The sequence below is a fragment of the Nitrospiria bacterium genome (assembly GCA_036397255.1).
Taxonomy (GTDB): Bacteria; Nitrospirota; Nitrospiria; order DASWJH01; family DASWJH01; genus DASWJH01.
Genome location: DASWJH010000084.1, coordinates 1 through 54,897, shown reverse-complemented (window position 1 = coordinate 54,897; position 54,897 = coordinate 1). Strand labels below are relative to the sequence as shown.

At 44.4% G+C, this 54,897-nt stretch carries 56 protein-coding genes, 2 tRNA genes and 3 pseudogenes; 31 read left to right on the top strand and 30 right to left on the bottom strand.

Going from position 1 to position 54,897, the window contains the following annotated elements; genetic code table 11:
* Positions 1–285: 285 nt before the first annotated feature.
* Positions 286–669, bottom strand: coding sequence for an ABC transporter permease (locus tag VGB26_11395; protein ID HEX9758381.1), 384 nt, complete (start codon positions 667–669; stop codon positions 286–288).
* An 889-nt stretch (positions 670–1,558) separates the two neighbouring features.
* Between VGB26_11395 and VGB26_11390 the strand changes: the two genes are divergently transcribed.
* The 5 genes from VGB26_11390 (at position 1,559) to VGB26_11370 (ending at position 5,691) form a co-directional block, all read left to right on the top strand.
* On the top strand, positions 1,559–2,164 hold the full coding sequence (locus VGB26_11390) for a TetR/AcrR family transcriptional regulator (protein ID HEX9758380.1): 606 nt from the start codon (positions 1,559–1,561) through the stop codon (positions 2,162–2,164).
* A gap of 72 nt (positions 2,165–2,236) precedes the next feature.
* Positions 2,237–3,055, top strand: a complete 819-nt coding sequence (lgt, locus tag VGB26_11385; GenBank protein HEX9758379.1) for a prolipoprotein diacylglyceryl transferase — start codon at positions 2,237–2,239, stop codon at positions 3,053–3,055.
* Between the two features lie 98 nt (positions 3,056–3,153).
* On the top strand, positions 3,154–3,603 hold the full coding sequence (locus tag VGB26_11380; protein ID HEX9758378.1) for a CopD family protein: 450 nt from the start codon (positions 3,154–3,156) through the stop codon (positions 3,601–3,603).
* Positions 3,604–3,797: 194 nt separating this feature from the next.
* Positions 3,798–5,360, top strand: coding sequence for an HD domain-containing protein (locus VGB26_11375; GenBank protein HEX9758377.1), 1,563 nt, complete (start codon positions 3,798–3,800; stop codon positions 5,358–5,360).
* 43 nt (positions 5,361–5,403) lie between these two features.
* Entirely contained in the window at positions 5,404–5,691 is a 288-nt protein-coding gene (locus VGB26_11370) for a hypothetical protein (GenBank protein ID HEX9758376.1), read from the top strand.
* Here VGB26_11370 and VGB26_11365 read toward each other — a convergent pair.
* The 15 genes from VGB26_11365 to VGB26_11295 form a co-directional block, all read right to left on the bottom strand.
* Entirely contained in the window at positions 5,688–6,818 is a 1,131-nt protein-coding gene (locus VGB26_11365; protein ID HEX9758375.1) for a hypothetical protein, read from the bottom strand. The genes VGB26_11370 and VGB26_11365 overlap by 4 nt on opposite strands.
* A 60-nt stretch (positions 6,819–6,878) precedes the next feature.
* Positions 6,879–7,484: an RNA polymerase sigma factor SigZ gene (gene sigZ / locus VGB26_11360; protein HEX9758374.1), complete on the bottom strand. Its 606-nt coding sequence runs from the start codon at positions 7,482–7,484 to the stop codon at positions 6,879–6,881.
* Between the two features lie 51 nt (positions 7,485–7,535).
* Entirely contained in the window at positions 7,536–8,963 is a 1,428-nt protein-coding gene (locus tag VGB26_11355) for a proteasome accessory factor PafA2 family protein (GenBank protein HEX9758373.1), read from the bottom strand.
* Between the two features lies 1 nt (position 8,964).
* Complete coding sequence (locus tag VGB26_11350) at positions 8,965–9,774, bottom strand: 20S proteasome subunit A/B (GenBank protein HEX9758372.1); 810 nt, start codon at positions 9,772–9,774, stop codon at positions 8,965–8,967.
* Complete coding sequence (locus VGB26_11345) at positions 9,767–10,546, bottom strand: proteasome subunit alpha (protein ID HEX9758371.1); 780 nt, start codon at positions 10,544–10,546, stop codon at positions 9,767–9,769. Before VGB26_11345 ends, VGB26_11350 begins: the two co-directional genes overlap by 8 nt.
* A gap of 25 nt (positions 10,547–10,571) precedes the next feature.
* Positions 10,572–10,790 (bottom strand): ubiquitin-like protein UBact, encoded by a 219-nt coding sequence (locus VGB26_11340; protein HEX9758370.1) that lies wholly within the window; start codon positions 10,788–10,790, stop codon positions 10,572–10,574.
* Between the two features lie 21 nt (positions 10,791–10,811).
* Positions 10,812–12,383 (bottom strand): proteasome accessory factor PafA2 family protein, encoded by a 1,572-nt coding sequence (locus VGB26_11335; protein ID HEX9758369.1) that lies wholly within the window; start codon positions 12,381–12,383, stop codon positions 10,812–10,814.
* Positions 12,384–12,401: 18 nt separating this feature from the next.
* A complete protein-coding gene (locus VGB26_11330; GenBank protein ID HEX9758368.1) occupies positions 12,402–14,129 on the bottom strand; it encodes an AAA family ATPase in 1,728 nt (575 codons plus the stop codon).
* 395 nt (positions 14,130–14,524) lie between these two features.
* Positions 14,525–15,601, bottom strand: a complete 1,077-nt coding sequence (gene apbC, locus VGB26_11325; protein ID HEX9758367.1) for an iron-sulfur cluster carrier protein ApbC — start codon at positions 15,599–15,601, stop codon at positions 14,525–14,527.
* A 144-nt stretch (positions 15,602–15,745) separates the two neighbouring features.
* Positions 15,746–16,603 carry an alpha/beta hydrolase gene (locus VGB26_11320; protein HEX9758366.1) on the bottom strand — a complete coding sequence of 286 codons (858 nt, stop codon included), beginning with the start codon at positions 16,601–16,603 and terminating at the stop codon, positions 15,746–15,748.
* A 29-nt stretch (positions 16,604–16,632) separates the two neighbouring features.
* Complete coding sequence (gene dcd, locus VGB26_11315; GenBank protein HEX9758365.1) at positions 16,633–17,136, bottom strand: dCTP deaminase; 504 nt, start codon at positions 17,134–17,136, stop codon at positions 16,633–16,635.
* A gap of 40 nt (positions 17,137–17,176) precedes the next feature.
* Positions 17,177–18,262 carry a KamA family radical SAM protein gene (locus VGB26_11310; GenBank protein ID HEX9758364.1) on the bottom strand — a complete coding sequence of 362 codons (1,086 nt, stop codon included), beginning with the start codon at positions 18,260–18,262 and terminating at the stop codon, positions 17,177–17,179.
* 5 nt (positions 18,263–18,267) lie between these two features.
* Entirely contained in the window at positions 18,268–18,522 is a 255-nt protein-coding gene (locus tag VGB26_11305; protein ID HEX9758363.1) for a glutathione S-transferase N-terminal domain-containing protein, read from the bottom strand.
* A 3-nt stretch (positions 18,523–18,525) separates the two neighbouring features.
* Complete coding sequence (locus tag VGB26_11300) at positions 18,526–19,947, bottom strand: hypothetical protein (protein ID HEX9758362.1); 1,422 nt, start codon at positions 19,945–19,947, stop codon at positions 18,526–18,528.
* Positions 19,948–20,079: 132 nt separating this feature from the next.
* A complete protein-coding gene (locus tag VGB26_11295) occupies positions 20,080–20,886 on the bottom strand; it encodes a glycerophosphodiester phosphodiesterase family protein (GenBank protein HEX9758361.1) in 807 nt (268 codons plus the stop codon).
* A 315-nt stretch (positions 20,887–21,201) separates the two neighbouring features.
* On the opposite strand from VGB26_11295, the gene fsa reads away from it, so the two are divergent.
* The 3 genes from fsa (at position 21,202) to VGB26_11280 (ending at position 23,973) form a co-directional block, all read left to right on the top strand.
* Positions 21,202–21,858 (top strand): fructose-6-phosphate aldolase, encoded by a 657-nt coding sequence (fsa, locus tag VGB26_11290; protein HEX9758360.1) that lies wholly within the window; start codon positions 21,202–21,204, stop codon positions 21,856–21,858.
* Positions 21,859–22,020: 162 nt separating this feature from the next.
* Positions 22,021–22,908 carry a formylglycine-generating enzyme family protein gene (locus VGB26_11285; GenBank protein HEX9758359.1) on the top strand — a complete coding sequence of 296 codons (888 nt, stop codon included), beginning with the start codon at positions 22,021–22,023 and terminating at the stop codon, positions 22,906–22,908.
* A 102-nt stretch (positions 22,909–23,010) separates the two neighbouring features.
* Positions 23,011–23,973, top strand: a complete 963-nt coding sequence (locus VGB26_11280; GenBank protein ID HEX9758358.1) for a formylglycine-generating enzyme family protein — start codon at positions 23,011–23,013, stop codon at positions 23,971–23,973.
* Between the two features lie 475 nt (positions 23,974–24,448).
* Here VGB26_11280 and VGB26_11275 read toward each other — a convergent pair whose 3' ends face one another.
* Positions 24,449–24,940: a YajQ family cyclic di-GMP-binding protein gene (locus VGB26_11275; GenBank protein HEX9758357.1), complete on the bottom strand. Its 492-nt coding sequence runs from the start codon at positions 24,938–24,940 to the stop codon at positions 24,449–24,451.
* Between the two features lie 232 nt (positions 24,941–25,172).
* On the opposite strand from VGB26_11275, the gene VGB26_11270 reads away from it, so the two are divergent.
* From VGB26_11270 to VGB26_11260, 3 genes are all read left to right on the top strand, one after another.
* Positions 25,173–25,772, top strand: a complete 600-nt coding sequence (locus tag VGB26_11270; GenBank protein ID HEX9758356.1) for a hypothetical protein — start codon at positions 25,173–25,175, stop codon at positions 25,770–25,772.
* Positions 25,773–25,947: 175 nt separating this feature from the next.
* A complete protein-coding gene (locus tag VGB26_11265; GenBank protein HEX9758355.1) occupies positions 25,948–26,298 on the top strand; it encodes a hypothetical protein in 351 nt (116 codons plus the stop codon).
* 13 nt (positions 26,299–26,311) lie between these two features.
* Positions 26,312–26,692 carry a hypothetical protein gene (locus tag VGB26_11260; GenBank protein ID HEX9758354.1) on the top strand — a complete coding sequence of 127 codons (381 nt, stop codon included), beginning with the start codon at positions 26,312–26,314 and terminating at the stop codon, positions 26,690–26,692.
* A gap of 10 nt (positions 26,693–26,702) precedes the next feature.
* Here the strand turns inward: VGB26_11260 and VGB26_11255 are convergent, their stop codons facing one another.
* From VGB26_11255 to VGB26_11245, 3 genes are all read right to left on the bottom strand, one after another.
* On the bottom strand, positions 26,703–28,643 hold the full coding sequence (locus tag VGB26_11255; GenBank protein HEX9758353.1) for a DUF4105 domain-containing protein: 1,941 nt from the start codon (positions 28,641–28,643) through the stop codon (positions 26,703–26,705).
* A gap of 117 nt (positions 28,644–28,760) precedes the next feature.
* The gene (locus VGB26_11250; protein HEX9758352.1) at positions 28,761–29,249 is read right to left on the bottom strand and encodes a DUF3015 family protein; all 489 of its coding nucleotides are present in this window, start codon (positions 29,247–29,249) and stop codon (positions 28,761–28,763) included.
* Between the two features lie 168 nt (positions 29,250–29,417).
* Entirely contained in the window at positions 29,418–29,762 is a 345-nt protein-coding gene (locus tag VGB26_11245) for a TRL domain-containing protein (GenBank protein HEX9758351.1), read from the bottom strand.
* A gap of 441 nt (positions 29,763–30,203) precedes the next feature.
* Between VGB26_11245 and VGB26_11240 the strand changes: the two genes are divergently transcribed.
* From VGB26_11240 to VGB26_11230, 3 genes are read left to right on the top strand one after another with little or no spacing between them, the layout of a single operon-like run.
* Positions 30,204–30,371, top strand: a complete 168-nt coding sequence (locus VGB26_11240; protein HEX9758350.1) for a hypothetical protein — start codon at positions 30,204–30,206, stop codon at positions 30,369–30,371.
* A 15-nt stretch (positions 30,372–30,386) separates the two neighbouring features.
* Positions 30,387–31,412 (top strand): sulfite exporter TauE/SafE family protein, encoded by a 1,026-nt coding sequence (locus VGB26_11235; protein HEX9758349.1) that lies wholly within the window; start codon positions 30,387–30,389, stop codon positions 31,410–31,412.
* Positions 31,405–32,232: a universal stress protein gene (locus VGB26_11230; protein HEX9758348.1), complete on the top strand. Its 828-nt coding sequence runs from the start codon at positions 31,405–31,407 to the stop codon at positions 32,230–32,232. The genes VGB26_11235 and VGB26_11230 overlap by 8 nt, the downstream gene beginning before the upstream one ends.
* A gap of 56 nt (positions 32,233–32,288) precedes the next feature.
* On the opposite strand, the gene VGB26_11225 is transcribed toward VGB26_11230, so the two are convergent.
* From VGB26_11225 to VGB26_11215, 3 genes are all read right to left on the bottom strand, one after another.
* Positions 32,289–32,384, bottom strand: a complete 96-nt coding sequence (locus VGB26_11225; GenBank protein HEX9758347.1) for an AURKAIP1/COX24 domain-containing protein — start codon at positions 32,382–32,384, stop codon at positions 32,289–32,291.
* A gap of 99 nt (positions 32,385–32,483) precedes the next feature.
* On the bottom strand, positions 32,484–33,416 hold the full coding sequence (locus VGB26_11220) for a universal stress protein (protein ID HEX9758346.1): 933 nt from the start codon (positions 33,414–33,416) through the stop codon (positions 32,484–32,486).
* Between the two features lie 81 nt (positions 33,417–33,497).
* Positions 33,498–34,910: a DASS family sodium-coupled anion symporter gene (locus VGB26_11215; GenBank protein HEX9758345.1), complete on the bottom strand. Its 1,413-nt coding sequence runs from the start codon at positions 34,908–34,910 to the stop codon at positions 33,498–33,500.
* Between the two features lie 253 nt (positions 34,911–35,163).
* Between VGB26_11215 and VGB26_11210 the strand changes: the two genes are divergently transcribed.
* Positions 35,164–35,523 (top strand): hypothetical protein, encoded by a 360-nt coding sequence (locus VGB26_11210; protein ID HEX9758344.1) that lies wholly within the window; start codon positions 35,164–35,166, stop codon positions 35,521–35,523.
* The gene (nadB, locus tag VGB26_11205; protein ID HEX9758343.1) at positions 35,523–37,127 is read left to right on the top strand and encodes an L-aspartate oxidase; all 1,605 of its coding nucleotides are present in this window, start codon (positions 35,523–35,525) and stop codon (positions 37,125–37,127) included. The genes VGB26_11210 and nadB overlap by 1 nt, the downstream gene beginning before the upstream one ends.
* Here nadB and VGB26_11200 read toward each other — a convergent pair.
* Complete coding sequence (locus tag VGB26_11200) at positions 37,091–37,795, bottom strand: lytic transglycosylase domain-containing protein (protein ID HEX9758342.1); 705 nt, start codon at positions 37,793–37,795, stop codon at positions 37,091–37,093. The two genes, nadB and VGB26_11200, sit on opposite strands and share 37 nt — an antisense overlap.
* Before the next feature lie 239 nt (positions 37,796–38,034).
* On the opposite strand from VGB26_11200, the gene VGB26_11195 reads away from it, so the two are divergent.
* The 7 genes from VGB26_11195 to VGB26_11165 all read left to right on the top strand — a co-directional run bounded on the left by VGB26_11195 (position 38,035) and on the right by VGB26_11165 (position 44,639).
* Positions 38,035–38,403 carry a helix-turn-helix transcriptional regulator gene (locus tag VGB26_11195; GenBank protein ID HEX9758341.1) on the top strand — a complete coding sequence of 123 codons (369 nt, stop codon included), beginning with the start codon at positions 38,035–38,037 and terminating at the stop codon, positions 38,401–38,403.
* Between the two features lie 47 nt (positions 38,404–38,450).
* Positions 38,451–41,042: an ATP-dependent chaperone ClpB gene (clpB, locus tag VGB26_11190; protein HEX9758340.1), complete on the top strand. Its 2,592-nt coding sequence runs from the start codon at positions 38,451–38,453 to the stop codon at positions 41,040–41,042.
* Positions 41,043–41,191: 149 nt separating this feature from the next.
* Positions 41,192–41,267 (top strand) — tRNA-His (locus VGB26_11185).
* A 177-nt stretch (positions 41,268–41,444) separates the two neighbouring features.
* A tRNA-Arg gene (locus VGB26_11180) sits at positions 41,445–41,521 on the top strand.
* 251 nt (positions 41,522–41,772) lie between these two features.
* Positions 41,773–42,216: a zinc-ribbon domain-containing protein gene (locus VGB26_11175; protein ID HEX9758339.1), complete on the top strand. Its 444-nt coding sequence runs from the start codon at positions 41,773–41,775 to the stop codon at positions 42,214–42,216.
* Between the two features lie 377 nt (positions 42,217–42,593).
* Positions 42,594–44,024, top strand: a complete 1,431-nt coding sequence (locus VGB26_11170; protein ID HEX9758338.1) for a diguanylate cyclase — start codon at positions 42,594–42,596, stop codon at positions 44,022–44,024.
* 21 nt (positions 44,025–44,045) lie between these two features.
* Complete coding sequence (locus tag VGB26_11165) at positions 44,046–44,639, top strand: GTPase domain-containing protein (GenBank protein HEX9758337.1); 594 nt, start codon at positions 44,046–44,048, stop codon at positions 44,637–44,639.
* 452 nt (positions 44,640–45,091) lie between these two features.
* On the opposite strand, the gene VGB26_11160 is transcribed toward VGB26_11165, so the two are convergent.
* Complete coding sequence (locus VGB26_11160; protein ID HEX9758336.1) at positions 45,092–45,370, bottom strand: hypothetical protein; 279 nt, start codon at positions 45,368–45,370, stop codon at positions 45,092–45,094.
* 47 nt (positions 45,371–45,417) lie between these two features.
* Between VGB26_11160 and VGB26_11155 the strand changes: the two genes are divergently transcribed.
* From VGB26_11155 to VGB26_11125, 7 genes and pseudogenes are all read left to right on the top strand, one after another.
* Entirely contained in the window at positions 45,418–45,624 is a 207-nt protein-coding gene (locus tag VGB26_11155; GenBank protein ID HEX9758335.1) for a hypothetical protein, read from the top strand.
* A gap of 39 nt (positions 45,625–45,663) precedes the next feature.
* A pseudogene (locus VGB26_11150) lies at positions 45,664–46,104 on the top strand (sodium:solute symporter family protein).
* 90 nt (positions 46,105–46,194) lie between these two features.
* The gene (locus tag VGB26_11145) at positions 46,195–46,905 is read left to right on the top strand and encodes a zinc finger domain-containing protein (protein ID HEX9758334.1); all 711 of its coding nucleotides are present in this window, start codon (positions 46,195–46,197) and stop codon (positions 46,903–46,905) included.
* Between the two features lie 260 nt (positions 46,906–47,165).
* Positions 47,166–47,570 (top strand): Dabb family protein, encoded by a 405-nt coding sequence (locus tag VGB26_11140; GenBank protein ID HEX9758333.1) that lies wholly within the window; start codon positions 47,166–47,168, stop codon positions 47,568–47,570.
* Between the two features lie 6 nt (positions 47,571–47,576).
* Positions 47,577–48,464 (top strand): class I SAM-dependent methyltransferase, encoded by an 888-nt coding sequence (locus VGB26_11135; GenBank protein HEX9758332.1) that lies wholly within the window; start codon positions 47,577–47,579, stop codon positions 48,462–48,464.
* A gap of 369 nt (positions 48,465–48,833) precedes the next feature.
* Complete coding sequence (locus VGB26_11130; protein HEX9758331.1) at positions 48,834–49,544, top strand: Crp/Fnr family transcriptional regulator; 711 nt, start codon at positions 48,834–48,836, stop codon at positions 49,542–49,544.
* Between the two features lie 151 nt (positions 49,545–49,695).
* Complete coding sequence (locus VGB26_11125; protein HEX9758330.1) at positions 49,696–50,130, top strand: Rrf2 family transcriptional regulator; 435 nt, start codon at positions 49,696–49,698, stop codon at positions 50,128–50,130.
* 67 nt (positions 50,131–50,197) lie between these two features.
* Here the strand turns inward: VGB26_11125 and VGB26_11120 are convergent, their stop codons facing one another.
* From VGB26_11120 to VGB26_11100, 5 genes and pseudogenes are all read right to left on the bottom strand, one after another.
* The gene (locus VGB26_11120) at positions 50,198–50,620 is read right to left on the bottom strand and encodes a VOC family protein (protein HEX9758329.1); all 423 of its coding nucleotides are present in this window, start codon (positions 50,618–50,620) and stop codon (positions 50,198–50,200) included.
* Between the two features lie 30 nt (positions 50,621–50,650).
* Positions 50,651–51,439, bottom strand: a pseudogene (gene thiD / locus VGB26_11115) (bifunctional hydroxymethylpyrimidine kinase/phosphomethylpyrimidine kinase).
* Positions 51,440–51,574: 135 nt separating this feature from the next.
* Positions 51,575–52,033: a hypothetical protein gene (locus tag VGB26_11110; GenBank protein ID HEX9758328.1), complete on the bottom strand. Its 459-nt coding sequence runs from the start codon at positions 52,031–52,033 to the stop codon at positions 51,575–51,577.
* Positions 52,034–52,615: pseudogene (locus VGB26_11105) on the bottom strand (DUF507 family protein).
* A gap of 32 nt (positions 52,616–52,647) precedes the next feature.
* Positions 52,648–52,992, bottom strand: a complete 345-nt coding sequence (locus tag VGB26_11100) for a rhodanese-like domain-containing protein (protein HEX9758327.1) — start codon at positions 52,990–52,992, stop codon at positions 52,648–52,650.
* A gap of 183 nt (positions 52,993–53,175) precedes the next feature.
* Between VGB26_11100 and VGB26_11095 the strand changes: the two genes are divergently transcribed.
* Positions 53,176–54,600: an HD domain-containing phosphohydrolase gene (locus VGB26_11095; GenBank protein HEX9758326.1), complete on the top strand. Its 1,425-nt coding sequence runs from the start codon at positions 53,176–53,178 to the stop codon at positions 54,598–54,600.
* Positions 54,601–54,897: the final 297 nt, after the last annotated feature.

The window sequence follows — 54,897 nt, the reverse complement described above, 5'->3', positions numbered from 1 at the left end:
ACGGACATGGATGCCTCTCTTGCATATACCATGACTTCCATATCGATGGACCCTCTAACTCTTCGATGGATGAATAATTCCGCACGGATCACATTCGCCAATGTGCTATCCCTAACTTAATGGTTTGCCGGACAGGCTCATTACCTATTGAAATAAGTTTTAACTGAGTTGATGGAATATATTAAAGGATACTAAGTGCTCCTTTTCGTAAATTCGCTAACGTATTTTAGCGGTGTTGAAATCTTAGTCTGTCATTCCCGAATGTTTAATCGGGAATCCAGTTTTTTAAAACCAATGGCTCCTGGATTCCCGCTTTCGCGGGAATGACGGCCTAATGCACACAATATGGGCACTTAGGGTGTCAACATCGACAAAAAGTTGTCGATAAAGACATTGGCCCGAAGGGGCCACGTCTTCCGGGCAGTGTCCCGGAAGACGCGTAGATACTTTTTCAACAGATGTAGTGCTTACAGCGCGGAGGCAAGCTCCGCTCTGTGTCTTTTCGGAGGATACGTCATCGTAATTATGAAATGGAGTACTAAGGGATTGGACGATGTTTTTCCGGGCCGCTTTGAAGGAGGGGAGGAGACTCCCCTCAATTCCCATGACAAGAGAAAAAGACATGGCCAGTATTACGATAATGGGAGTTAGAGTAAACCGAAAGGCCACCTCTGCAAAAGTGGCCAAGTAAGTGGTAAAGACGGGGTCATCATTTGAAGGGACAAGGCTAAAAAAAGTTTCATTAAGGCTTCCATTAGAGATAGGAAAATCGATTCAATCAAAAATGCAAACAGGATGCTTCCACGATAGAATCCGAGGGCCCGAAGGGTGTCGATTTAAACTGTACGGTTGGCCACAGTGCCTTGGTTCTGGGGCACCACGTACCCCTAAGCATTGAGCAGGAACCTTGGCTGATCGGCTCTTTGACCTTATTGGACCGTTGCGATTTCAACCTTTGTTTGGCCTGGAAAAACCATATTGAATAAGAAGCCAAAGGCCAAAAAAAAATCCCCCCCCTTTTCGGAAAGAAGTTTTTTCGTTTGTTAAAACAGGGGCTTCACTTGGGTGATTCCTGAAACGGGAAAGATGGGAGGGTGGAGGGAACGGTGGTTCCATAAAAACCCTTTGTTTAATTTGAAAAAGAATCTAATTATTCCCATTCTATCGTTTTCTCCCCAGAGTCTTAAAGAAAAACCCTGTTTTCCCTGAAAAACATTCTCTTGACAAAAGCGCGGGTTCAAGGTTATAAATAAACTAACTAGTCAGTTTATTTATACAATGCTTACAATGGAGGTTTAAAGTGAATTGTCCAAGATGCAAAGGGGTCATGCTCCCAGAGCGGTTTCAGGATGTAAGGGATGATACGGGTAAAATAACATTTTACGGTTGGCGCTGTTTGACTTGCGGTGAGATTCTGGATCCTGTTATCATGAGAAATAGGGGTAATCGTCCTTTAACCCGGAGTCGCGGAAACAAGGTGTTAAAATCATCTTTTTTCACGGGAAAAAGCAAATAACCTTTCCCTGAAACCGCGAAACTTTTCTGTGAGTTCTAGCATTTGAAGAAAACGTTTCCAACAAAAGGTGAAATTACTCGGAATAAGGTTTTAAAATCTGCCCAGCGCCTGTTTTTTCTCAACGGATATCATCGAACCAGTGTCGATGATATCCTGAGGGATTCCAAAGTCAAAAAAGGCAATTTTTATTTCCACTTTAAGAGTAAAGAGGCGTTGGGATATGCGGTGATCGATCTCTATTCTGCCTTTTTTCGGGAAAATCTCAATGAGATGATACAGGGAAATGGAACGTCCATTGGGAAAATCCTTTCCTTTTTCTCCAAGGGGGAGAAGCATCTCGCCAAAAACGGTTGTCTGATCGGCTGTCCCTTCGGAAATTTTGCCTTGGAAATGTCCGATGTTCACGATGGGTTTCGGGAGCGGGTGGACCAGATTTTTGATGAATGGGCCCACCAAATGAATCTGGTTCTTCGGGAAGGAAAACAAAAAGGAGAAATCCGAAAAGAAGTAGACACAAAGGCCTTATCTCATTTATTGGTCGCCGTTGCAGAAGGGGCCACCCTTCTGGTTAAAGCCAAGAAAAATACCTCCGTTTACAGGGCCTGTGCGAGAAGTCTCCGTGCCATGTTAGAGCATTCCCAGGTTTGATCCCTTTCTGGTTGACTCACCCTCCCCTTTCCTTCATAATTTTACGGTTTTTTCAAATTGGGCGCCTCTATGATTCCCTATCCGCAAATTGATCCAACCCTTGTAAAGCTTGGCCCCCTCCAGCTGCGTTGGTACGGCCTCATGTATGCCATCTCTTTTATTTTGGCCCTATTCTTTTTGAAAAAGCTTGTGGTTCGGCTGAAGGTCAAAATGAAAGTAGAGGAAGTCCCCGATTTGGTCCTTTATGCGGCCATGGGGGTCATTTTTGGGGGAAGGTTGGGGTATGTCCTTTTTTATAATTTCGATTTTTATTGGAATCATCCAGGACGAATTATTGCCATCTGGGAAGGTGGGATGTCTTTTCATGGGGGTTTGTTGGGAGTGTTGGTGGCGGGCTCTCTTTTTTGTTGGAAGAGGGGATACTCCTTTCATGAGGTAGCCGATTTGGCAGGAGTGGTGGCCCCCATGGGCTTGTTTTTTGGGCGGATTGGAAATTTCATTAACGGTGAACTTTATGGCAGGGCGACGGATGTTCCCTGGTGTATGGTTTTTCCAACGGGAGGGGATATATGCCGTCATCCGTCTCAGCTTTACCAAGCGTTTTTAGAAGGGGCAACTCTATTTACAATCCTTTGGGTGTTAAGCCGGAAGCCCTTGCCCAGGGGAGTTCTTTTTTGGACCATGATCATGGGTTATGGGGGGTTTCGGTTTTTTGTTGAATTTTTTAGGGAACCCGATGCTCACCTAGGTTTTATTATGGGGCCTTTTTCTATGGGGCAGGTTTTAAGTTTTCCAATGTTTGGGCTAGGTTTTGTGATGCTCATCGTCCTTTTAAATAAACACACCCCTCCGGAAGAGGCCAAAATGAAAAGAAAAAGGAAAAAGGATTAATGGAAAAGTTGATCCCTTCTATACACGTTTTAAAAACCAGAATACATTTCCTGAATACTGAATATTAAAAGGTTTAGAATTTTTTTGGGTGATCATTAATGTTTCCAATTTTGATCCTGTGGTTCCATTTAATTGCGGTTGTTTTCTGGTTTGGGGGGATGTTGTTTCAGTGGCTGGTTTTAGGCCCGGTTCTGCTTGGGGCCAATTCGACAGCAAGAGACCTGGACATTCAACGGAAGGTCAACCAGCGATTTAAAACCGTTCGGTGGGTCAGTCTGATTACCTTGATTGTGACCGGGGTAATGAATCTTCTCTACGAGGGAGGGTCCGCCCGGTTGGAGTCCGACTGGGGAGGGATTTTAATGATTAAATTATTTTTGGTTGCCGTTGTGATCGGCTTGAGTATCGTTTTGGATGTGGTGATGGGTTCTGGAGGAAGGAGGTCCCTTTCCCCTAATTCCCCTGCATCAGTAGAATGGATCAATTTAGGAATTCTTCTTTTTGGCTTTTTGACCTCTTTGATCGCAATCTATTTGGCGAGGTTTTAAGTGTCTTTTCTTAACCCAATCTCCTTCCATTAGCAGTGTCTCCTATTTTAAGCGAACAAAAATCCCTCTGGGTAGCAAAATCCCTTTTATTTTTCTCTCCTTATTTAAAGAAAAAATTCGTTTGAACCCCAAATAGACATTTGCAGACTGAGAATGCTAAAATTCGGAGTTGGGAAAAAAGGGGTTTGTTGGAAATGGTACAAATGAATCACCCATTGAGCCAAAATCTGAAGAAGGGCCTTCCTCAAGTTATTGAATTGATAAGAAATACCGGGTTTTTTGATTTTTTTGACCTGTTTCCCCAGGGCGAGTTTTATCTGGTTGGTGGTGTGGTTCGAGATTTGATGTTGGGAAAGAAAACGCAAGATTTGGATTTGGTGGTCCGGAAGGTTGCCCTACCAGATTTAGAAGAGGCTTTAAAAAATTTAGGCAAGGTCCAGGTTGTTGGAAAAAATTTTGGTGTGCTTAAGTGGGCTCCAAAGGCGAAAGGAAGCGGAGTGGTTGACATTGCCCTTCCACGAACGGAGAAATCTAAGGGATTACGCGGTGTTTATCGAGAATTTATAATTGATTCTGACCCTAACCTTCCCATGGAAGAAGATTTAAATCGCCGGGATTTTACGGTAAATGCCATGGCCCTTGACCTTCGGACCGAAAAGGTGCTGGATCCCTTTGGCGGGTCGGGTGATTTAACGGGGAAGAAGCTTCGTGCGGTGGGAGATCCAAGGGTTCGGTTTCAAGAGGATTATTCAAGAATTCTACGGGGAATCCGTTTTGCCTGTCAATTGGGTTTTGAGATTGAGGAAGAGACCTGGATGGCCCTCAAAGGCCTGATTTCTGGCCTTGTGAACCGGCATGAGGATGAAAGTTTTGTGGTTCCAAGGGAGGTAATCGGTAAGGAAATGGTGCAGGCCCTAACCTATGATCCGGTTAAGGCTTTTGATTTATTCGGTCAAAGCGGGGCCATGGAAATCATTTTACCGGAAATCCTTTCCATGAAAGGTTGTCCTCAGCCGAAAAACTTCCATAGTGAAGGGGACGTTTGGACCCATACAAGGTTGGCCTTGGCTCAATTATCTTCCCCAACCTTTCGGAAAGAGTTCCCAGGGGAGCCTTTGAGTGCGGAACTGGTTCTGTCGGTTTTATTACATGATCTCGGAAAACCCCACACGCTCAAAACTCCTGAGCGGGATGGGACCGATCGGATTCGCTTTGACGGGCATGACCGTGTAGGGGCGCAAATGGCATCTAAAATTTGCCGCCGTTTGAAGCTTTCACAATATCCGAAAGGGGACCTTTTACATGTGGATTCTGAGGATTTATCCTGGTTGGTTGGAAAGCACCTAATATTGGTTCAGGGCCAGGTAATGGAAATGAAAGCAACGACCATTGAACGCTATTTTTTAAAACCCGGCTTTCCGGGAAAAACTTTATTACAGTTAATTTTGGCTGATTCCCTGGCCACCATTCACGAGGACGGGTTTCCTAATTTGACCAGCTATTACCAGGTGAAAGAGAGAATAACCAAAATCCAAAAAAAAGCCCAACAGTTCCGGAAAGTTCCTGCTCCCTTTTTAAATGGGGAGGACGTGATGCGTATTTATGGAGTCGGGCCGGGGCCCCAGGTTGGAGAAATTCTATCTATGCTTCGGGAAGAGCAATTAACCGGGCGTGTTAAAAGTCGAAAAGAGGCGATCACTTTTTTGAACCGTTCAAAGGGTAACCCAGGGGATACTAAGAAAAGCGTGAACCATTAACCGTTTCAATTTTTAAAATTTTTTTCTCGGAGAGGAAAATCGGATGATTACCAATTTTGAAGTTTCAGTATTTTTAAAGGATTTAAGGGACGAGGGGCCTGAGGTAAAGGGGATTGTGGAGAATTTTTTAAAAGTGGTGGATGATGCCCACAATCCGGATTTGGATAAGGCCCGCAAACGGTTACAAGCCCTCATGAAAAGAGATTTAGAGATCGGAAAAAATAAAGAGGTGTGGGACCTTTTTGCCAATCGACTGGAAGGAATTCCACCCGAAACGAGTGATCCCCTTTCCCCAAGAAAGAAGGTGGACCTTGGGCTTTCCCCTCCTTAAAAAGCGAAGGCCCATTGAACGGCATATTCTTCATAATGGTCCGTGCTATCCACCAACCGGACCTCGGCTTTAAGGGCGCTGAAAGCCATGATATCAAAACGGATCCCCGCAACAGTGATTTTTTTATCCTGTTTTCCCAGGGCAAGGAAATAGGGATCTTCTTCATGTATGGTAAAACGCTCATGCCGTACATAAGGGGTGACGCGTTCTAGAAATTTATAACCCCCTTGTATATACCAGGCATAATTGATGAAATGCGAGGCTCCAGACCCATGGTCACGTATCTGATATCCCTCAGCAATTAATTCAATATTTTTGGCAGAATATTCTAAATCTGCACTTAGAATTTCTTGGATGACTTGGTTGGCTCCTCCAACCAAAATGCGATTACCATCTATATCAAAAAATTGTATTTCGCTAAAGTTTCCGGAGATTCCAATTCCCAGTCCCTCAATTTTTGATGGCAAAATTTCCAAATGAAATGAAAGGGCTTTGTTTTTATTATTGTCCGAAACACTGTTTGGATCTAAACTTCCGGTTGTTCCGGCGTTTTTAATTTTTGGACCGTTCCCTGCCATGACACTATACTCTAGTGTTCCTTGGTTTCGGGATAACCGACCTGTTAACCAAAGACCGATCAGGTGAGTGGGTAAAACCCCTCCCTGGTCATCAAATTGTAGGAAGGATGGCCTATCGATGGTTGTATATAAAAGAGAACCGTGGTGATAGGCTGTGTTCCAATACCCCAACACATTATGAAATCGCCCTGCCCGGACAATAAACTCATCACGAAAATAATAACTGATTTGTAACCGCTCTAAATCAATCTCAAATTCTCCATTATCTTCTCCTTCAATGAGAATTTCACCGAGAACATCGATTCGATCATTTAAGGAGTGAGATAGGTATAAATCTAGGTGGCCTAGGGAAAAAGCCCCATTGGTATTCCTATCAGTGGTATCTTGTTTGTTGTCGGTATAATTAAACGTTACGTCAGCGAAACCTTTGAATTCAAAGGTCGAGGCTTTTAAGGGGTGCAGAAAAATCAAAAAAATAAAAAAGGCAAGGAAAAGGGGTGTCCTGGTTGGTAAAAGTCTTTCATCTTTCGTTTTAAAAATATTTTTCATTTGGTTCAATTTTCCATTGGGGAAAATTTTTAGAATCTATCTATTTTCCTCTTACTGATCTTAGCATTTTTTGCAATATTGGCAATCTTTTCCCCTTTTTTCATACTCGAGAATATTTCCTAACCGATCTAGTTCAAAATGACAACAAGCCAGTAATAGGGTTTTTAGTTTCTCTCTTCCCCTTTGTACCCTGGATTTGGCCCCGGACAATGACCGACCTAGGTGTTGGGTTAATTCTTTTTGGGTGATTCCCTGAAACTCTGTTAGGAATAGTGCCGACCGGTAACGTTCCGGGAGGTTTTCCAACATAGGCTTCAGACATTGGCCTGCTTCTTCATTGAACGTAATCTGATGGGCTTGGTCGCTGAAATTATCGAAAACCACTTGAGGGGTGGCCTGTTTTCCTTCTCTTCGATAATGGTCAACCATGGCATTTTTTACGATTTTAAACACCCAAGCCTTGAGGCTTTCTTCTACCTTCAGCTGGTTGGAATGTTTATGGATTTTGATAAAAATATCTTGAAGGATGTCGTCCGCATCCTGTTTGTTCCTCACCTGTTTTGAAAGGAACCGGTGCAGGTCTTTGTGAAATTTCATCCACACTGCAGAGACATCCATTTTTTTTCCGCTATGGGTTTGTGAACCGAACGTTTTTGGTAATTCCAATAGGTCTCTTCAGCCCTTCCTGTGCCAATCGGTGCTGAAAAACGGTTCTGGTTACACGCAGTTTAAATGAGATTTGATTTCATGAACATAGGTTTTATATGGATCGGCCATCGGGAAGGGGTTTTTTCCCTTGATCTGAAACGCAGCCCAGTTGATGACATAAGGAGAGGGATTGTGAATCAGGTGGCTGATTAAATTCCCCCTCCCAAAGGCCCGGGTGTTGCGGGGTGGGTTTTGTGTAGCTAACTGGATAGCGTTGTCTGTGGTAAAGCGAAGGGCCCGGTTCTCTTCCAAAAGGCCAAAGAAGAGTCCTCTTTTGGGATCAAGATTGTGATAGGCCAGGTCTAGGCTTTTGATCCAAGGATCGTTCCAATCCAGTCCTTCGGACTCAATAAAGGTTTCCAAAAGCCAGCGCTTGGCAGCCCAATCCACCCGATCAACTAAATGATGATAATCCCCTCGTAGATCCCCTAATACCCGTTCCCACTCCACCAGGATCCAATCGGTTTCTGGGTCTTGTCCTTTGAGAAATTGCTTTGCCCGTGACAGATATTCGGTTTGAATGTCAATGGCTGAAATGGTTTTTCCACTTTCCAAGGGAATGATCCATTGACGTAGTGGGTCCCTTGAGATGCTTTTTAAACTTTGGACGGGGTCTTTCAGGTTCAAATGGTTTGGACCTTTACCCTCCTCAATCAGTTGAAGGACCAAAATGGTCGTTCCGATTTTAAGAGCGGTTGCAAACTCCGACATATTGGAATCCCCGATCAAGAGGTGAATACGACGATAACGGGTGGGATCTGCAAGGGGCTCATCCCGGGTATTAACGATTGCTCGGTTAAATTGGACCCATTGATAGAATTCATTGACAATATGATCTGCGCGCTGGGAAATTTGAAATGGGCTTTGACCCGATGGTGAATCTTTCTTGCTTCCTTTTCCTTCCTCCAAAAGGATCCAATCTCCAAGGGTTTGATGGATTCCTACCCTTCCTGTCCCTGAATAAATCTGACGGGTGACCAAAAAAGGAAGAAGTTGGGAGAGGCCCTCAAGGTTAAATGGGAAAGCGCGGCTAACCAGAAAATTTTCATGGGAACCAAAGGTTGCCCCTGTCTCATGATCGATGTTATTTTTTATTAAATCAATTTTATCTTCGGGATGTATTTCCCTTAAGGCATTTTGCAGAATCCAATCCCCCGCACGGTCAAAGGTCACCATATCTAAAAGGGAGGCACATTCTGGGGAAGCATATTCAAGATGACCCATGTCCATATAAATACGCCCTGCATTCACAATGAAACCTCCATTTCCAGGGGGTTCATCATAGCCACGGTGGTGAAGATCCACTATCCCGATTTGTTTTTTCTGAAAGAGATAATCTTTTAATCGGTGGCCCACTTCTTCCGGAGATAAAGAAGGGGATTCGCTGGTGATAAGGCAACCATATTCGGTTTCCAAACCCATGATCCGATTGAGCATTTTATTCCTTTGAGGGGTGAACCCACTGGGTAAGAATGGATTCCATTTCTTTAGGGCCCAAAGTTCGGAATTTAGAGGATCCGGGGTGCCCTTCTTCCAGAACGGCTATTTCAGGTTTAAGGGTTTGAAGGGCTTTTTTGATGATCACATCCCTTTCGGAAGAGGACGGGAGAGAAGCTTTTCCTTTTTTCTCTTCTTGTTCTCTTTCCTCGGCAAATTTATTTTGGCTCGAAAAACCTACCGCCCAGGCTTTAAGCGCCAGTTGAATGGCGGCATCTCGGGGTAATGAGGAAAGGTTTTTTGTTTTTTTCAAGTAATCGGTCATCCGTTGACCGATTACTGGGTTTGCGGCCAAGACGGCCATATCTGTATATTCCTCAAAAATGCCATCATAATCCAATGACATGATGGGGGTCCGGTGGAAAGATGGGTCTAATTGAACCAAGAGGAGTTTAATCACAACCGGGGCCCGGAATATTTCTTCAAAGGCCTGTTTCACGGGTGGTGCCAAACCAAATTTCATGAGCCGGGCGATGGTAACATCAGAGGGTGAGCGATTAAATCCTTCAAGATGAGCCATTTCTAAAAGCGAGGCTCGCATTCTTTCCAGATCTGCAGGGTGTCCCATTCCACCCAAAGCGATGCGATCATAAATTTCATAAATTTTTTGAGTGCCGCTACTGAAGGTGAGCAATAATATGCCGGCGTTATACACCAATGCCACCACAGGACTGCCCTGCTTGAATTGGTCGTCTAAATAGGCCCTTCGGTTTTCAACGGCCTCAATCCATCGATAGGGTTCCTCAAACATGGGTTTTCTCTACCCCTTGAAGGAAAATTTCCCGAAGATGGGTGGGGTTCACTTCTTGGATTCCCTCTTTGGTAATTAGTTTGATCACTGGAAATATGTTCGCTTCTTTTTTAATTCCCCCAGTTGCAGAATCGAATTCCGCAGCGGTCTCAAGTATTCTCAAGGAAAGCAAAAGAGCCTCTGATTCGGTCATTTGGGAAAGCGGTGTGGGGGTCCAACAATTGACATAATGGAGAATTCCTCGGATGGTCGGAGATCCGGAGCCAGAGGTGGCAAACTCTACCCCTGTAAATTCTGCTCCTAGAATGTCATAGAAATAAATACGTCCTGTTCTTAGCCCTATATCATATAAGGTAAAAATCGGAGCAATGGCCCCGATTCCCTGCAGGGCCATGGGAATATTTTCTTTCAGAAGTCTGGATAGGGCACGGACCTTTCCTTCCAAGCTCAAATCTTGAAGTTGGCTTCTTCGATAATATTTAAATGAATGATCCAATATCCGTGCGATTTCAAACGCCGTAGCAGGGACCCCGGCAATAGCCAACACACTGTGTCGGTCGATTTCCAGAACTTTGTCTGTTCGATCATGCATTACGACATTTCCGGCAGTGGCTCGGCGATCACCAGCGACCAAAACACCTTGATTATATTTGAACGCGAGAATGGTTGTCCCTTGGGTAATGGCGTCTTTTTCTCGATGTTTTTCTACCGATAAGGAATGTTCAAAACGATATCCATTCTGTTGAAGTAGATTCAAAAAATCCCCTTTCAATGCAGCTCTCCTTTGTTTTTCACGATCATTCGCCGGTTCTTTGTCGATAGCGTTCCGCTTGTTTGGGATCGACCTTGCGCATGCGTTTTAAGAGGTTATCTTTTTCGGGGGACCCCACGTCTGGTTTTCGGGGACCGTCCTTATCCAGTGGCCGCTGAATGGGCTCTATGGGGTGCTTTCTCCGTTCGAAAGAAAAAGGGATCGAGAAAACAGTTTGTGAAATTTGAGGTTTTCTGGGTTCCATGATGATTCCTCCCGCAATAAATTAATTTTTTAGGTGGATCCGATTCTTTAAACTACTCAGAACATTCATTGCTTCCTTCCAACTTGATGCGGCTTCCAATTGTGTGTGCCATTCGTTAATTTCTCTAGGGTCTAGAAGTCTCTCCATATTGAGTACGGGTTTATGCCACCCGTTTTTGAAGGATATTTTTTCCCATTGAATGGATTGGATTTGGTCCTTAAACTTACGAATGCAAAGACCACGAATTCTGGCCCGGGTTCCCTCCGGCGGAAAAATGAGGGCCTCTTGGATTTCCTGATCGGTGGTCAGCCGCTGAATTTTCCCCTCTGCTTCAAGTGCCGTGTACAACCCTCTTTCCGGGTCTAGGTTGTGGTATTCCAGATCTAAACTAACCAGCCAGGGATCGGTTTTGGAAATTTTTTCTTCATCACAAAAAGTGTTGAGAAGCCATTCTTTCGTAATCCAGTCTACCCTATCTTTTAATTTTGACCGATCGGTTTCCAATAGCGCTAATACCTCTTCCCATTGGCTTAAAATCCAGTCCGTTTCTGGGTCTTCTCCCGAAAGGTTTTTCTGAGCCGCTAACAGGTATTCGGATTGAACCTGTATGGCTGTTAAGGTTTTCCCTGTTTGGCTTCGGAGGGTTTGCCTCAAACTTGGATCTTTTGAGACCTTTCGGATAGTTTGGACGGGGTTTTCTAAAAAAATTTTCGGAGCTTTTCCCCGATGGATGAGTGTCAACACCAACCATGTGGTTCCTACTTTCAGGGCGGTGGCGTATTCCGACATATTGGAATCCCCTAAAATAAGATGAAGACGGCGGAATAGAGAGGGGTCTGCATGAGGTTCATCCCGTGTGTTGACAATGGGACGATCTTTCATTGTTTCAATACTCAGTTCTGTCTCAATAAAATCTGCCCGTTGTGAAATTTGAAATTCTCCAAACTGAAACCCGTTTTCCGGTGATTCAATCCCCATTTTCCCAGCCCCTGTGAAAATTTGGCGGGTGACCAGGAAGGGGATTAGATTTTGGGCTATGGTTTCAAAAGGGACGGAACGTGGAAGGAGGTAATTTTCATGGCACCCATAACTGTGTCCATGAAAGTCGGTATTATTTTTATAAAGCTGAACTTTCCCCCGCCCTAAACTCAGATTTCGTTTCCCTGCGGCCTGCCGTAAGGTCCATTCCCCTGCCTTATCGTAGATCACCAGGTCTTTGATTCGGTTGCATTCGGGGGTTGAGAATTCCGGGTGAGTGTGATCGTTATAAAATCGCGCTCCATTGGACAACACCAGATCGCTTTTCATTTCATAAAAGGTAAAGGGACGGTTTGAGTCAATCCCTTTGAGGAAGGCTTTTTCTTCGTCGTCTTGGCTTAACCCTTTGACACGGGTACCTCTAGCGTCTTGGTGCGGGTCTTCCCCTTGGTAATCCCATTCCTGTTGAAATTTACCCTGAAGATGGGTCCTGACCAATTCCATGGATTCAATGACTGGGTCCACTGTTTCGAGGTCCTCCCGGGTAATTCCATATTCGGTTTCTATTCCAAAGAGTTTAAACATGTGGGGTTTTTCGGATTCGGGCTTTGCCATAAGGGGCCTTTGGAAATTTTAAATGATCGTTTGAGGATGGATAGATCTTTCCCTCTTCCCCTTACGGGACGCCAAGACACTGACCACCTGATGGGGATCTTTGTCCAAAAGTTTTAACCATTCCTCAGAGGAATCCTCGGGAGGTAGAATTTCACCTTCTCGATATTCTTCTTCCACGGCCTCCTTTAAATCTAACATTTGAATTCCCCCGCCTTTTTTCTCCTGAAGGGTTCGTTGGATGGCTTTTTCTTTTGCCCGATGGATCAAAGCGGCAAGAATCGCCCCAGAAACCAGGTCTCCCCGATAAAGAATATCCCGCTTTCCATTGCGATATTGGACGGTCAGGACCTGATTTTCTTCGGACCGCTGAAACAAAAGGTCGACGCCTTGTTGGATTAAAGCCTGTCTAGCCGCTTCGGGATCATTCCCGTGTATTTCCAGCAGTTGGGGGTCCAGAGGGATATCAGGGGTCAGATAAATATTTAGAATTTCAGAGACCCCTTTTTCATCGGGTCGTTTTACTTTTATTTTTCGGTCAATCCGCCCCGGTCGTAGAATGGAAGGATCAATCATATCGGGACGGTTGGAGGCAAGGATAATCACCACATCCCGCAGCGAATCAATACCATCCATTTCTGTGCAAAACATAGGAACCAGCGTGTTGGAAATATTCAAAGACCGCATGGCCCTTCGGGTGCCTAAAATCGATTCCGCTTCATCTATAAAAATAAAGGGGAGAAACCCCGCTTTCTTTTTTAATTTTGCCTGGGTAAAGAGATCCCGGACCATCCGCTCGGATTCCCCTAGCCACATATTTAATATTTCGGGCCCTTTGATATGCATAAAGAACTGTTGGAGCGGTTTATTACCCTGTTGCTTAGAGAGTTGCTTTGCAAGGCTAAAGGCCGTGGCTTTCCCGATCAGCGTTTTACCGCATCCCGGAGGCCCATACAGGAGAAACCCTTTGGGTTGCTGGTATTGAAATCGTTTAAAAATTTCAGGATTAAGCAGGGGATGCTCAATGGCGCGACGAATGGCAGTTACCGCTTCTTTTTGACCCCCTATCTCCTCCCAAGAGACCTGGGGAATTTCCTCTAAAAGGTGTTGCCGGGTTTCGGGTCGTTCCAGGTTTTCAATGGCTACCCGTTGGCTGGGGTCCATTCGAATCGTATCCCCGGGTTGAAGCGCTTTGTTTGCCAGTTGAGTGGATCGAATCAGGAGAATATTTTGCAAGCCTTGTTCTTGGCCAACCCGAATTCTTCCGTCCGGAAGAGCGTCTACTACCTTAGCCACAGGACCCCCACGATCATAGTCCAAGCCTTTTATCACCGCAAAGGCTTCATTGACTAAAATTTGTGAACCGATTTTTAAATCTTCTTTAGAAAGTCTGGGATCAATTTGAGCATGATATTCCGATCCCCCAATAATGATGTGGGCCATTCCGGTGGCAGGTAGACCCAATAGCGTTCCAACCCGGTTGGCGGGAGAGGTTACTTTTTGCAGAACCTCTTGGAGCTTTTTGACTTCCGTTTCTGCTTTTTGAACGGTAATTTCCCCGTTCAGAAGCGATTGCCGGAGCCGGTAAAGCGTCTGGTGCCGTGGGTCCTGCAGGTCCGTAGCGGTTAAAAGCTGATCAATCAGGCCAATGGAGGTTTCATTCTGCTCGGAAGGGGATTTTGCTGACCCTCGGCTGTTTTCCTCACTAGAATCTGAAATTCCCGTCGATTGAGGGTGATGGTCGCTCATAAGAATTTTACCCAAGGGTTAATCAAAACGATTTTTAGAATAACATAAACCGGATTGGGGTGTCATCCTCTATATATTGGGGTTGGCGTGGTTGCCTAAATTGAGGGCCCGTCCGGCAAAACAAATTGCCGGTCTTCCGGCCCCAAACCCCACTTTCGCTTGGGCAAAGCCAGATGGAGCCCCCTATTGTTCGTTTTTGCTCACTAGTTAAATACCCACGGGTGATGCCAACCAAAGGACCATTTCTTTAAGGCGTGTGTGAGGCGGACTTCTCGCTGAAGGCAAGTCAATTGGATTTGTGGTTAAAAAGTGGCAGGGGCTCTTCCCGTGGGTATCTACCGCTTTTAAAAAAACCGATGACAGTTTGTTGGGTTAGGCAATAGCAAGAGAAAGGGTTATTGAATGATGGTAAAAAATTGTTTGGTGGCATTATTTGAACTAATTTTCGCTGCGACGCTCCGTGCAATTCCCCGGAAAACCTCCGATTGAGGGGAGGAGGGGTGGGACACCAGGAGGGGCTTTCCATGGTCCCCCCCTTCACGGATAGAAGGGTCGATGGGAATTTCTCCTAGAAAAGGGACACCCAGTTTTTTGGCGGCTTCGCGGCCGCCCCCGTGACTGAAAATATCGGTTTTTCCTTGGCAGTGGGGACAAATAAAGGTACTCATATTCTCCACAATACCCAGAAGAGGAACATGGACTTTTTGAAACATAGCCAGCCCCCTTTTAGAATCAAGGAGCGCCACATCTTGAGGGGTAGTGACAATCACCGCTCCCGTTAAAGGAACCAGTTGAACGATACTGAGTTGAGCATCTCCTGTTCCCGGAGGCAAGTCTACGAAAAGGTAATCTAACTCCCCCCATGCCACATCCCTGAGAAATTGCTGTATGGCGCCATGAATCATTGGCCCTCGCCAGACCACGGGTTGGTCCTCAGGAACCATAAAGGCCATGGACATGATCTGGATTCCGTGGCTTTCTGCAGGAGCCAGTTTCTTCCCTTGATTGGTTGGGGGTTTTTGAACTCCCATCATCATCGGGATGTTCGGGCCATAGATGTCCGCATCGAGTATTCCCACTGCAGCACCGGCTTGGGAGAGGGCAACCGCCAGATTAGCGGTTGTTGAAGATTTACCAACCCCCCCCTTTCCGCTGCTAATGGCGATGGTATTTTTGATTTGGGGTATAAGGTTATCCTTGACTTGGGAGTCTCCCGAGGTGATCTGTGATTTAAAATGAACGGTCACCTTTGATATTTCGGGAAGGGAACGGAGAGCCTTTTCCACCAGGTCCCGCAGTTCTGCCGTAAGGGATTTAAAAGCTGGGGTGGTCAGCAAAAGGGTCAGTTCTACCTCAAATCCTTTTATTTTGAGGTCTTGAATGGCGTTGAGTGTTCCTAAATCTTTTTCAAGATCAGGCATTTGGACCTTACTTAAAACGCCAATGATATCCTGTTCTTTGAATTCCCCCACTTTATCCTTAAATATCCTTGATTAAAAAAGAAACCAGGTCGGTTATATCTGAACCATCAATAGGAGGTGGGAAAACCTTAATTCCCCATCGGAAGCCATATTAACACAGTCTCCCTTGCCAAATCAATTTCTTTAAGGGCCCCATTATTTTTTAACTGTTTCAAGCCAGGATTTCACATCCGAAAAGACCTGTTCCTTTCTAACCTCACTGAATATTTCATGAAAAAATCCCGGATAGGTGATCAGTGTGTTGAGAGGGTTTTTGAGGTTTTGATAAAACTCAATGCTTCCCTGGGGATTGACGATTCGATCACCGGTTGGACATAGGATTAAGCAAGGAAGGTGAAGACGGTGAGGATTCCTATGCACAAATGAGAGCATGTGATTAAATTCCAAAAAGAAGCGGGGGGTGATAAAGGGGTGAACCAGTGGATCCTGAATGTAGGCCTTTCCAACGGATGGGTCATGGGAGAGGTGCCGATACCGGAGTGTATGGCGGAGTTGGAGGTTGGGTTTAAACCAGTTTAATATTTTTACCACGCCATAAAGGGACCTATGAAAATTACGGATCCTCAGGCCTGGTGCGGAGAGGATGATTCCCTCCAGGTGGGAATCATGGGTCATTGCAAAGGCGGAAGCGATGACCCCTCCCAAACTGTGTCCAATGAGAAAGGTTTTTCCATGGGAAAACTTGTTTTGAACATGTTTTATAAAACCATTCAGGTCATCCAGATATTGAACATATCGGTCCACATGGCCTCGTAAACCCTGGGACCTTCCGAAACCTCTTTGATCCATCAGGTGTACCGCATAACCCAACGGGAGAAAATATTCAATCAAGTGGGTGTACCGGCCAGAGTGTTCACTTAGACCGTGAATCACGCAGAGATGGCCTTTAATGATTTTTGGTAAATGGGAATGTGTGAAAAGCTTTAACCCATCGGTGGTGGTGAGCCAGGTTTCTTCAGGTGCGGGTTTTAGAAAATGAATGGGTTTGTTCAATTCCTTTGGGAAAGACGGTTTAATGGGGTTTAAACCTTGGGAAGGGTGACACCCTGTTGAGCTTGGTATTTCCCTTTCTTATCGGCATAGGAAGTTTCACACGGTTCATCGCTTTCAAAAAATAAAACCTGGGCAATCCCCTCGTTGGCATAAATCTTTGCTGGAAGAGGGGTGGTGTTCGAAATTTCTAAGGTCACAAACCCTTCCCATTCCGGTTCAAAGGGGGTGACATTGGTAATAATGCCACAACGGGCATAAGTCGATTTTCCCACACAAATGGTCATGACGTTTCTTGGAATTCTGAAATATTCCACACTCCTACCTAAAGCAAAAGAGTTGGGAGGAATAATACAGACCTCTCCTTCATAATCCACAAAAGAACCTTTATCAAACGCCTTGGGATCTACGATAGTGGTATTGATGTTAGTGAAAATTTTAAATTCATCGGCAATCCGAATATCATACCCGTAGGATGAAAGACCAAAAGAAATGGCGTTGCCCCGTATTTGTTTTTCTTCAAATGGCTTAATCATTCCTTTGCGGATAGAATTCTCTCTAATCCAACGATCACTCTTAATCACGGCTCACCTCCTCTTCAATGGGTATTTCCACATGCTTTGGTTGGGGATATTGATACACTTTGTTTTCATAGTTTTTTAGAATAACCTCGCGGCTATTGATGGACAAGAGATTATCCGATGGCAGAATGGGGATTTTCCCCCCCCCTCCCGGCGCATCAATGACAAAATGAGGAACCGCCATTCCAGAGGTGTGTCCCTGGATCGCTTGGATAATCTCCAACCCTTTTTCCACGCTTTCCCGAAAATGCTCTGTCCCATTGACCAAATCCGTTTGATATAAATAGTAGGGTTTTACACGAATGGCCAGTAATTTTTGCATTAACTGTTTCATCACATCAGGATCATCATTGACTCCCTTTAATAACACGGTTTGGCTGCCCAGGGGAATCCCGATATTTGCTAATTTTTCGCAAGCCTGTTTTACCTCAGGCGTAATTTCATCGGGATGGTTGAAGTGCAGGTTCATATACAGGGGGTGATATTTTTTGAGCATGTCACACAGCTTATCCGTGATTCGGGAGGGTAGGCTTCCAGGAACCCGGCTTCCAATTCGAATAATTTCCAAGGTTGGTATTCCCCTCAGGGCCTTAAGAATGGTTTCCAGGTGCCCATCCGGAATGAGTAACGGGTCACCTCCAGAGAGGATGATATCCCTAATTTCCGGGTGATTGGAAATGTATTCCACCACTTTCATCAGATCTCCTTTTGAAACAAAACCAGGTTTTCCAACCAACCTTTTCCGAGTGCAAAAGCGGCAGTAAATGGGGCATTGGTTGGTGACCATAAATAAAACCCGATCGGGATAGCGATGGACCAAATGGGGAACCGGGCTGTCTTTTTCTTCATGTAAGGGGTCATCAATACAATGGCTGGTGTTTTCCATTTCAGCGGATTGAGGAACGACCTGGTTCCAAATGGGATCTCCCTTTTCCTTGATCAGATTTAAAACATGAGGGGTAATCCGCATGGGATATTCTTGTATCACTTTTTGAACCTCTTCAGAGGGAACACCCAGATGCCTTTCTAAATCTTCTGCTTTTACAACGCTCGCTCTCAAATCTTTTACCCATTGTTCCATGGATATCAATCTCCTTTTTTCAAAGAGTTATACGTGCGATCCAAGTATCCCACAATTTCTTCCTCATCGGATAACACAACATCTCCATCCTGAAGAACGGGAACGGTATTTTGACCTGAGACCTGAAATACTTCTTTTCTTTGAGGCCGAGCAGCCGGAACCTCAATTTTTTCATAGGCCAGCCCCAATTCATTCAATTTTTTGATGACCACTTCGCAGTAAGGACAAAACTCCAGACTGTATAATTTCAACATCAAAATTCCTCAATTCTCGTTTCGAAGACCGCAGGGGCCCATAATGGCATCACCCATTCCGTGAATCAATTTTTTATCAATGGGGCAGAGGGTGGCAAGAATTCCTGAGAGAACAGCTTGATTTTCAACCACAAAATAGTAAGGGGATAGACGAACGCGACCTGCCATGGGGATCAATTCCCGAGAAGGAGAATTCACATATTCCATCTCAAACCGTTTTCCTTTATGGAAACTCTGCAAAATATAGGGGGTTTTGTTAAACTGATCTATGGCATTTTTTAAGACGGCCTCCCATTGCTTTGCAGGAAGGTCATGGCCCACATAAACCCCCCGGCTTCCCCAGGCCAATTCTGAAAACCCGGAGGGTTTAATCACAAATTGGCGCTCTTGCTGGGTACCATGACTCAGCTGAAACCAACTCGTAATCGAATGAGGGCCGAGTTTGAGGTCAGGAATTATAGCATGGGGAGGGATTTCTCTTGGATCCAAAACCCAGGTTTTCGGAAACAGATCTTTCAAGAGTCCGAAGGTTTCCTCCCCCAATTCTTTTTCCCAGAATGGCTGCAAAACGGGGTGATGAAATAAAGCAAAAGCAAGCTTCTCCTCTAAAAACGGTTTGACGGGAGGGGTCAGAGAGATTTTGTCTTTTTTTGCGCTGTAGAGAATCAACTCCGATTTAGGAATATTCATTAAATCAAATAACTCAAAAAATCGGTAACACACATCTATAGAAACCGGGCCTGAGCCCTGATCTAGCCATAACCCTTCCTCGCTAAATTGAACTTCCCTGGGTTCTAGCACATGGGTTTTGATACCCGACTCTCCCATTTTTTCTCCAAACCATTTCATCTCTGCCCGGTAATCCTTGGATTCTTCAGAAATGACGATTGCCAAAACTGGGTTTTCATTTTTGGCAAAGGACCGGACTGCTTTTGAGAATCCATCCAACATTCCCGAGGGCCCACCGACCACCGAAAACGTTTGGGTTTCATAGGCTTTCGAGAGGCAAGCGGTGGTTCCTATCCCCCCTGGAACAGAATCCAATTCGGTTGCGATCATTCCTGAATCCGTTGGAATTAGATCAGGGCGAATAACCAAAGGGATGTGCTGTTTGAACCGATTCATCCGCCCATAGGCGATAAGGGCTTCTGGTTTTCCTTGATCCAAGTAGGCGGAACACCATTTTGGTTGAATTCCCTTGATGCTTTTGAAATAGAGCTGGTTGAGGGCTTTATAAAAAGAGAGGAGAGCGGGCCCGAGGTTTTCGAGAAATTGAATTTCCTCTTGGCTGATCCAGAACGGGTGTGGGGAAATACGCCAACGAGAAGGATCTCGAGAGGATTGGGTGGTTTTTTGAAATATCCCGGCCTCTATCAGGGCTTGTTCAACGCCTAAGCAAACAGCCCGTTTTTCTCCTTTGGTTTTTATCATCACACGGGGTTATCGGTTATGATGGATCTAAACCTTGAGTAAATGTTTCGAACCTCGATCATAACATAGGGAAAAAAGTGATGGCAACCTTTAAGTCACCTGGAAAGGAGCAAAAAAAAGCTTATTTTATCTTTAGATAGACTCAGTGATGAGTTTGGCAAGGCGGTCGGGATAGTTGGTGAATAGGCCATCCACTCCCATTTTGAGAAACCGTTTCATTTCATCGGGATGATTGACAGTGTAGCAGAACACCTGAAAGCCCCGGGAATGGGATTTATCCAAAAGGGCGGGGGAAATTTTCCGAAAGGGAATGTGTAAGGAGTAGGCCTTGAGATCTATTGCACTGGAAAAAATTTTTGAAGTGGCTTCACGATGGGAGAGATATCCAAGAAAGGCTTCCGGAAAATCCTTTCTAATTCTCTGAATGGTTCCATGGTGAAAGGATGAAATCAAAGTTTTCGAAAAGAGATGACACTGATTGAGCAGGTGAATTATATTATCTGTGAAGTTTGGATAGGGGGAGGTTCCCTGTTTCAACTCCAGGTTCAAGGTCACCCGGTCCTGGACCATTTCTAAAACCTCTTGAAGAGTTGGAATGCGTTGGTTTTCGAACTTTGGGTTGAACCAACGCCCCACATCCAGTTTCTGTATTTCCTTAAGCGTGAGGCTTCCCACATTGCGTCGAATTCCGGCCGTCCTCCAGAGGGATGTGTCATGTAGGACCACTGGAACTCCATCTTTTGTTTGGTGTAAATCCAGTTCAATTATGTCTGCTCCCATATCCATTGCCTTTTGGATAGAGGCCAACGTGTTCTCCGGGGCATAGGCTGAAGCGCCGCGGTGAGCAATGTTTAAAGGGTGAGGCAATGGTGGTGCCTTTTCAGAAATCCGTTCTGACACGATTTCAGAGGTGGGGGTAGATGAGAGCGGAGAATCCATATATTTTTCAAGAGAAGATGTTTTTATTTAGCGATTACAAAGCCTTTTGGGAAAGGTTTAGATTCGCATTCGTAACTATAGTCAACTCTTCCAAGGTGGGGTCCTAATAAAACTAACATAGCGGGTCATCCTTGTCAAAAACTCACCGAAAGGAAACCTATTTTGTTTTCGATGGTAAACGGAACCGGAGGTTGGCCTATATTTCTTGACACTTTTAGGGGGTTTGGATAAGATACGATCACTGGTTTTCCCCAGAATTAAATCAGCCTGTTTTTTGATTTGATTAACGAAATTCTTCAAGATAAGGAGCAGGGAATGAAATTTTTTATCGACACCGGCAACGTAAAGGAGATCCAGGAAGCCCAGGAAATGGGAATCCTGGATGGGGTGACCACCAATCCCACATTGGTGTCTAAGGAAGGTCGAGAATTTGAATCCCTATTAAAAGAGATATGCTCCATTGTAGATGGTCCCGTAAGCGCAGAAGTGGTCAGTGTTGAAGCCAAAGCCATGGTGAAGGATGGGAGAGAGCTTGCCAAAATACACAAAAATATTGTGGTGAAACTCCCAACCATTTCGGAAGGGGTTAAAGCCGCCAAGCAATTGGTTTCAGAAGGGATCAAGGTGAACATGACCCTGGTTTTTTCACCGAATCAAGCCTTGGTGGTGGCCAAAGTGGGGGCAACCTATGTCAGTCCTTTTATCGGAAGGCTGGATGATATCAGTCAGGAAGGAATGGATTTAATTCGCCAAATCGTTACCATTTATGAAAATTATGGATTTCAGACGGAGGTTTTGACTGCAAGTATCCGTAATCCGGTTCATGTGGTGGATGCGGCTTTGGCGGGGGCTCATGTGGCCACTATGCCTTTAAATGTCATCCACCAGCTTATCAAACATCCTTTGACAGACATTGGTCTCAAGAAATTTCTTTCCGATTGGGAAAAGGGGTCCCAGCCGAAGAAAAACTGACCCCAACCCTCCAAAACCGTACGATTTGATTTCCTTCCTAATCCATGATGGCCAGATAAGGGTTTGGCTCCCCTTCCTATGATGATTCCATTTTTTTGTAAAAAACGTTTTTTGGGTGTGTTGTTTTTTCTTTTATCTCTCCTTGTCTATGGAGGGAGTACTGTGTCTGGGAAAAAGAACCAGTCCTTTTTGGATCGGACTTTTTCTTCTGGAGGATGTTTATCCTGCCACGCCGAAACCCATCCTGAAAAAATTCCCATTGAAAAAGATTGTTCTTCCTGCCATACGGGATCTTTGGCATTTGAAATGAAAAACCCGCCTCCCATTCCCCTTGAATTTCCAGGTGTGGCAATACCTGTTTCTGAGCCGGTGGAAGGGATGGTTTTTATTCCTGGGGGGGCTTTTACGATGGGTTACGATAAAAGACATCCGGACGAGGCGCCAGCCCATACCGTGACGCTCCCGGGATTCTATATGGATCAATATGAGGTGACCCATCGGGAGTATAAGGTTTTCGCTGAAGAAACAAAAAGACCCTTTCCGGATGATTGGGTTCAAGGGAGATATCCTTCTGGAAAAGATGAGCATCCGGTCAATTTTGTAACTTGGTATGATGCCCACGATTATTGCCAATGGGTGAATAAAAGGCTCCCTTTTGAGGAAGAATGGGAAAAGGCGGCGAGGGGAGTGGATGGTCGTTTATTTCCTTGGGGGAATACATTCGACCCGCAAAAAGCGAATACCCCCCAATCGAAAATTGGTGATACCACTCCCGTGGGTCATTTTCCTGAAGGCAAAAGTCCCTTTGGGCTTTATGATATGGGGGGAAATGTCTGGGAATGGACCAACAGCTGGGCCGTGGCCTATCCTGGAAACCCTAGACCAAAGGCTCATTATTATAATGGTGGGTACAGGGTTTTGCGCGGGGGATCATGGGTTGACTGTTCTTTTTATCGTTGTGGAATTAGTGCCTTTACTTTTAACCGGGGTTATTTTAAACCCGAAACCAAAAATCGGGGTTTTGGATTCCGATGTGCAAAATCCTCATAAATTTTCGGTAATATGATTTACAATGGATTTTTTTTATTTTTCCTGCTGTTTTCATTTGTTTTAACAGCACGGGTTTTTTCCACTGATGCGGTTTCTATACCGATGGAATCCTCATGCCTTCTTTGCCATCAGAGCAAAAAACAGGGTTTACTTCCTAAAAAACAACCCGAATGTCAGGGATGCCATGATGAAAACCCTTTGGTTGAAACTTCAGACAATCAAAAGGGAGAGATCGACCAATCAAGAGGCCAAGGACCTTTCCATGTTCCCAGCCGAGAAACGCTCTTAACCGATCAGGAAAAGGATTTTATTTCCAAAGGCTCCCCACAGGAACCGGTGCTTTCACAAGAAATGGTTTATGTTCCAGAGGGACCGTTTTTAATGGGAAATAACGGGCGTAGTAGTTCAGAGGGTGCGGGCAATTCCGATGAGCAACCCCTGCACTCGATTAATTTAAAGGGATATTGGATCGATCGGTATGAAACCACCAATGCCATGTATGATCTGTTTGTAAAAGAGACAGGCCATCGTATTCCCAAACATTGGTTGAACGGAACTTTTCCTGCGGGCAAAGGAAACCATCCCGTAGTTTACGTGGATTGGAATGATGCAGTAGCTTTTTGCCGCTGGGCTGGGAAAAGGCTTCCCACCGAACCGGAATGGGAAAAAGCGGCCCGGGGAACCGATGGCCGGGTTTTCCCTTGGGGAAACCAGTTTGATATCCAAAAAGCCAATACACCCCAACGGTGGTTGTCCCAAGGTAAGGAAGGGGGAACCCTTGCGGTGGGAAGCTTTGAATCTGGAAAAAGTCCCTATGGACTTTATGATATGGCTGGAAATGTCTATGAATGGACATCCAGTTGGTATCAACCCTATCCAGGGAACACTGTTTTTAATATGCACTATGGGGAGATTAATAAAGTCTTGCGCGGGGGTTCTTGGTACGACTGTCTTTCTTATGGGTGCGGTTTAAGCGCCCCCAGCTACAATCGAACGCGCTTCACCCCAAAAATTCGGAATAAAGGTTTTGGGTTTCGGTGTGCAAAGTCCGAATTGACGCAATAAAATCCCTTTACCCTTACCCTTCTCTCCACACAACGGGAGGAACACTTCTCATGTGTGGGGCGTTCTGCACTTTTACCCGAAAATCCAACCCGTCATTCCCCGCGAAGCTTGTCCCTGTATCCTTATAACGGGGAGCCGGAATCCGGGTGAAGCCCGGAATGACAGTCAAGTTATTAGGAATTATGACCCACTACACTGGTGTTATGTCTTAGAAATACTTTGAAAAATTAAGGCCGTCATTCCCGCGGTAGCGGGAACCCAGGAATCAAAAAACACTGGATTCCAACTCATTCCCACTGGCGTGGTAACGGCCGGAATGACACCTTAAACTTGCTATTCCCCGTAGCTCGCTACGGGGGGTGACCGCTTAGGTTCCCCCTTTAGAAAAGGGGGATAAAGGGGGATTTGAGGATTTAGCTTTTCCTCTGAATACCCCGCAGTCTTGCTGCGGGGATTTTTATTGTAGGATGTTATACTAACGGTAGTTGGTAAACTGCATGTCGATTCCAAAATCCCTTCCTTTGAGGTGTTTCATAATTTCCTGAAGGTCATCTTTGTTCTTTCCTGAAACACGGAGCTGGTCCCCCTGGATTTGGGCCTGAACTTTGAATTTGGATTGTTTTATTTCTTTGACGATCTCTTTGGCCTTTTCCTGAGGAATTCCTTCCTGAAGGGTGATTTTTTGCCGAATGGTTCCCCCCAACGCCTCTTCAAATTTTTGATAGGTCAGGGCTTTTAAGGGAATTCCTCTTTTAACCAATTTGGACTGTAGGATGTCGATAACGCTTTTTAATTTGTATTCATCATCCGAAATTACCACCATTTCTTTTTCTTCCAGCGAAATCTTACTTTTACTTCCCTTAAAATCAAACCGCTGTTGAATTTCTTTCATTGCCTGCTCGATGGCATTTTTGACCTCTTGTAGATCAATTTGTGAAACAATATCAAATGAATTTTGGCTTCCCAATGTCTCCTCCTCTATTCTTTGGATGTTAATCGATTCTTCTAGCACAGGTTGGGTTCACAAGGCAAACTTTCCTTCGAAAGGCAAGTGGAGTGAAGGGCCGGAAAAAGGGCGGGTGTTTTAAAATTATTTGTTTTTAAAGGTTTTTTTTGAGGATTTTGAAGAAAGGTTATTGACAGGTTTTTTTTTAATAATACTATGATATATATTGTTGAAGGATGAGTGGGGATTTATTTTGAGAGCATTACAAATCCGAATTTTTTTTACTTTATTTTTAGGTTTAATTGGGTGTTTGAGCCCGTCACTATCTTGGGCTGTTATGGAAGAAGAAAATTTTTTCTTTAGCCTGGGTGGAGGAAAGTTTGTCCCATTCGACGGACATTCGGGATTTGTGGCGACGGGAGGGCTGTTTTTACCGGTATTATCTCACGTTTTAGTGGGAGGGGAGTTGGAATATAGACAATTTAAAACAAAATTTTTAGGTGTCCGGGGAGTGGAGTCGAAGTCGGTTGCTTTTCGGGCGATGGCGAAATTTCTTTTATTCCAGAAGGGATTCACACCCTACGCAGGGGGAGGTTTTTCAATTGCTCTCAATATCATCGATACAGAAAAAATAGAACGGGAGCGCCCCGGTATTGAGGTTTTTGATAAAGTGGGGATGGGTAGCGGAATATTTGGTTTAGTAGGAGTTCTTGTTCCGGTGAACTCTAATGTTTCATTTTTTGCGGAAGGAAGAGCCAGTTTTGACATTCAACTGACCCATTTTGAAGAAACAGAGGTTGAGAACCTGGGTGGTTTTTCCGGGTTAGGGGGAGTTGTTTTTTATTTTCTTTAAGAGAAGGAATATTAAACAAATTTCAACTAGGAACAATTCATTCCTTTTCTCTTAGCAATAAATGCACTAAAATTAACACTTGACACAAATTTTTTATTTGGTTAGTGTACATTCATTTTATTGGGAAAATTTCACAAAAATTACTTTGGTTTTGGTAAAGACCTTGGAGGAAATCATGAAGGGAATGCTGACATTGGTATTGGTTCTGACGGTTTATATAACGGGTTGCGCTTTTGGGGGATTTTCAAGGGGAAACATTCATGACGTTTCTCCTACTTTTTCCGAGGGAACGACTAAACAAGTTATTGTAGAACAACTAGGTCCACCAGACAAATATGTAAATTTAGGGGATTCGGAATATATGACCTATCGAACTACGAAAGGGTTTTTTGTTTTATTGTTTGGCCAGACCAAGGCAAGAGATTTTGAAATAAAACTTGTTGATGGGAAATACCAATCATCTCGCTGGCTTCCTTCGGGAAGTTCGATTGGAATTTTATCTGCTCAAGGCGCCGTTGCAGAATAAAAAAGGAAAAAAGATGCCAAAAATATCTTATCTTTTAGGGTTTCTTGGAATATTCTTTTGCTGGGGCTGTGCGTTTACCAATATGGGTTCTCCTGTTGCTGTGAAAGGGGTAGATGCGGTCTCCGAAGGGTTTTCACCCGAAGAAGTGATTCAAGCTTTTGGTGTGCCTGATCAGGTTTATACCGATGACCAGAAAACCATTTGGGTGTACCGGTACAAAAACGGAGCTTTTTTTAATTATTTAAACTGGTATTCTTATGGTTCTGTTGGGCGAAGGGACCTCCAGATTGAAATTCGGGACCATAAAGTTGTTAGGATTCACAATTTTCCAGCTGGCGAGGCCTGGGCCTTTGCTGTTCTGGCCCCGGCTCCTCCAGGTATGATAGCAAAATAAAATAGTTTTTTTAGAAATATTTATTGAAGGAAAAGAGGGCTTCTTTGTAAGCAGTTTCCTTTTGAATGGTAAAGCGAAATTCAAGGTCATTAGAGAACGAAAAAGCCTGCGTTGCGGTAATATCCAAATTGGTATGAATATCTCCTAAAGGGAAGTGAGTGAGCGCTCCCTCGATTTGGATACGCCAAAAGGATGTTATGTCCAAAAGGAGTCCGACCCTTCCCCCCCCTCCCAATCGATAATAATCCCTAAACACTCTTCCTACCCCCATATCTGCTTCGGCCATTAAAAATAAAATTTCTTGTCGAAAAAACTCCGTTTTTAGGCTTAACCCCTTTCCTACATTTAACCCGTAGTACAAACATTTTCGAGGAATGCAGTCCAGTTCTTTTGCTAAATCCAGTCCCGTGGTGACCTTCCATGAAAATTTCTTAATCCAGCGGTCCCAAGGTGAAAGAGATATAATTTCCAATAAATTTAACTTTTCAACAAAAGGAGTTCGGTCCTTGTTATCAAACCGTAAAACCAAGTGAAACATTTCGAGTTGGCTGTTGGGAATAAATCCGGTTTGATTTCCGGCAAGATCATGAAGAGCTGGTCGAAAGGAGACCTCCTCAAAGGTAGAATTTCGAGTTAAACCGAAGCCGAACCCTGTTCGTCCGGTCTGGTGGCCACTAAGTGGTGATTCAGTTTTGGAAATTTTTTTTATATAAGACGGTTGCGGACCCAATTGGTTTCGAGCTAAAAGAATTTTTCGTTCCCGTTTTTTGCTTTCTTTACCCTGATTCCGGGTGAACCCTTCCCGGTAACGGTAATAGTCATATGCGGTGTCGAGAATCAATGCTTTCCTTAAATCGGGGAATCGGGCCAATTCTTGTTGAGCTTCTTCATCCATTCTCTCCGAAAGGGCCTGTGTTACCTCAATTTCATTTGGAGAGAGAAGGGAACGTTTGTTTAACATTTGGTTCATATGGGAGGGCCTATATTCCACACTGGTGACCAATCCCGGTTGTTGGATTAATACACGGATCGTGTCAACGGGAATGACCCAAGGGTGAAGGGAGTCTGTGAGATATAATTTCGGGTTTGCAATTTCAATTAAAGGAAGCAATTGATAAGAACAGTTCTCATCCAGAAAAAAATAGTTGAAATAGGTGGTTCCCATTTCCCAAAGGTGCAGAACCAACCGATTGATTTGGTCAGATGTGAGATTCAAATGGTATTCCCATAAATCCCGGCTTTCCAAGTTGGTGTAGGATTGAACCTTAATATAGTAGGGTGTGGTGGAGAACCGCCCTGGGTATCCCCCGAAAAGACCTTTGATTGTAAACATGACCCCATTCCGGGTGGTGGTATCGGCAGAAAAATTAATGGTATAATCCAATAGTCTTTCTTCAGGCCCATGTGATTTATGATTCAGGCGGAGAAACGTGTGACCATACATCGAGGCAGGGTTATCGAGATAGGCGTCAGCGAAGATGATCGTAATGGACTGGGGATCCAGACGTGAACGCCAGGTTTCTAACCGGGGGCAGGGTTGCTCCTGAAGATTTTCGGGGTCAAAATTCAATTGTTCTTTTAACCAGGTGTATCGGGCGGGAAACCTGCATTGGGGATGTTGGTCTTCAGGATTTTTTGGTAAGGGTTCAAAAAAAGCTGTTATCGTTGCTTCTAATTCCGCTTGAGGATTTTTTCTCCCGGTTACCGATAAGAAAAAATTCAATCCATCCGCTTGGCTTTTATAACCTCCCCACCAATCCTTTTTATAATGAAGCAGAAGATGCCAGTACCGATGGTTCCACAATTCCCCCCCCCGGGCTTTTTCGATGAGTTCATTTAGGTATTCATCGGTTGTATCTTGGCCGAAAACCGGAAAATTAAAATATAAAATAAAGGAAAGGGTAATAATTCCAAAGGAAAACCAAATTTTAAAATGGTAAAGGTTTAGCATTTGAATTTAGATTGATTGAGAAAAAATTTTTTAACCATAAAAAAAGGCTAGGCATCTTTCTTTAAGACACCCAGCCCGTTTTTTTAGGTTAAAAAAAGAGGTTATTTTTGGTTCTTTCTAACCAAGGAATTCCGGATGAGCTAAAAGTTCTGCCCTTAAAGCATCCAGCATTTCAAGGGAATTTGTTTCTTCCGAAGGGAAAAATGAAATGTATTTTTCTTGAAAAAATCTCAGCATTACTGGAACTGTTTCATCATTGGCTCCCAAAAGGTAAGCAAATGCGGTAACATATTCTCCCTCTCCTTTAGCCATTTCCTCAGATAAATTGGTGAGGTTAATTGAAGCATAAACCTCTATTTCTTTATTAAAGGCAAGTGCCCCATCTTCTGTACAACCTGAAGTACCTGAGGTAATCCCAAAGGTTTGGGTTCCCATAAAACCGTTGGTGGTTCCAGCAAGAATCTGAATTCCCTTGCTATTATTATCTTTGGCAAAGAGGAAATAGGCCAAACCGCAGCCTGCCATTGGATGTTTTCCGACAGCGTAAACGCTAGGTACCGAAAACAAAATTCCTGCCATAGCTCCCAATAAAACCAGCTTTTTCATTTGGTGTCCTCCTGGGTTATTTTTTTAACCGCTTGGGGTTTCATTTAAAACTTTTTAAAGAAATTCACTTTTTTTCCAAAGGTTTAAAAATCCGAACCGAAATTAACATACCAAAAATCACATGTCAAGAATGGTCTAAATTTTGACGCTCGGAAAATTAGACCCTTTTTAGTTTCCACGGGCGATGGTGCAGACCTCACCAAAGAGGGGGCCAAGGACGGATTTAATAGACTGTTTCACAAAAACCAATTTCTTGATTCCTCCATTGTTCATTGCGGCCTCGACCGAGGTATCACCTGTTCCCACAAATAAAATATAATTACCGCATGCTTTTCCTTCTTTCTTGGGTGTAACACCATTTTCATAAACTTGGGACCCTGAAACCGAATCGGTGAATAGAAACCCTGCAGGAAAAAGGCCTGCCGGTTGGGTATATCCTCCTACTCCTGCGCAAGCGGTTAAAGTTAAGGTTAACATTAGCGAACCGAATAAAAGACAAAACCGTTTTCCCATGGTGTTCCTCCTCAACCCTCGTTTTAGGTTTTAAATGAAAAATGCTTTTTTCGGATAGGACCATATCAAACCCCCAATTTTCTGTCAAGAAAAAGACTTTGATGTTAAGGGTTTATATTTTCTATTGGAACGCCCACACATAACTTGATTAATTCCGGTGTCAATCCGGCTGTTACCACTTTAGGTGGAACGAACGGGAGTCCAGACCTTTTTGACTTCTAGATTCCCGCTCAAGCGGGAATGACGGCCTCGATTTTTTCAATGAATTTTTACGGCAAAACATTAGATGCTATTTTAAAAAAAAGAAGAACAGGTTTTTTCCATCGTTGTTTAAAAAAGGAAAAAGCCTTTTAACAATCTTAAATGAATTTCCCCTTTGCATGGCTTCTCCCTTTTTCCTATAATGAGGTGTTTCGGATTTTCTCTTTATATGGGGGTTTTATGTTGAACCAAATGATCGCTCTTTTGAATCATTGGGAAAACCATTCTCCATTTCTCTTTGCAATGACGGTGATTGTTGTTATGGCCTTGGAGGGTCTTTTCTTAGGTACGGTGGCCGGGTATGTATTCAAATTGCTTGGAATTCGTGTAAGAAAGATCAACCGCTGAGGAGAAACGGCTCTTATGGAACTTCCCATGTCCGGGGTGGTCATTAATCCCTATCTTTTAATTCTGATCGGTTTTTGTGTGGGTGTGTTGGGAGGCTTTTTTGGGGTGGGAGGCTCTTGGTTTGTGACACCGGCATTGAACATTTTCGGTTTCCCGATGGCCTTTGCCATCGGAACTGATTTGGCCCATATTATGGGAAAGTCTATCATCGCCACCTTTCGCCATCAAAAAATGGGGAATGTGGATATAAAGCTTGGGCTTTTAATGATTTTTGGAACGGTTTTCGGTGTTGAACTCGGAAAAGAGATGATTCTTTCTCTAGAAAAAACCGGACTGACCAGTCCAGTGGTCAGGGGAATATATATCTTTGTGTTGGGAAGCATTGGTTCCTATATGGTTTATGATTATTTTCGTTTTACCCGGTTTGTGAAACCCCTGAAGGGGATTGGGCAGGAGGAGAGTTTAGGGACCGCCCTTTCCCGTTGGGTGTTAAAAATTAAAATTCCTCCCATGGTCAACCTAAGGGTGTCCAATATTCCTTCTATCTCGGTTTGGGTCATTATTTTTATCGGATTTGCCACGGGATTTTTTGCCGGTTTTTTGGGAGGAGGCGCGGGTTACATTCGGATGCCTGCCTTGGTCTATGTGTTGGGGGTTCCCACCACGGTGGCGGTTGGAACCGATCTATTCGAGATCATTTTTTCCTCAGGATATGGTGCTTTTGTGTATGCCTTAGAAGGAAAGGTGGATTTAATTGCCGCAATGATTATGTTGGTCGGAGCCGCGGTGGGAGCACAACTGGGGAGTATTGCCACCCGATATATTAAAAGTATGCGAATCCGACTTTATTTCGGTTATTCAGTTTTATTGGCGGGAGTTTCTGTTGTTTTAAAACAGGTGGGAGATTCTTGGGCGATTCCTTTGTTGGGAAACCTAGCGGGAATATTGATATTGGCCCTGGCCGTCTATATGTCGGTTCTTATTATTTTTGGATTGGCAAGGGGAATGTGGGAGGAGAAACGTTATTTCAGCCATGAATGAATTAAAACGAAAAATCTTAGTTTGCAATGGAGGATCGGGTTTTGGAGAGTGGGCGGTCCAATTGGGGGGTCAATTGGCCAAAGGGGTTGGGGCCCAAGTAACGGTTTTAACGGTTCAAGACAAAAGGGATCCTGTTGATGTGGAAAAGATTCAGGGCAGGACCCGTCAGATTTTAGATGGGCTTGAGGTTGAGTTTGAAAGTATCGTCCGCAAAGGGCACCCGGCCAAGGAGATTTTGAGTGAGTCCATGCAGGGGTATGAAATGGTTCTTTTGGGGTCCCATGGCACCCGGGGCATTTTAGAATTCTTTTTGGGGGATACGGCCGTTCACGTGGTGGAGCACCTCCAAATCTCTACCCTGGTGGTCCGTCAGAAAGGGAGCGCTTCGAAAGTTCTCCTTCCCTTGCGTTTGGGGAAAGAGAAACGTCAAATCATTCGGAGGGCGGGGGAGATCACCCGCGCGCTCGGAGGATCCTTAACCCTGTTGTATGTGGTTCCACTTCCGGTCATGTACGGCATCCATGTCCGAGAACAGCGGGTTATTTTTGAACGCTATCCCCTGGAGACGAATTACCTCAAAAAAATCGCCTCCAGTCTGGAGCAACAATACGGATTGCAACCCACATTGAAAATGAGAGAAGGCGTTCCGGAAGAAGAAATTTTAGAGGAGGCGGTGGAAGAAGGTCACGATTTGGTAATCGTCGGATCGTCAGCCTGGAAGGGGCTGTCCAGTCTGTTTTTGGGAAACTTTTCGTATACCATTGTCAAGCACGCCAAAATGTCTGTTTTGGTGGCTGTACCGCGAAAAGGCCTTACATAATGTTTCAGTGGTTTGTTTTAAAAAATTTTCAGAAACAAACGTGAAATACCTTTACCTTATCGTTTTCTCCGCTGATGACGGGTTTTTTTAAGAAGTTTTTTGTGTTTGTGTTTGCGCATCTTTTTTCTGCGCTTTTTGACCACTCTGGACAAGGTCTACCCCTTTTCTCTGGTTCAACTAGAACCCTTTCCTCAAAAGCGGTGTCAACCTAACATAAGTCTTTCCCTTTTTCAATACCTGAAAGAAAATATTTAAGCCTCGTTTTCCGTTTCCTGTGTTTTTTCCCGAACAATGAGCACGGGACATTCTCCATACTCAATCACTTTCAGGGGAACGCTTCCTAAAAAAAATCGTCTGACCGGGGAAGCGCCACTGGCCCCCATGACCACGATGGCATGGTCTTTTGCCTCATTAATAATCACTTCAAAGGGAGAACCTTCAATGACCTTGACCTGTGGATTTAATCCCATTTGGGAAAGGATCATCTCTGCACGGCGGGCTCTTTCCGTTGCTTTTTCAATCGGGACCGATTCATTGGCGATAGAGAGTACAGTAACCTTGGCTGAAAGGGCTTGGGCAATTTTGGCCCCGAAGATTTCAGCTTTTTCAGCCAAGGGGGATCCATCGGTGCACATGAGGAAGGAATCACCTTGCCGGATATTTTTTGCAATCAAAACGGAGCATTTGGCATGCTCCGCAATCCGAAGGGCGGTGCTTCCTACAAAATAGCGGGTTATTCCTTTGTGGCCCCTTGAACCCGTTATAATGAGATTGTATTGACCTACTTCGGATTCCTCTAAAATTTCTTCTGTTGAATTCCCCTCTCTTAACCGTAAACGAACATTTTCCCCATGTTCTCCGATAAAATGAATCTCAGTGGCACCATAGATTCCTTCCCTAAAGGTGTGACGCATTTCAACTTCCCCTGAGGGAAGAAGGCGTGTGAGGCCCAGTCCGGTCAGAATTTCTTGGGCTTTTTTTAAAATGGCCACCCCGGGAATTTCAAGATCCCACTCGGTAAGCTTTTCTCGGGCTGTGCTGAGATGAATGCGATCCATACCGGATTCCTTGGGTCTTACATAAAGGACCGAAACATCGGCTTGGAGCTCCTTGGCAAATTGGCCCCCAAAGATGAGCGCTTTTTCGGCATTTTCTTCCCCATCCGTACATATTAAAATTTTCATGCCGAGACTCTTGAGCATTTTAAAACCTTTGGGGTCTTCCAAAATTTTATCTCCCCTTCCTTAAAAAAAAGGAAATTTGGTCTATTGGGGGAGATTCACCAATTTCCAATAGGTTTGGGAATATAAAAGCAGTAGTATTAAAGAAACCAGGGTGATTTTCCAGCCCCCCTTCAGGAAATCTTTTTTCCGGATGTAACCGCTGGATAAAACAATCTGGGATGCGGGTGAGGCCACCGCTGTCATAAAAGAAAACGAGGATGCCATGACGGTAATCAACCCTGCTGCTATGATGGAGGTTTCTCCAAGTCGGGCCAATTCTAAGGTTATGGGGCCGAGCATCCCTACGGCCGCCCCGCTGCTGATAAAGGAGGCGATGGCCATTGTGATGATAGCGATCATTCCCAAAATAAGGAGATCGTTTTGGGCCCCGTTTGTGGTCAACCACCCTAGCAGGGCATTGGCCAGCCAGTTGGCGGCCCCGGTATCTTTCATTGAAATACCGAGGGAGATGGCACTGGCATATATGAGAATGACCCCCCAGTTAATTCCATTATTGAGGTCTTCCCATTTTACAATGTCAAAAAGGAGGTAAAGAAAAACACCGATGAGGGCGGTGATACCAAGCCCGATTTGATCACTTACGGTGATCCAAAGGAGCATTGTAAATAAGAAAATTGCAATTGTCCAACGGTCTTTGTCCGTAAGCTTCCCTTCCCCTTTTACCTTCTCTTTCAGTTGGGAGATGGCTGGCTGAAGATTTTGTACCTCTGGTTTAAACGTTTTATAAAGGAGGTAGGTCACAAAAGGGACCTGCAGGAAAAGAAGGGGATAAAGGTATCCAATCCATGTAAGATAACTGATCCGAATGTCAAAAAGATGCCTAAAATAAGCAATCATGATTGCGTTTCGGGCGCCCCCTGAAGGCGTTCCAAAACCTGCGATCATGGCACCATATGCGATGGAGAGAAGGAGCAGGATGGATAAGTTGCGTATATTTTGGGGTTCCGTTGAGGTGAATGTAATGAGTGTAATGACTACGGGAAGCATCATGGCGGTGACGGTGTGCTCTCCCGCAACTGAGGCAATTAATGCGGATACGATCACAAACCCGAAAGTGATTCGATAGACACTGGGACCCGTGATTCGGAGAATGGCTAAAGCAATCCGCTTATCCAGTTTTTGCTTTACAATGGCAACGGCTAGCATGAGAGATCCCATGATAAAAAAAACAGAATCGCTCATAAAGGATTTTGCCACCTCCGTTGGGGTTCCAATCTGGAATAAAACCTGAAGGACAGCAATCAATAGGGCAACGGTGGGGAGGGGAATCGGTTCTGTAATAAAAAGGAGAATTGCAATTCCGGCGATGCTGAGAACTTTGAAACCCTCGGGGGTAAGTCCGGAAGGGGGATCAAAAAAAAGAGGCAGGGCTCCCAGGGAAAAGCAGATTAGAAACCATTTTCTTTTTACCAGTAACGGGAACAAAAAGGCCATTCAAGCCCTTTCAATACAAAAAGGCCAGAGTGCTGGGCCAAGTTACACATTCCCTGAAACCTTGTCAAGAACATTTCACTGAAAACTCAGGTTTCTTGCATTTTGGAGAACTGGTTTATATAATCCTCTTATGAAAAAATCTCTATGGGCATTTTTTTCCACTGTTTTATTTTTTTCCCTTATTTTTTTGGTTGAGGCGTCTTGCTCTAAGGGAAATCTGGTTCCTTCAGAGGATGGTTTAAGAGTTAGGGAAATGGATCACGTTATCGAAACATTACGGACCAGTTATATAAAAAAAGATCCTGTGGAATTTTTAAAATATTTTTCCCAAGAAGATGCCAATGGGGCCCTTATACTGGAAAAGAATTTAGACCATATATTTGTGCAATTGGATCCGGTTACCCTAAAATTTTTTATTGAGAAGGTAATTCTTCAGGAAGCCAAGGCTAAAGCTTATATCCATTGGCAAGGGAAATGGCAAAGAAAAGAAAAAGGAACCGTTTTTTCCAAAAAAGGTGATATGGTCTTCCTGTTTGAGGGAAAGAAAGAGCCTCTTGTGCTGGGTATTGAGGGGGATTCTCCCTTTGAATTGAAAAAACTGAGGCAGCCATAATGGATTTCATGTTTTGTCATAGCCTGGTTATCGGAGGAGGAATCGCTGGATTGCGGGCCGCCATTGAGTTGAGCCGGTTCGGCGATGTGGTGATTGTCAACAAAGGCGCTCCTTTAGAGGGTAGCTCGGGACAGGCTCAAGGGGGTGTTGCTGTGGCCATTCAGGACCCCAAAGATATTGAAATTCACTTTCAAGATACATTGAGGGCTGGGAAAGGTTTGTGTCGAGAAGAGGCAGTTCGGGTACTGGTGGAGGAAGGCCCCCAGAGAATTCAAGAGCTGATTTCCTGGGGGGCATGTTTTGACCGTATCGGGGAGGAGTTTGCGTTTGCCAAGGAAGGCGCCCACCAAAAGGGTCGAATCCTTCGTGCCAAAGGGGATTCTACTGGGGAAGAAATGATGGTGACCCTTTTAAACCACGTTAAAAAATTCCCGCTTATTTCCCGAATGGACAATATGTTTAGCATGGATTTAATTATTCATGACGGAAGATGCATTGGTGCAACCCTTTTGAACCAAGAAACCCAAAGACAACAAATCATTTTTTCTCGTATCACTGTGCTGGCTACCGGTGGAGTGGGACAGCTTTATTGGAGAACCACCAACCCCGGCGTGGCCACAGGGGATGGGATGGCCATGGCTGCCAGAGGGGGGGCTCTTTTAGAGGACATGGAGTTTGTGCAATTTCATCCCACTTCTCTTTTGCTTCCTGGAGCCCCTCCTTTTCTTTTGTCTGAGGCCATGCGTGGTGAGGGGGCCATTCTTAGAAATCAAGAAGGGGCCCCTTTTATGAAGAAGTTTCACCCCGATGCAGAGATGGCCCCAAGAGATGTGGTGGCCCGTGCCATTTGGCAAGAAATGCAGAATTCCGGAACCCCCTGTGTATTTTTGGATGTTACCCATCTTTCCAAGGATTTTATAAAAGGCCGTTTCCCAAAAATTTATCAGACCTGTCTCTCCTATGGGTTGGATATCGTTGAGCAAATGATTCCAGTGGCTCCTAGCATGCATTTCATGATGGGGGGAATGAAGGTTTCTGTGGATGGGTCTTCTTCAGTAGAGGGTCTTTTTGGGGCGGGGGAGGTTGCTTGTGTTGGCGTTCACGGCGCCAATCGTTTAGCCAGCAATTCCCTTCTTGAAGGGTTGGTGTTTGGAAAAAAAGTGGGAGACTTCGCGGGCCAGGCTTCGGAGAATTTGGCCCTTCCTGCCAAGGATCAATTGAAAAAAATCCAAAAAACCCTGCTATCGGGAGGAGAAGTCAATGAGATTTCAAATGCTGAAATTTCTTCCATCCGAAAAGATTTGCAGCAGACCATGTGGGAAGGCATTGGAATCGTCAGAGATCAGAAAGGAATTGAGCGAACCTTATCTTTCATCCAAAAGTGGGAATGGATCTTAAAAGGAACCTATCAAAATCAGCCCAAGCTTGAACTAAAAAATCTTCTTCTCTTGGGGAAATGTATATCAACGGCTTCTCTCTTGAGGGAAGAGAGCGTGGGGGCGCACTCCCGGAAGGATTCTAACCCTCAAAACCCATTAAAAGAAAAACATCTTTCCCTTCGTTGGGTTCAGTCAAATTGTACAGTGGAAGTCCTCATTTCCTGATGAGCATTGGGAGGATGATGAAATTGAAGATTTCCCTTGGATGTAAAAATCCGGGTCGTGGTTTTGATCCTTTCTTCCTGGATATATTGTTTATATAGCCCAAGGACCTTGGCCACATAATGCTTTGTTTCTTTGTAGGGTGGAATCGTTTTGTGCCTTTCCACTGCTTTTTCCCCCGCATTGTAGGCGGCAAGAGAAAGAATCAGGTTATTTTCGAATCGGTTGAGAAGGTATTTTAGGTACCGAACCCCTCCTGTAATATTTTCAATGGGATCAAATGGATTTTGAACGGCAAGGGAAGATGCGGTTGGAGGCATTAACTGCATTAACCCCCGTGCCCCTTTTTTAGATATTGCATATGGATTGAAGTTGGATTCCACTTTGATCACCGCCCGAATTAAAAGGGGGTCGATTCCTTCCCTGCGGGCCACAGAATGAATGGTATTGTGAAAGTCAAAATAACCATAGCGGACAGGGGGAAAATTGGGAAGTTTAGGAATTAATTGGGGTCTAAATCGGGGATCGGTTGGAACGTTTGTGAAATGAATCACTCCTTGATCATCTATATATTGAAAAATTTCTCCTGGAAAAGTCTTTGGGGATAAGGTCAGGGCTTCCCCCACCATCCATAAAATAGAAAACATTAATATAATCAATGTTTTTTGCATGTTCTGATTTGGTTTCCTGATTTAATCTACAAAAACCATAACACCCACCCCCTGCACTGTCAAATTTTCAAACTTTATAGTAGATTTATAAGGTTTTATAGTTTACGCTAGTCACGTTTTATATATTAGATTTTTGAAATTTCCGGTTAGGCCAGTGTATTAATTCAAGCAGCTTTTAGATCATTATTTAATGTTTTTATTGTTGAGCCCTATGGGATTAGGAGAGGTTTTATTTTTATATGTTTGAAAAAAAACAACCGGCCTACATGATAGGGGTTGTGGCCGAGCTTCTTCAGGTTCATCCCCAAACGCTGAGGATTTATGAAAGGGAAGGTTTGATTGTTCCCAGCCGCTCAAAGGGAAATACCAGACTCTATTCACAAGAAGATGTGGAGCATTTAAAACTGGTGATCCGTTTAACCCGGGATTTTGGAGTCAATCTGGCAGGGGTGGAGATGATTCTCCAGATGATTTGGCGTGGGCGGAGTTTTAGGAGTGAAGAAATACAGGAATTGGAGAAATTGTTGCAAGATATAATGGACACCCGCAATCACCTGTCTGAATCTGTTCAACCGAAAAAAAGGTTCTCGGCGTGTGATCCCGATTAAATGAAAAACGAAAAATTTTTTGGAAATGGATTTGGAGGAATAAGACCATGCGTTTTGATCGTTTAACCATAAAATCCCAAGAGGCCATTCAAGAGGCCCAGCAACTGGCCGAGAAACGAAACCAACAACAGATGGATGCGGAGCATTTGCTGCTGGCTTTATTAATCCAGAAGGAAGGTTTGATTCCCTCGCTTCTTAAAAAATTAGGAGTGGATTGGGGTGGGATTCGCAAAAAGGCAGAAAAAGAAGTGGACCAATTGCCTCGGGTGGAAGGACCCGGGTCAGCAGGTCAGGTGTATATTACCCCTCGTATGAAAGGGGTATTTGACCGGTCGGAGGAGGAGGCATCCAAGCTGAAGGATGAGTATATCAGCACGGAGCATTTTTTACTGGCCCTTGCAGAGGGTGATGGTGCAGCGGGAAGATTGCTGAAGGAAGGAGGGGTGACCCGGGATCGAATATTAAAAGTTCTTTTGGAAATCCGTGGAACCCAGCGGGTCACGGACCCCTCTCCAGAAGAAAAGTATCAAGCATTGGCTCGGTATAGCAAAGACCTAACAGACCTTGCCCGGCGTGGGAAGTTGGATCCAGTTATCGGAAGGGATGAGGAAATCCGACGGGTTATCCAGGTTCTCTCCCGCCGAACCAAAAATAACCCGGTTTTAATCGGTGAGCCGGGGGTTGGAAAAACCGCCCTCGCTGAAGGGCTTGCCCAACGGGTGGTGAATGGTGATGTTCCCGAAGGTTTAAAAGACAAGAAGATTGTGGCCTTGGATATGGGTTCCCTCATTGCCGGGGCAAAATTCCGGGGAGAGTTTGAGGATCGGTTAAAAGCGGTCATTCGGGAGATCGTGGAGTCCGAAGGTAAGGTTATTCTTTTCATTGATGAGCTTCATACCTTGGTTGGGGCGGGGGCAGCAGAAGGGGCCATGGACGCCTCCAACATGCTGAAACCCCCTTTGGCCAGAGGAGAGCTTCGTTGCGTTGGTGCGACCACCTTAAATGAATATCGAAAATATATTGAAAAAGATGCTGCACTAGAGAGAAGATTTCAACCCGTTTTGGTTGGAGAACCGACGGTTGAAGATACCATTTCCATTTTGCGGGGGCTCAAAGAACGGTATGAGGTCCATCACGGGGTCAGGATTAAGGATAATGCATTGGTCACAGCGGCGATCCTTTCTCACCGGTATATTTCTGATCGGTTTCTTCCCGACAAAGCCATCGACTTAATTGATGAAGCTGCTTCCCGACTTCGAATGGAAATAGATAGTATGCCATCCGAAGTGGATGAAATCGAGCGCCGTTCCAAGCAATTGGAGATCGAGCGGGAGGCGGTCCGAAAGGAACAGGATGAGGTTTCAAAACAGCGTTTGGAGAAGATTGAGAAAGAGTTGTCGGAACTGAGGGAGCAGGGAGGTCAGCTTAAGGGCCAGTGGCAGGCTGAGAAAGATGTCATTCAGCGGATTCGCAAATACAAAGAGCAGTTAGAGCAGTTCAAGGGGGAGGCAGAACGTGCCGAGCGGGAGGGAGATTTAGGAAAAGCGGCGGAACTCAAATACGGAAAGCTCATTGAGCTGGGAAAGGCTTTGGAAGAAGAAAATAAACGGTTGGTGGATCTTCAAACGGAACATAAAATGCTGAAGGAAGAGGTGGATCAAGAGGATGTAGCCGCGATTGTGTCAAAATGGACAGGTATTCCAGTTCAACGGATGATAGAAGGGGAAGTTGAAAAACTCATTCATATGGAGGAACGTCTTCGAAAAAGGGTTATTGGCCAAGAAGAGGCGGTGACAGCGGTTTCCAATGCGATTCGAAGAGCAAGGGCAGGCATTCAGGACCCCAACCGGCCTTTGGGTTCTTTTATTTTTCTGGGGCCCACCGGAGTAGGGAAAACGGAACTTAGCCGTGCTTTGGCCGAGTTTCTTTTTGATGATGAGCAGGCCATGACGCGGATAGATATGTCAGAATATATGGAAAAGCATTCCGTTGCCCGTTTAATCGGGGCTCCCCCAGGGTATGTCGGGTACGAGGAAGGGGGCCAGCTCACGGAGGCGGTTCGCCGCCGGCCTTACTGTGTCCTCTTATTTGACGAAATTGAAAAAGGCCATCCAGATGTTTTTAACATATTACTCCAACTGCTGGATGATGGCCGGCTGACCGATGGGCATGGCCGAAAAGTGGATTTTAGAAATTGTGTGGTGATCATGACATCAAACTTAGGAAGTCAACATATTCAGGAACTTGGCGGGAAAGAAGAGAAGAAAATGGAATCCTTGGTCATGGGAGCCCTCCGAGAACAGTTCCGCCCCGAATTCCTCAACCGTGTGGATGATATCATTATTTTCCACGGGTTAAGCATGGAACAGCTTGGGAAAATTGTAGAGATCCAGATAGCGCTTGTTCGAAAACGTTTAACGGATCGACGCCTTGAATTAGATTTAACCCAGGCCGCTAAAAGATATTTGGCTCAGGAAGGGTATGATCCTGTGTTTGGGGCGAGGCCATTGAAGCGGGTGATTCAACGGGATATCCTTAATCCACTTGCTGTGAGTCTTCTTCAAGGGGAATTCAAAGAGGGGGATTCCATCCAGGTTGACGTGAAAGATGGTAAATTAGCCTTTCAATCCTCAGGTTAATTTCCAAGAAATTAAGTAAATTTAAAAGATACAATGCGAGCCTATTGACATCCCTTCTACCAACATGTTAGAAAAATCAAGCCTATCGGCAATTGGTAAAATTATCATTTTTCTTTGCATTCTTTTTAGGTATCAAAATAGGATTGATGGTGAGTGTAGCTCAACGGTTAGAGCACTGGACTGTGGCTCCAGGGGTTGGGGGTTCAATTCCCCTCACTCACCCCAAAAAAATAACCCCAACCCCGTGTAGGTTTTGAGGAGGGTGTGCTCCCATGGGGTAACCATCGATGAATTCGGTGCCCTAATGGGCTTGGCCCCCTCGGAGGAGTTCCGCCCGAAGGGCAAGGACGACGGGGAGGGGGTTCAGATTCCCCTCCGCTAATTCAAAACCCATCTCATTCCGCGCCTGTAGCTCAGCTGGATAGAGTACTTGGCTTCGAACCAAGGGGTCGGGGGTTCGAATCCCTCCAGGCGCACCAATGCTCAAAAATCCATCATAAAAGTAGAAATCCCAACGGCGCCTTTGATGAGGATGAGAACCTTCTTCATCATCATATGATCATGGTTTAGGTTAGTTAAAATTGCTTAACGGGTAAGAGGAGTTAACCCCATTGGCTTTTCTCTGGGAATCCATTTTATAGAGGAGGAAAATCTTTTTTGGTATAATGTTCTAACCGGGTCTCAATTGAAATCCTGTTAACCCAAATAAGGGGTTTTTGCTTTTGTTAAAATGAAAACCTTTTTTTGTCAGTGTAAAAACCAGCTTCATTTTGAGAACTCATCCTGTTTGGTGTGTGGCCGTTTGGTGGGTTTTCTACCGGATCGTTATATGTTGGGTGGCTTGGACCCGGGACCCCACGGGTTATGGCATTTGCAAAATCCATCCGGAGTCCAAGGGCGATATCGAATGTGTGTTAACTACGTCACATATAAGGTGTGCAATTGGATGGTGGTTGAGGGGGATAATCACCCCTATTGTTTGTCTTGCCGGCTGTCCTTTTTAGCCCAAACTTTTTCTCTTTTCCTATTTGCAAATCAAATCACATCCATGAATTCCTCAAAGTCCTTTCCCTGTGTGGACTGCAAACATTTTTTAGGCCTTTTTTACCCGCTCAGGGGAACGAAGACATTAAACTTGCTATTCCCCGTAGCGAGCTTCGGGGTGACCGCTTAGGTTCCCCCTTTAGAAAAGGGGGATAAAGGGGGATTTGAGGATTTAGCTTTTCCTCTGAATATCCCGCAGTCTTGCTGCGGGGATTTTTATTGAAAAAAAATTTAGGGTTAAAATGAGTTTGTACCCTCAACCGGAAACCAGAATATCATAACGGTTTTCCCTCCCCTTTCACCCAAGGCCTTCCATTTTCTTTCGATTCAATTTTCAAACCCCAAAAGGGGTAGAAGTCATCGATCCCTCTTGCAACTGTGTTTGGCAGGACTCTCATTGGTTTCATTTAAAAGGATTGTGTTTCAGTTTTTGACCAATTTCAAAGAGTTGGTATACTTAAGAGTCCATCCAGGTTTTGTGAAATAATTTATTGGGAAGGAGTCTTTGTGAAAGAAATTCCTCAAGGGGGAATTAAGGTCATTGAAAAACGCGAATGGCAGCTTTGGGTTCTTACCCTGACCCTTTTAATTGCCTTCGGTGGATTTGCCGTGGTAACTTTTTTTATTTTCTCAAGCGACGGGGATGGGGTATCCCCTGCTTTTAATTTTATTTCTTATAAAGAAATAACAGGGTTTGTCATTCTTATTGGACTTTTTTGCGGTTATGCGGTCCAAGCCCGGGTTTCAATTGGGCGAACCAGACGGCTTTTAGAAAAACAGGCCATGCGGGACACCCTGACAGGGTTACTCAACCGGCAATATTTAGATGAACGGATTGAGGATGAAATCAATCGGGCGGAGCGGGCCCATCATCTTGTGGCCATTCTCCTTTGCGATTTGGATCGGTTTAAAAATATTAATGATACCTTAGGGCATCAAGTGGGGGATGAGGTTTTAAAAAAGGTTGCAAAAAGTATCCGGGATGCGACTCGGGGTGTCGATTTGGTTTTTCGTTGGGGAGGAGATGAAATTCTGGTGGTTTTATCAGAGACCACCCGTCAGGGGGTTTTGATCGTGGCGGATCGGATTCGAAAAGGAATAGGAAGAATAAACCATACCGCCCCGTTAGACCTGGATATTAGCATTGGGGTTTCCCTTTTTCCCGAGCATGGGAGGGATGTAGATGAATTGATCCGTTTAGCGGACCGTGCCCTGTATATTGCAAAAAAGGGTGGAGATAAAATCCACATCGGTGAGGAAGAATATCGCTTGGATGAAAAAACGGTAAACGTTGTTTTCCAAGCGGTGGTGGATGTCCGGACCAATACCGTGTTGGGTCATGAAGCCTTGAGCCGGGATCCAGAGGGTAAGTTGAGCATCCAGGATTTTTTTAAAAGGTATGAAGCCGTGGGCCAGTTGAAAGATCTCAAGTCACTTTGTTTTAAAATACAACTGAAAAAGGCCAGTGAACTCAACTTAGAACGGGTTTTCATAAATGTGGATTTTGGTGTTTTGGGTCAGTTTCAACCCTATCCAAAACCTCAAAATATGGAAGTGATACTTGAAATCTCGGAAGCGGAAGCGCTTTATGATATCGAAAATCATTTGAAAATCACTAAATTATGGCGAGCCCATGGGTATAAATTTGCCATCGATGATTTTGGTGCAGGATTTATTTCGTTGCCTTTCATCTCTCAGCTGATTCCGGATTATATCAAAATGGATCGGTCCACCATCGTACAAGCTGTTTCCTCCAAGCAATTTTTGAAATTTTTAAGAGATTTGGTTCTTGCACTCCGGAACTATTCCAAAGAAGGGATCATTGCAGAGGGTGTTGAAACTGAAGAAGAATTACAGGCGGTGAAGGATCTGGGGATTGACCCTGTCCAAGGGTATTTACTTGGTTTTCCAAAAGAGCTTGATGGTCCCAAAAAATAATTGCAGAGGGTTGTTATAAAAATGGCCTTGGTGAATTACGCTACCCATGAAATCAACGTGAAAATTGTTTATTATGGTGTTGGGCTTTGCGGAAAAACAACCAATCTTCAAAAGGTCTATCAGCGGATTCCCGGGGAAAGTAAGGGGAAATTAGCCATCGTGCCCACTCAAGGGGATCGGACCATTTTTTTAGATTTTTTCCCTTTTGAAGTGGGGGAGATAAAAGGTTTCAAGGTCCGGTTTCATATTTTTACGGTTCCTGGTCAGGTTTTTTATAATACCACCCGAAAATTGGTCCTCAGAGGGGCTGACGGGGTTGTTTTTGTCGCAGATTCTCAAATTGAGGCGTTTGATTCTAACCGGTTGAGCTTCCATAATCTGAAAGAAAATCTCTTAGAGGAAGGGAAAAAACTAGATAGGTTTCCCCTAGTCATTCAATACAACAAAAGGGACCTGCCCAATATTTCAACAATCGATGTTTTGAATCGTTTATTAAATGAATACAATGTCCCATTTTTTGAGGCCGTTGCATCGCAAGGAAGAGGGGTTGTTGAAACCCTTAGAAGTATTGGAAAAGCAGTAATTAAAGAAGTTAGGCCAATGGTGCAGAAATAAGACTTGTTGGTTTGGGCCTCCAGATTTTCCTCACATTAAATTTTAAGCACTATTTCTACTCCAACACCCATTTCTTTTTTCACCCAGACCATTTTCGTTCCGGAAAACCTCTTCTTCCTCGGAACCCTTAACCTTTGCGACCTTTACCCCTACTGCTTTTGATTTTAGGTCCTTTACACAATTTTAACTGAATCCAAACAGGGGTTCATTTCCCCTTTATAGAAACCTGAGGAGGGGGTGTTAGAACAGGTTTCAAAACATAAAAAGGAGAAAGAAATGAGATTTCTAAACTGTCATTTAAATAATCGATTCATGACACAAAAAGTTTTCGTAAGCCCGGTGGGGGGATTTTAAAAATCGGTGTCTTTAAAAAACGGTTACAACCCGGTTAGGGCGTAATCGTGATTTCCTTTTTCTGGCTCATCGTGGAAGTGAGTGGGTAAATTTCGTCATTACCCGCCTGTCCGGCGGGCACTTGCAGGCAGGGGAAAGCGGAAATCCAGGCCCTTCCCGTCATTCCCGCGAAACCTGTCCTCGAATGCCTCTATCGGGGAGCGGGAATCCAGAAGATGTTGATTTTTTGAATCCTGGATTCCTGCCTGCCGGCAGGCGGGCCTGATAAAACCATTCGGGAATGACGAACTGGATTTTGCAGGAACCTCTAATACTTCAAAGGCTTCAACCACAGAATGACTTTGACTTGACCCTTGCCCTGTATGGACCTTAAACACTTTTTAACAGTTTTCACCCACTCGATTACACGAAGACCCAAAAATATATGAACGGTGCTATTGTCTGGTTGGCCATTTTTGTAGGTCTCTATTGGATGTATTGCATCTATTGGGGAATCAAAGGTGCCTCCTCGGCATATACCGCCAGTGATTACTTTATCGCAGGAAGAAGAATTCCCATCTGGGTTTTTGTTCTAGCCGCCACGGCCACTTCATTTTCCGGTTGGACTTTCATTGGGCATCCGGGCCTTTAATACCGGGATGGGTTTCAATACGCCTATGCCTCATTCTACGCTATTACCATTCCTTTAACTGGAGTCATTTTTTTGAAACGCCAGTGGATGTTGGGAAAACGCTTCGGATATGTCACCCCGGGGGAGATGCTTTCCCATTACTTTCAATCCGACATAATCCGAAATCTGGTGGTCCTGGTTGCCTTGGTGTTTTCAATTCCATACCTGGGGCTCCAATTGCGGGCTTCAGGTTTTCTGTTTAATGTTTTAACCGATGGTTTGCTAGGGGTTGAGGCGGGGATGTGGCTGTTGTCCGCGGTTGTTTTAATCTACGTTGCTTCCGGTGGATTGCGTGCAGTGGCTTATGTGGACACCATACAATGTCTCCTTCTGGCCTTCGGCATTGTTGCCATCGGTTGGGCCACATTGAATTTTGTAGGGGGCTGGGGCCGGTTGAATGAAGGAATCGCCGCTTTGGCGCAAACAGATATCAACCGAACCCCGGACGGTTATAGTCATTACCTCGCCATTCCAGGGGTCATTCAATGGGTTCCTGAAGGAACCAAGGCCACCGGGGGTGCCTGGACGGGAATGATGATTCTGATGTATATGTTTGCCTTGATGGGTATTCAATCCGCTCCGGCATTTTCCATGTGGGCTTTCGCAAACCGCAACCCTAAACCTTTCGCCCCTCAACAGGTGTGGGCCTTTTCTTTCTGCATAGGTTTAATTCTTTTGGTGTTTACAGCCATCCAAGGGGGGAAGAGTCTTGAGGCTCAAGACCCGGGGGGAATTGATATTTTAAACGCCGATTTCGATATTTTCTACAAACTTCTTAAAAACAAAAATCACACCTTAAAAAGAGCCCTAACCGATCCACATCTGTTGAGCGGAATAAGCAATGCGTACTCCGATGAAATTTTTCACCGCCCCCGTTTATCCCCTATTGCAATGACAAAAAATCTAACGAAAGAAGAAACCAGGATTTTGTATAACGCGGCAAGAGCAACTCTCACCCAATGGGTGAACACCCTTCGGGAAGAAACTGGGGATAAATTTCCTGATAAAGTAACAGCCTTTCGGGATGGAATGTCTGTCCACGGGCGGTTCAAAAAACCCTGCCCCAACTGCAAAAGTCCCATTCAGCGAATTCGTTATAAGGACAACGAGACCCATTATTGTCCCACTTGTCAGACGCATGGAAAATTGTTAGCGGACCGCGCATTATCCCGGTTACTCAAAAAGGATTGGCCAAAAACGTTGGAGGAAATACAAAAGAAAAACTCCTTCAAGGCCATTTAAAGGCCACCCCCAATATTCGAGGGTGCCTTCCCCTGGGATATATCGGACACAAAAAAGACCTCTCTATTTCCAGGTCCCTTTGAGATAAGGTTTTCGGTTGACTCCACAGATGAACTTTAACACCAGGGGTATTGAAGTTCGCAGGTTTGATTTAAAAATTTTTATCACTTTTAATATCCTTTTAAACGTTGTAAACTTCATTGATCCATACCGCCCTAAATGGATAATTTTGAAATAGGATGAAATCTTTCCTGAAATCTATGCCATTCAATTTTTTTCACTTGGGTTTGGGATTTTGTATTTTTTTTACTTTTTGGTTAATTTCCTGTTCAACCCCTCAAAAAAAATCCCCCATCAATGGAAACATCCACCATGTGGTCATCTGCTGGTTGAAGGACCCGGGGAATCTGGAACATCGAAATAAATTGGTTGAAGGCTCCCAAATACTCTCTGAAATTCCCGGGGTTCTCAGTATGAAAGCAGGGTCTGTTTTACCCAGCCACAGAAATATCGCGGATAGCTCCTTCGATGTGGCCATTATGGTCTCCTTTCCCAATCCAGAAGCGATGAATTCATATCTCTCCCACCCCCATCACAAAAAATTGGTTAAGGAATTAGTTCAACCCCTGACTCAAAAGGTTTTGGTTTATGATTTTATAGATTAACCCCCTATGAATATTTCAGACCTTTTAGGGAGAAATTGCAAATTTTACACGAAAGATCAGGATTTTGACTCCTGGTTTAAAGTTGCTGAAATAGATTACCTTCAATTGATTGACCGGCTTTCTTGGGAGGACCTTTTTAAAGGCTTTTCAGGAGTCCCAAAATTGCTTGACGTTGGGTGCGGAACCGGAAAATTCCCATCCCTATTGACCCAAACCAAAAATTTAAAAAACCCCGTTATCATTTATGATTTTTTGGACCCTTCTCCCTATTCCCTTTTGGCTTTAAAAAAATCTTTAAATCCTCCGTTTTTGCCAGGAAAGCAATATCAAGCAACCCTTGAGACCCTTCCACTTCATCCATTCAACCTGGGACAGTACCAAATCATTTGGGCTATTCATTCATTGTATACACTTCCCTTTGAGCAGTTGCCCTCCAGTATCGATAAAATCCGCTCCCTGTTGAACCCCTTAAACGGGGTCTGTTTGATATATCTTGCGGCTCGTCATTCTTTTTATATCTCTTTTTACGAGCGTTACCTTCAGATCTTTTTTACTCCCGGTGAATTTTCCTCCTTTTTGGATGCCCAACGGGTAGTTTCTACCTTGGAGACCAAGGGTATTCGTTATGAAGTCACTTCCTTGAAGTTTTTTCACACAATCAAACAATCAGATACCTTAACCCTCGAGCGATACCTATCCAAATGCACCTTTGATTTACGTTCTGTTGAGTTTTGGTTAGGCCATCCCCCCATGGGGGATTTCCTCCAATCGTTTATTTTTGATGGGTGGTACCGTTTCCCACAAGAGGTTTGGCTTATTCAATTTAAGGGGAAAGGAAATTCATCCATCCATTCCCCTGCCGAGCCTTCCCACCCCGATTTCACCAAAATCTAAGCCCTTTTCCTTCCCGGATTCATTTCTTAAATTTTCACCGCCACTTTCAAAACCACTTTTTTTGGTTGCAGAACGATATAATGACCCTTAGCGCTTGGATGAACGTCGGGTAACTAACCTTTAGGGGCCTAGTCCGTTCCATTGGGTTTCCAAAAGGATAAGCGGGAAGTGAATATTTCAGGTGCGTGATTGAAGAAACAGGTTCCTCTCGTTCCCATTCCTGCTTGGCCCTAAACGTTATATTTTCAATCTTCCCCCTATCCGGGCAGGGCAATAGGGTTAGGTACAAGGAATCTACCTTGAATTCCTCTTCCCAATTATGCTATATCAGAGCATGAAAGTTGTTGGTTATCAAAAAAAGGTTTGACAATGAATTCAAAACCCAATCATTTTACAGACTGCCGAGCTTGTGTTGCCCGGGGAATCAGCCTTTTTTGCGGAGGGGTGACGGATGATGAATTAAATGAATTCATGGAAATTAAAAAAATCCATAATTATGACAAACATGACATTATCTTCCATGAAGATACTCCCTCCCACGGAATATATATCCTGTGTTCAGGAAGGATAAAACTGACGAACTCTTCACGATTTGGCCAGCAGCAAATTTTAAAGATTGTATCTGCGGGGGAAATTATTGAAAAAAATGGTCTCTTTAATACAGGCAAGCATACGGTAACCGCGGAAACCCTTGAACGGTCAGAAGTCACCTTTTTCGAACGAGAAGATTTTCTCACTCTTCTGAAAAACCATTCGGATCTTTCCATTCGTCTAATAAATGTGTTAAGTCAGGAACTGGAGAAGTCCCAACAAAGAATTAACCAGTTGACTTTTAAGGATGCAAAAGGGCGTTTGGCTCTAATTCTTCTGGACCTTGCAAAAAGTTATGGGGTTAAAAATAAGGACGGGATCGCCCTGGGCATCACTCTTAAACGGGAAGAAATTGCAGAAATGACGGGAATGACCCTTGAAACAGCGGTCAGACTTCTCAGTCAATTTAAAAAAGACCGGGTAATCAAAGTTGAAGGAAAACAAATTATCCTCATTAACCAACAAAGGCTTCAAACTCTATCCAATTAATTTTTTCGGTTTCCTCTATCCAATTCCTGTTGACTGCCACCCATCAATATTTTTCTTGATATCGATCAATGAAAAACCCTCTCCTTTCCGTTACGTTACGTACATTAGAACCGTCTCACCTCTACCACCTTACCTCACCGGAGAGGGTGTCTTGCTCAAATTAACCAAAAAGGCTGATTATGGATTGATTGCCATACACTATATCGCTTCCCGAAAAATTGAAGAAGTCGTCAACGCAAAAACCATCGCCGAACGATTTGATATTCCGGTAGAACATCTTGCAAAAATCCTTCAAAAAATGGCTAAAAAGGGGTTGGTTCGGAGTCAAAATGGTCCAAAGGGGGGATATTCCCTATCAAAGGAATTAAAAGATATTACCATCGGGGAGGTCCTCACAGCCATTGAAGGGCCCATTGAAATTACCCATTGTAATAATGGCAGTTCCCTTTGCCAACAACTGGATCATTGTACCATCCGAAGACCTTTACTAAAAATTCAGGAAAGTATCATCTTTTTTCTAAACCAAACCACTCTCGACAAATTAAATTCTGCTCCCGTTCCCATCCCTTCCCTTTCACCCTTTTAAGGAATACCCACAAAAAAAGTGGGGAGCATTCCAAAAAAACCGCAGGGGCTTCAAAATGGGTTGGGGTCTATTTTTGACTAATGGTGGGTTCAAAAAGAATTTGAATCCGGTTTCCATCGGGATCTGCCATATAAAAAGAACAGCTCCCATCCCTATGAAACCGAACGGGATTTAAAATGGGGGCACCCGCTTCTTCCATTTTTTTCGCAATAATTTCCACTTGCTGGGGGGATTCCACAATAAAACCGAAATGGTCAAGAAATTGACCAACACCCTGCTGAAAACGATCCAGATCTTTTGGGGAAATGGAATGAAGGGCCAAATTATCCTCTCCCGAGCTTAAGTAAACATTGTCGGAATCGGGTTCCCAAACAACCTTTAACCCCAATAATCCTTCATAAAAAGCCCGCGAGCGGGTCATATCCATCACCCAAAGCGCAAGGTGTTTCAACCCCTGAAAAGAAAGAGGGGAACGAGATAAGGTCTTCACTTCCTTTTTTTTCCCAATTGGCGGACCAGATATAAAATAAAAATGATGGGTGGGTCCATGCCCCCCCCCAATTGAAAGACTGTTACGAATAGCCTCCGTCAGGTACCCTTTGGCATTCTCTACCGCTTCACTTAAATCTGTTCCTAAGGCTAAATGAGCAGCAATGGCCGATGCATAGGTACACCCCGTTCCATGGGTATTGGGGGTTTCGAAAAACTCCCCTCTAAAAATCTTAAATTGCTTTCCATCAAATAAAAGGTCCGTGGCAGGTTCAGAAAGCAAATGCCCTCCTTTAATCAACACCGCTTCACTTCCATAGCCCTGGATGGTTTTGGCCGCCTGTTTTGCATCCTCCAATGTTTTAATCTCTTGTCCGGTTAATCGCTGGGCCTCATGAATATTAGGTGTTACCAGTCTGGCCAGGGGAAATAAGACCCCTTTCATTTTTTCAACCGCAGCGGGTTGGAGAAGTTCACAACCGCTTTTAGATATCATCACGGGGTCTACTACCAAATTCCGCACGCGGCGATCAAGAAGCTTTTTAGAGACCGCCTCAACGATTTCACTGGAGAAAAGCATTCCGGTCTTAACCGCCCCTAAATCAAAATCGTTAAAAACAGCCTCCAGTTGCGCCTCAATAAAATCGATGGGAAGGGAAAAAACGGCGGAAACGGTCCGGGTATTTTGAGCCGTTAAGGCCACCAAAACAGACAAACCAAAAACCCCATTGGCCTGCATGGCCTTTATGTCTCCTTGAATTCCCGCTCCGCCTCCCGAATCAGAAGTGGCAATGGTTAATACTTGTTTTAAATAGGCCATGGAAAGTTTTAAAAAAAGGATGAGCACGGGAAAAACCCGTGGTATGGATCATCTCAACACTACATTTTTTAACAACCGGAAAACCCCCTTTTTCGTTCTATAGGACCAATAAAGGTTTTATGAGATGCCGATTCCCTAAACAGACCAGAGGGTGAAAACCGTGATTCCCGCAAGGATAATTAAAAGGAAACTCGTTAACGTCAACTCTCCTTGTCCCCCCTTGTAACGGCTCCATTCTTCGGGATAGAGGGGTTTGCCCAAAAGGTAGAAACCGGGTTCAAAAAGATGAAGGGCTTTTTCTATCTCAATCACCGCTTGCTTGGCCATGATATGCCGGTTTCGGTGCTGTTTCATCTGATAAATGAGAACCCCTGTTAAAATAACAACGGCCAAGGCACTATATAAACGAAGGGATGGAGATCCAACATTAACCGGGAAAACAAAACATAGTACAATGATCCCCACATAGAAACCAATACCAAACCGACCGATCCTCGTCAGTTGTTCACGACGTTCATACACCTCTTTCTTAAAAATAGGATAGAGTGTTTTAAGCACTTCCACTTTTGTTGGATCTAATTGAATTTCTGCCATCTACCCCCTTTTTCTTTTCTTGAGTTCTTCTTCAAAGGTTTTTTGGTACAGCACATTCCATTCGGAACTTCCTTCAATAATACGGCGGGAATAGGATTCCAATTTGGCGCGGACCCGGCGATCCAAATCCTCATCCAGTTTCAATTCTCCCGAAAAAACCTTTTTAATCTCCCTAAGCACCTGAACCTCATCCCCTTGGAAAACACACCCCTTCTCGCGCTTCAATTGATTTAAAATCAGGTGGGAGAGGTGGGAGATTTTTTCTTCGCTGAGAAACATTTTTGGTGCTCTTCCTAGAGGTTAAAGAATAATCCCTCGGTCTTTGACCAATTTATTTTTTAACATCAAAAACATCTTTCGGTCATCCACGTCCCCTCGATCAATCTGGTCCTGGTAATTTTTTAAAATCTCTCTGACTTCTTCGTTAAGCCGGTCTTCAACCATCAACTCCTCCGAAATGAGGTGCTCAATTTTTTGAACCAGTTCTTCCTTAGGGAGATGGATCACACATAACCCTTCGTTGAGAAGTCGATCAAGAACTAAATTAGATATGGATAGAATTCGTTCTTTGGTGAGTCGCATTTTGTGGGACGGAAGCTTCTACCCGATTAAAGTTAACCATAACGGGGAACCTGGGGATCCGCCTGGGTGGACCATGCATCAATTCCACCCGCCAGGTTCTTCACCCGTTTAAAACCCATTTGAGCCAGGAAGTAAACTGCTTGAAGACTTCGAATACCATGATGGCAATAAACAACCATTTCCCTGTCCGTTTCCAGCTCATGGTAACGGGAAGGGAGTTCACCTAAGGGAATCAGCTGGGCCCCCTCAATCCGGGCATAAGCAAACTCCTGGGGTTCCCGAACATCCAATATGAAGAGTTCCTCCCCTCCATCCAATTTTTTCTTGATTTCGAGAGGGGTAGTTTGAACCTTGGCCATAAATGCTTCGTTTTCCATTGGTTTTAATATTACCCTCTAAAAAACCCTCACGTCAAGAACAGAAACCTGTTGAGACTCTCTTTCCTTTAAACCACCAGGGTTTGGAGGGAGGAAATGGAACCCCAAAGTGGTTTGACAAACTGTCTTTGCCCGTTATACTAACCATTAAATAAGATAATATATTTTAAAGCAGAGGCATCGGTGGGCGGAAAAATTTTGGTCATTGAAAAAGAGCAAAAAATTCTTGATTTGTGCAAAGATACCCTTTCCCAGAAGGGATATGCCGTCACCACCGCACAATCCGTCAAAGAGGGTCTCAGTCAAATTAAACAAGAAGAGTTTGACATTCTTCTCACCCAACTTCAATTCTCAGAAAGAAACGTTTACGATTTTTTGGATCATGTTCATGAAATTCAAAGCGATTTATCCAGTATTATCATTACCGAACAGGCTGACATTCAAAAAGCGCTTCACACCCTCCACTTAGGGGCCCAAGGAATTCTTTTAAAACCTTTCACGAACCAGGAGCTTTCCCAATGTGTTGAAGATGCCTTGGAAAAAAATCGACTGGTAAAGGAAAATGTCCGGTTAAAATTGCTTTTACCTCTTTTTGAAATCAGCCATGGCTGCATTCACCACGAAGACCTGGACGGTTTACTGCGAACTACCTCCAACGTTCTCAAAAGGGAATTAAAGGCCTCCAGTACTGCCATTTTCCTGAATGATCGTCAAACCCAAGAACTGGTTCTTCGTTTGGAGGACGATTTGCCGGAACAAAAAGAGCACCTGCTTTCCATGGCCGAATGGGTTGCCGAGCGGGAGGAAACTCTTATTTTGGTGGATCAAAGCCCTTCAGATCCTTTTTTTGAGCAGATCATCCTTCACTACCAACTTTCTTCAGCACTGGGGTTTCCGATCCGAGGAAAACAGGGAATTGTAGGTATTCTCATTGTCTTGAGAAAGCTCGAGCGAAATAAATTAAGCCAAACCGACATCGAATTTATAACCATTCTCTTAAATCATTTAGCCATTGCCATTGACAATAATAGGCTTTTTAATGACTTGGAGGAGTCCCATTTTGAGGCCATCAGAGCCTTAGCGGATGCCCTGGAAACCAAGGACGCCTACACTCGGGGCCATAGCGATCGAACCGTTGATTTTGCCGCCGACATTGCCAAACAATTTGGGCTTTCCCCGGAAGAGACAGAACATATTAAATATGCGGCCATTCTTCACGATATCGGTAAAATCGGAATACCGGAATCAATTTTAAATAAACCGGGTCCCCTTACAGAAGAAGAATTTGAGGTTATGAAAAAACATCCGGAATTAGGATCCAATATTGTAAAACAGATTAAGTTTTTAGCCCCGGTCGCTCCCCTCATTTTCCACCACCAGGAACGCTTTGACGGAAAAGGGTATCCCATCGGGCTTTCCGGGGATGCCATTCCCATGGGATCTCGCATCATCGCCGTTTTGGATGCGTTTGATGCCATGACCTCTGATCGTGTCTACCGAAAAGCGCCGGGAAAGGTTAGGGCCATCGCAGAACTCAAACAATTCTCGGGAACACAGTTTGATCCTCAGGTTGTGGCGGCTTTTTTAAACCTTCTTGAAGAAAACTAATTTTTTTCCATCTTCTTTAGCCCATCCTTCAATTCAACCGATGCAAAAAAAAATTCGAACCCCCTGCATGGGTTGGATTGGTCCTTAGTCCTCCATTTCATAATTACGATGACATTATCCTCCGAAAAATATAGCGCGGAGCTTCCCTCTGAGCTGCAAGCACTACAGATTTTCAAGAACAATCTATATTCTATGCATTAGCCGTCATTCCCGCGAAACCTGTCCTCGAATGCCTCTATCGGGGAGCGGGAATCCAGAAGTTGTTGATTTTAAAGAGCCTGGATTCCTGCCTGCCGG

Bases quoted from the DNA above. Each gene is read 5' to 3' on its own strand.
- VGB26_11235 (HEX9758349.1), top strand. From the start codon at position 30,387: ATGGAACTTCCCATGTCCGGGGTGGTCATTAATCCCTATCTTTTAATT.
- VGB26_11210 (HEX9758344.1), top strand. From the start codon at position 35,164: ATGGATCACGTTATCGAAACATTACGGACCAGTTATATAAAAAAAGAT.
- VGB26_11260 (HEX9758354.1), top strand. From the start codon at position 26,312: ATGCCAAAAATATCTTATCTTTTAGGGTTTCTTGGAATATTCTTTTGC.
- VGB26_11295 (HEX9758361.1), bottom strand. From the start codon at position 20,886: ATGGATTCTCCGCTCTCATCTACCCCCACCTCTGAAATCGTGTCAGAA.
- VGB26_11380 (HEX9758378.1), top strand. From the start codon at position 3,154: ATGTTTCCAATTTTGATCCTGTGGTTCCATTTAATTGCGGTTGTTTTC.
- VGB26_11375 (HEX9758377.1), top strand. From the start codon at position 3,798: ATGGTACAAATGAATCACCCATTGAGCCAAAATCTGAAGAAGGGCCTT.
- VGB26_11340 (HEX9758370.1), bottom strand. From the start codon at position 10,790: ATGGAACCCAGAAAACCTCAAATTTCACAAACTGTTTTCTCGATCCCT.
- nadB (HEX9758343.1), top strand. From the start codon at position 35,523: ATGGATTTCATGTTTTGTCATAGCCTGGTTATCGGAGGAGGAATCGCT.
- VGB26_11355 (HEX9758373.1), bottom strand. From the start codon at position 8,963: ATGCTCAATCGGATCATGGGTTTGGAAACCGAATATGGTTGCCTTATC.
- VGB26_11220 (HEX9758346.1), bottom strand. From the start codon at position 33,416: ATGAAAATTTTAATATGTACGGATGGGGAAGAAAATGCCGAAAAAGCG.
- fsa (HEX9758360.1), top strand. From the start codon at position 21,202: ATGAAATTTTTTATCGACACCGGCAACGTAAAGGAGATCCAGGAAGCC.
- VGB26_11155 (HEX9758335.1), top strand. From the start codon at position 45,418: ATGAACGGTGCTATTGTCTGGTTGGCCATTTTTGTAGGTCTCTATTGG.
- VGB26_11300 (HEX9758362.1), bottom strand. From the start codon at position 19,947: ATGATAAAAACCAAAGGAGAAAAACGGGCTGTTTGCTTAGGCGTTGAA.
- VGB26_11215 (HEX9758345.1), bottom strand. From the start codon at position 34,910: ATGGCCTTTTTGTTCCCGTTACTGGTAAAAAGAAAATGGTTTCTAATC.
- VGB26_11330 (HEX9758368.1), bottom strand. From the start codon at position 14,129: ATGAGCGACCATCACCCTCAATCGACGGGAATTTCAGATTCTAGTGAG.
- VGB26_11365 (HEX9758375.1), bottom strand. From the start codon at position 6,818: ATGAAAAATATTTTTAAAACGAAAGATGAAAGACTTTTACCAACCAGG.
- VGB26_11280 (HEX9758358.1), top strand. From the start codon at position 23,011: ATGGAATCCTCATGCCTTCTTTGCCATCAGAGCAAAAAACAGGGTTTA.
- VGB26_11335 (HEX9758369.1), bottom strand. From the start codon at position 12,383: ATGGCAAAGCCCGAATCCGAAAAACCCCACATGTTTAAACTCTTTGGA.
- dcd (HEX9758365.1), bottom strand. From the start codon at position 17,136: ATGATTAAGCCATTTGAAGAAAAACAAATACGGGGCAACGCCATTTCT.
- VGB26_11245 (HEX9758351.1), bottom strand. From the start codon at position 29,762: ATGGGAAAACGGTTTTGTCTTTTATTCGGTTCGCTAATGTTAACCTTA.
- VGB26_11195 (HEX9758341.1), top strand. From the start codon at position 38,035: ATGTTTGAAAAAAAACAACCGGCCTACATGATAGGGGTTGTGGCCGAG.
- VGB26_11165 (HEX9758337.1), top strand. From the start codon at position 44,046: ATGGCCTTGGTGAATTACGCTACCCATGAAATCAACGTGAAAATTGTT.
- VGB26_11145 (HEX9758334.1), top strand. From the start codon at position 46,195: ATGATGATTCTGATGTATATGTTTGCCTTGATGGGTATTCAATCCGCT.
- VGB26_11350 (HEX9758372.1), bottom strand. From the start codon at position 9,774: ATGTTTGAGGAACCCTATCGATGGATTGAGGCCGTTGAAAACCGAAGG.
- VGB26_11255 (HEX9758353.1), bottom strand. From the start codon at position 28,643: ATGCTAAACCTTTACCATTTTAAAATTTGGTTTTCCTTTGGAATTATT.
- VGB26_11130 (HEX9758331.1), top strand. From the start codon at position 48,834: ATGAATTCAAAACCCAATCATTTTACAGACTGCCGAGCTTGTGTTGCC.
- VGB26_11240 (HEX9758350.1), top strand. From the start codon at position 30,204: ATGTTGAACCAAATGATCGCTCTTTTGAATCATTGGGAAAACCATTCT.
- VGB26_11135 (HEX9758332.1), top strand. From the start codon at position 47,577: ATGAATATTTCAGACCTTTTAGGGAGAAATTGCAAATTTTACACGAAA.
- VGB26_11140 (HEX9758333.1), top strand. From the start codon at position 47,166: ATGCCATTCAATTTTTTTCACTTGGGTTTGGGATTTTGTATTTTTTTT.
- VGB26_11250 (HEX9758352.1), bottom strand. From the start codon at position 29,249: ATGAAAAAGCTGGTTTTATTGGGAGCTATGGCAGGAATTTTGTTTTCG.
- VGB26_11230 (HEX9758348.1), top strand. From the start codon at position 31,405: ATGAATGAATTAAAACGAAAAATCTTAGTTTGCAATGGAGGATCGGGT.
- VGB26_11200 (HEX9758342.1), bottom strand. From the start codon at position 37,795: ATGCAAAAAACATTGATTATATTAATGTTTTCTATTTTATGGATGGTG.
- VGB26_11110 (HEX9758328.1), bottom strand. From the start codon at position 52,033: ATGGCAGAAATTCAATTAGATCCAACAAAAGTGGAAGTGCTTAAAACA.
- VGB26_11100 (HEX9758327.1), bottom strand. From the start codon at position 52,992: ATGGAAAACGAAGCATTTATGGCCAAGGTTCAAACTACCCCTCTCGAA.
- VGB26_11265 (HEX9758355.1), top strand. From the start codon at position 25,948: ATGAAGGGAATGCTGACATTGGTATTGGTTCTGACGGTTTATATAACG.
- VGB26_11310 (HEX9758364.1), bottom strand. From the start codon at position 18,262: ATGGAACAATGGGTAAAAGATTTGAGAGCGAGCGTTGTAAAAGCAGAA.
- clpB (HEX9758340.1), top strand. From the start codon at position 38,451: ATGCGTTTTGATCGTTTAACCATAAAATCCCAAGAGGCCATTCAAGAG.
- VGB26_11175 (HEX9758339.1), top strand. From the start codon at position 41,773: ATGAAAACCTTTTTTTGTCAGTGTAAAAACCAGCTTCATTTTGAGAAC.
- VGB26_11370 (HEX9758376.1), top strand. From the start codon at position 5,404: ATGATTACCAATTTTGAAGTTTCAGTATTTTTAAAGGATTTAAGGGAC.